Annotated in this window: 42 protein-coding genes (1 of these 42 running past the window's edge); 13 read left to right on the forward strand and 29 right to left on the reverse strand. The window is 67.9% G+C overall.

Annotated elements, in window-relative coordinates; translation table 11 throughout:
- Positions 1-329 carry the 5' portion of a hypothetical protein gene (locus ACLM5J_RS16695; RefSeq protein ID WP_413657611.1) on the reverse strand. Its footprint begins 100 nt before the window's first position, so 329 of the gene's 429 nt are visible here — the first part of the coding sequence; the start codon lies at positions 327-329; its stop codon lies off the left edge, out of view.
- A 41-nt stretch (positions 330-370) separates the two neighbouring features.
- Between ACLM5J_RS16695 and ACLM5J_RS16700 the strand changes: the two genes are divergently transcribed.
- Positions 371-1,303 carry a mechanosensitive ion channel family protein gene (locus ACLM5J_RS16700; protein WP_413657612.1) on the forward strand — a complete coding sequence of 311 codons (933 nt, stop codon included), beginning with the start codon at positions 371-373 and terminating at the stop codon, positions 1,301-1,303.
- On the forward strand, positions 1,303-1,692 hold the full coding sequence (locus tag ACLM5J_RS16705) for a hypothetical protein (RefSeq protein WP_413657613.1): 390 nt from the start codon (positions 1,303-1,305) through the stop codon (positions 1,690-1,692). The genes ACLM5J_RS16700 and ACLM5J_RS16705 overlap by 1 nt, the downstream gene beginning before the upstream one ends.
- 5 nt (positions 1,693-1,697) lie before the next feature.
- On the opposite strand, the gene ACLM5J_RS16710 is transcribed toward ACLM5J_RS16705, so the two are convergent.
- Positions 1,698-2,315, reverse strand: coding sequence for a TetR/AcrR family transcriptional regulator (locus ACLM5J_RS16710; protein ID WP_413657614.1), 618 nt, complete (start codon positions 2,313-2,315; stop codon positions 1,698-1,700).
- Positions 2,316-2,461: 146 nt separating this feature from the next.
- On the opposite strand from ACLM5J_RS16710, the gene ACLM5J_RS16715 reads away from it, so the two are divergent.
- On the forward strand, positions 2,462-3,148 hold the full coding sequence (locus ACLM5J_RS16715; protein WP_413657615.1) for a DUF981 domain-containing protein: 687 nt from the start codon (positions 2,462-2,464) through the stop codon (positions 3,146-3,148).
- A gap of 67 nt (positions 3,149-3,215) precedes the next feature.
- Here the strand turns inward: ACLM5J_RS16715 and ACLM5J_RS16720 are convergent, their stop codons facing one another.
- A complete protein-coding gene (locus ACLM5J_RS16720; protein WP_413657616.1) occupies positions 3,216-4,274 on the reverse strand; it encodes an NAD(P)-dependent alcohol dehydrogenase in 1,059 nt (352 codons plus the stop codon).
- Between the two features lie 9 nt (positions 4,275-4,283).
- The gene (locus tag ACLM5J_RS16725; protein WP_413657617.1) at positions 4,284-4,979 is read right to left on the reverse strand and encodes a class I SAM-dependent methyltransferase; all 696 of its coding nucleotides are present in this window, start codon (positions 4,977-4,979) and stop codon (positions 4,284-4,286) included.
- Positions 4,980-5,038: 59 nt separating this feature from the next.
- Here ACLM5J_RS16725 and ACLM5J_RS16730 point away from each other — a divergent pair, with 59 nt between their 5' ends.
- The 5 genes from ACLM5J_RS16730 to ACLM5J_RS16750 all read left to right on the forward strand — a co-directional run bounded on the left by ACLM5J_RS16730 (position 5,039) and on the right by ACLM5J_RS16750 (position 12,846).
- Entirely contained in the window at positions 5,039-6,064 is a 1,026-nt protein-coding gene (locus tag ACLM5J_RS16730) for an alkaline phosphatase family protein (RefSeq protein ID WP_413657618.1), read from the forward strand.
- A 112-nt stretch (positions 6,065-6,176) separates the two neighbouring features.
- On the forward strand, positions 6,177-7,508 hold the full coding sequence (locus ACLM5J_RS16735; RefSeq protein WP_413657619.1) for a pyridoxal phosphate-dependent decarboxylase family protein: 1,332 nt from the start codon (positions 6,177-6,179) through the stop codon (positions 7,506-7,508).
- A gap of 18 nt (positions 7,509-7,526) precedes the next feature.
- A complete protein-coding gene (locus ACLM5J_RS16740) occupies positions 7,527-9,854 on the forward strand; it encodes a putative bifunctional diguanylate cyclase/phosphodiesterase (RefSeq protein WP_413657620.1) in 2,328 nt (775 codons plus the stop codon).
- A gap of 12 nt (positions 9,855-9,866) precedes the next feature.
- The gene (locus tag ACLM5J_RS16745; RefSeq protein WP_413657621.1) at positions 9,867-10,547 is read left to right on the forward strand and encodes a hypothetical protein; all 681 of its coding nucleotides are present in this window, start codon (positions 9,867-9,869) and stop codon (positions 10,545-10,547) included.
- Positions 10,548-10,671: 124 nt separating this feature from the next.
- Entirely contained in the window at positions 10,672-12,846 is a 2,175-nt protein-coding gene (locus ACLM5J_RS16750) for a glutamine synthetase III (protein ID WP_413657622.1), read from the forward strand.
- A 138-nt stretch (positions 12,847-12,984) separates the two neighbouring features.
- Here ACLM5J_RS16750 and ACLM5J_RS16755 read toward each other — a convergent pair whose 3' ends face one another.
- The gene (locus tag ACLM5J_RS16755; protein ID WP_413657623.1) at positions 12,985-13,188 is read right to left on the reverse strand and encodes a cold-shock protein; all 204 of its coding nucleotides are present in this window, start codon (positions 13,186-13,188) and stop codon (positions 12,985-12,987) included.
- Between the two features lie 426 nt (positions 13,189-13,614).
- On the opposite strand from ACLM5J_RS16755, the gene ACLM5J_RS16760 reads away from it, so the two are divergent.
- A complete protein-coding gene (locus ACLM5J_RS16760) occupies positions 13,615-16,128 on the forward strand; it encodes a sortase domain-bontaining protein (protein ID WP_413657624.1) in 2,514 nt (837 codons plus the stop codon).
- Here the strand turns inward: ACLM5J_RS16760 and ACLM5J_RS16765 are convergent.
- From ACLM5J_RS16765 to ACLM5J_RS16835, 15 genes are all read right to left on the reverse strand, one after another.
- Positions 16,125-17,747, reverse strand: coding sequence for a RecQ family ATP-dependent DNA helicase (locus ACLM5J_RS16765; RefSeq protein ID WP_413657625.1), 1,623 nt, complete (start codon positions 17,745-17,747; stop codon positions 16,125-16,127). The genes ACLM5J_RS16760 and ACLM5J_RS16765 overlap by 4 nt on opposite strands.
- Positions 17,725-19,236 (reverse strand): malate:quinone oxidoreductase, encoded by a 1,512-nt coding sequence (locus ACLM5J_RS16770; RefSeq protein WP_413657626.1) that lies wholly within the window; start codon positions 19,234-19,236, stop codon positions 17,725-17,727. The genes ACLM5J_RS16765 and ACLM5J_RS16770 overlap by 23 nt, the downstream gene beginning before the upstream one ends.
- Before the next feature lie 82 nt (positions 19,237-19,318).
- Complete coding sequence (locus ACLM5J_RS16775; RefSeq protein ID WP_413657627.1) at positions 19,319-20,041, reverse strand: hypothetical protein; 723 nt, start codon at positions 20,039-20,041, stop codon at positions 19,319-19,321.
- Entirely contained in the window at positions 20,025-22,454 is a 2,430-nt protein-coding gene (locus ACLM5J_RS16780) for a BTAD domain-containing putative transcriptional regulator (protein WP_413657628.1), read from the reverse strand. Before ACLM5J_RS16780 ends, ACLM5J_RS16775 begins: the two co-directional genes overlap by 17 nt.
- A gap of 69 nt (positions 22,455-22,523) precedes the next feature.
- On the reverse strand, positions 22,524-23,801 hold the full coding sequence (locus ACLM5J_RS16785; RefSeq protein ID WP_413657629.1) for an LpqB family beta-propeller domain-containing protein: 1,278 nt from the start codon (positions 23,799-23,801) through the stop codon (positions 22,524-22,526).
- A 41-nt stretch (positions 23,802-23,842) separates the two neighbouring features.
- Entirely contained in the window at positions 23,843-26,725 is a 2,883-nt protein-coding gene (locus tag ACLM5J_RS16790) for a hypothetical protein (protein ID WP_413657630.1), read from the reverse strand.
- Positions 26,726-26,774: 49 nt separating this feature from the next.
- Complete coding sequence (locus ACLM5J_RS16795) at positions 26,775-27,455, reverse strand: hypothetical protein (RefSeq protein ID WP_413657631.1); 681 nt, start codon at positions 27,453-27,455, stop codon at positions 26,775-26,777.
- 17 nt (positions 27,456-27,472) lie between these two features.
- Complete coding sequence (locus ACLM5J_RS16800; RefSeq protein WP_413657632.1) at positions 27,473-27,772, reverse strand: hypothetical protein; 300 nt, start codon at positions 27,770-27,772, stop codon at positions 27,473-27,475.
- A complete protein-coding gene (locus tag ACLM5J_RS16805) occupies positions 27,769-28,977 on the reverse strand; it encodes a hypothetical protein (protein WP_413657633.1) in 1,209 nt (402 codons plus the stop codon). Before ACLM5J_RS16805 ends, ACLM5J_RS16800 begins: the two co-directional genes overlap by 4 nt.
- A 14-nt stretch (positions 28,978-28,991) precedes the next feature.
- On the reverse strand, positions 28,992-30,203 hold the full coding sequence (locus tag ACLM5J_RS16810; protein ID WP_413657634.1) for an SHOCT domain-containing protein: 1,212 nt from the start codon (positions 30,201-30,203) through the stop codon (positions 28,992-28,994).
- Between the two features lie 196 nt (positions 30,204-30,399).
- Entirely contained in the window at positions 30,400-31,884 is a 1,485-nt protein-coding gene (locus ACLM5J_RS16815) for a flavin-containing monooxygenase (RefSeq protein WP_413657635.1), read from the reverse strand.
- The gene (locus ACLM5J_RS16820) at positions 31,881-32,387 is read right to left on the reverse strand and encodes a hypothetical protein (RefSeq protein ID WP_413657636.1); all 507 of its coding nucleotides are present in this window, start codon (positions 32,385-32,387) and stop codon (positions 31,881-31,883) included. The genes ACLM5J_RS16815 and ACLM5J_RS16820 overlap by 4 nt, the downstream gene beginning before the upstream one ends.
- Positions 32,384-33,310: a ferritin-like domain-containing protein gene (locus ACLM5J_RS16825; RefSeq protein ID WP_413657637.1), complete on the reverse strand. Its 927-nt coding sequence runs from the start codon at positions 33,308-33,310 to the stop codon at positions 32,384-32,386. Before ACLM5J_RS16825 ends, ACLM5J_RS16820 begins: the two co-directional genes overlap by 4 nt.
- On the reverse strand, positions 33,307-34,158 hold the full coding sequence (locus ACLM5J_RS16830) for an SDR family NAD(P)-dependent oxidoreductase (RefSeq protein WP_413657638.1): 852 nt from the start codon (positions 34,156-34,158) through the stop codon (positions 33,307-33,309). Before ACLM5J_RS16830 ends, ACLM5J_RS16825 begins: the two co-directional genes overlap by 4 nt.
- Positions 34,155-35,171: an alpha/beta hydrolase gene (locus ACLM5J_RS16835; RefSeq protein ID WP_413657639.1), complete on the reverse strand. Its 1,017-nt coding sequence runs from the start codon at positions 35,169-35,171 to the stop codon at positions 34,155-34,157. Before ACLM5J_RS16835 ends, ACLM5J_RS16830 begins: the two co-directional genes overlap by 4 nt.
- Positions 35,172-35,217: 46 nt before the next feature.
- On the opposite strand from ACLM5J_RS16835, the gene ACLM5J_RS16840 reads away from it, so the two are divergent.
- The gene (locus ACLM5J_RS16840) at positions 35,218-35,859 is read left to right on the forward strand and encodes a TetR/AcrR family transcriptional regulator (protein WP_413657640.1); all 642 of its coding nucleotides are present in this window, start codon (positions 35,218-35,220) and stop codon (positions 35,857-35,859) included.
- A 174-nt stretch (positions 35,860-36,033) separates the two neighbouring features.
- On the opposite strand, the gene ACLM5J_RS16845 is transcribed toward ACLM5J_RS16840, so the two are convergent.
- A complete protein-coding gene (locus ACLM5J_RS16845) occupies positions 36,034-38,895 on the reverse strand; it encodes a PKD domain-containing protein (protein ID WP_413657641.1) in 2,862 nt (953 codons plus the stop codon).
- A gap of 217 nt (positions 38,896-39,112) precedes the next feature.
- On the opposite strand from ACLM5J_RS16845, the gene ACLM5J_RS16850 reads away from it, so the two are divergent.
- Positions 39,113-39,550: an SRPBCC family protein gene (locus ACLM5J_RS16850; protein ID WP_413657642.1), complete on the forward strand. Its 438-nt coding sequence runs from the start codon at positions 39,113-39,115 to the stop codon at positions 39,548-39,550.
- A 276-nt stretch (positions 39,551-39,826) separates the two neighbouring features.
- Here the strand turns inward: ACLM5J_RS16850 and ACLM5J_RS16855 are convergent, their stop codons facing one another.
- From ACLM5J_RS16855 to ACLM5J_RS16885, 7 genes are all read right to left on the reverse strand, one after another.
- Entirely contained in the window at positions 39,827-40,045 is a 219-nt protein-coding gene (locus ACLM5J_RS16855) for a nucleotidyltransferase family protein (RefSeq protein ID WP_413657643.1), read from the reverse strand.
- Positions 40,046-40,155: 110 nt separating this feature from the next.
- Positions 40,156-41,067, reverse strand: a complete 912-nt coding sequence (locus tag ACLM5J_RS16860; RefSeq protein WP_413657644.1) for a nucleotidyl transferase AbiEii/AbiGii toxin family protein — start codon at positions 41,065-41,067, stop codon at positions 40,156-40,158.
- Positions 41,060-42,160, reverse strand: coding sequence for a type IV toxin-antitoxin system AbiEi family antitoxin domain-containing protein (locus ACLM5J_RS16865; RefSeq protein ID WP_413657652.1), 1,101 nt, complete (start codon positions 42,158-42,160; stop codon positions 41,060-41,062). The genes ACLM5J_RS16860 and ACLM5J_RS16865 overlap by 8 nt, the downstream gene beginning before the upstream one ends.
- Before the next feature lie 302 nt (positions 42,161-42,462).
- Positions 42,463-43,437, reverse strand: a complete 975-nt coding sequence (locus tag ACLM5J_RS16870) for a nucleotidyl transferase AbiEii/AbiGii toxin family protein (protein WP_413657645.1) — start codon at positions 43,435-43,437, stop codon at positions 42,463-42,465.
- Entirely contained in the window at positions 43,430-44,086 is a 657-nt protein-coding gene (locus ACLM5J_RS16875) for a type IV toxin-antitoxin system AbiEi family antitoxin domain-containing protein (RefSeq protein ID WP_413657646.1), read from the reverse strand. Before ACLM5J_RS16875 ends, ACLM5J_RS16870 begins: the two co-directional genes overlap by 8 nt.
- A 64-nt stretch (positions 44,087-44,150) precedes the next feature.
- Positions 44,151-44,930 (reverse strand): tyrosine-type recombinase/integrase, encoded by a 780-nt coding sequence (locus tag ACLM5J_RS16880; protein WP_413657647.1) that lies wholly within the window; start codon positions 44,928-44,930, stop codon positions 44,151-44,153.
- Between the two features lie 936 nt (positions 44,931-45,866).
- Positions 45,867-47,498: a TolB family protein gene (locus ACLM5J_RS16885; RefSeq protein ID WP_413657648.1), complete on the reverse strand. Its 1,632-nt coding sequence runs from the start codon at positions 47,496-47,498 to the stop codon at positions 45,867-45,869.
- Positions 47,499-47,640: 142 nt separating this feature from the next.
- Here ACLM5J_RS16885 and ACLM5J_RS16890 point away from each other — a divergent pair, with 142 nt between their 5' ends.
- Entirely contained in the window at positions 47,641-50,904 is a 3,264-nt protein-coding gene (locus ACLM5J_RS16890) for an AAA family ATPase (RefSeq protein WP_413657649.1), read from the forward strand.
- A gap of 144 nt (positions 50,905-51,048) precedes the next feature.
- On the opposite strand, the gene ACLM5J_RS16895 is transcribed toward ACLM5J_RS16890, so the two are convergent.
- Positions 51,049-51,711: an exonuclease domain-containing protein gene (locus ACLM5J_RS16895; RefSeq protein ID WP_413657650.1), complete on the reverse strand. Its 663-nt coding sequence runs from the start codon at positions 51,709-51,711 to the stop codon at positions 51,049-51,051.
- A 6-nt stretch (positions 51,712-51,717) separates the two neighbouring features.
- On the opposite strand from ACLM5J_RS16895, the gene ACLM5J_RS16900 reads away from it, so the two are divergent.
- Entirely contained in the window at positions 51,718-52,173 is a 456-nt protein-coding gene (locus ACLM5J_RS16900; protein WP_413657651.1) for a hypothetical protein, read from the forward strand.
- Positions 52,174-52,315: the final 142 nt, after the last annotated feature.

Consider the following 52,315-nt stretch of genomic DNA (forward strand, 5'->3'; position numbering starts at 1 on the left):
TGGGCGGTGGTCAGCCAGAGCGCCACCGACCAGGCCGGCGCCCCGGCGAAGGCGGCCAGGACGACGTCCAGCCCTGGAATGATCTGCCCGTCGCGGACCTGCCAGGTCGGATGGATCCACTGCTCGTCGGCCGTCGAGAGGGCGACGAGTCTCCCGGCTGCGCGCAGGTCGCGTACCGCGGCCACGTCGACCGGGTCGCCATCGCCGGTCAGTGCCTCAGCGAGGGCGGCTTCGTCGTAGAAATCGGGACCGACCTGGAGCAGCATCGGATTGCCGCCCATCGCGTTCTTTCCGCGCTTCGGCGCCCCACCACCTGACTGCTTACGCATCTTCGCCACCTGCCCATCCTGTCACCGGTCATGATGGGAGCATGCTTCTCCCATCCGCTCTCCGTGTGCCCGAGACGGTTGCCGGTGTGATCCCGCTGGCGACCCAGCCGCTGTCGGACTTCGCCTATTGGCTGCGCGGAGACGCTCTGCAGATCGTGCTGCTGGTCACCGGCTCCATGCTGTTGGCCCGCTTCGTGCGGTGGAGCGCCGAACAGTTCTCGGCACGCGCCGAGCGGGCGGAAGCGGCTCCCGGGCGGAGCCGGGTCCGGTCGGAGGAGTCCAAGCACCGCAGGGCCATCGCGCAGGTGATCACCTGGGCGATCGTGGTGTTGATCTACACGGTGACCACCGTCGCGGTGCTGCAGAACCTCGGTGTCTCCTTGGGGGCGATCGTGCCGGCGGCGACCGTCGCCGGTGTCGCGGTCGGCTTCGGTGCCCAGCGCATCCTGCAGGACCTCCTGGCCGGGTTCTTCGTGCTCGCCGAGCGCCAGTACGGCTTCGGCGACCTGGTCAAGATCTCCGTGGTCGGCGTCGGAACGCCGGTGCTGGGGACCGTCGAGGCGGTCAGCCTCCGGATCACCTCGCTGCGCACCCCGACCGGCGAGGTCGTGATCACCCCCAACGGACAGATCGTCCAGGTCACCAACCTCTCGCGGGACTGGGCACGAGCCGTGATCGACGTCCCGGTCCCGATCGTCTTCGACGTCAACCTGGTCAGCAAGCTACTCCGCGAGGCGGGTGCTAAGGCCTATGAAGACCCGGCCCTGCACGAACTCCTACTGGATGCGCCGTCGGTGATGGGCGTCGAGTCCATCGAGATGGACCAGTTCACGGTGCGGGTGGTGGCCCGGACGCTGCCGGGACGCCAGTTCGAAGTGAGTCGGGCGCTGCGGGTGCAGATCACCAGGGCGCTCCGTGCCGAGGGCATCAACGTCCAGGCCGAGGTCGCCGGGACCACCGGAGGCGATGAGTGATGGCATTCGAGTTCAAGCGCCCTCGCTGGTCGACGCTGATCCTGGCCGGAATCTTCGTCGCGACACTGGTGCTCTATATCTTCGTCCGCCCCGATCCGCTCGAGCCGACCCGGCAGCCGACCCAACAGAACCAGCCCACCCAGCCTGACGAGTCGCCGTCCGCGCCGAGCGACAAGCCGACGCCGACCCAGCGCCCGAGCGCGACGCCGACCGAGCAGGAACCGAACCAGAGCCCGGAGTCGCCCGGTGGCTCGCCGACGACGCCTCCGCCCTCCCCGGAGCCGCCAGCACCGTCCGCGACGCCGACCGACACCCCTCCCGAGCCGAGCGACGGACCGACCTCCGAGTCCAGCGAGCCGCCGGCTCCGCAGGAGGAGGTCACTCCCTGACGTCGTCAGCTGAGCTGGGTGATCAGTCGCGCCAGCCGTTCGACGGCGTAGTCGATGGCATCGTCGCTGCCGGCGGTGGTGGCATAGAGCAGCGCGGCGTCGGCCAGGAGTCGGAGTTGGACGATGTCGTCGTCGGCGATGGCGCTGTATCCGCTGGCGTCGAGCACCTTGCGGAGCGCAGCGAGCAGGTGTGGCCAGGCGTCTGCCATCGCGGCCGCGGTGCTCGGGGTCCGGGTGGCCTCCAACATCGGGGCGAGTCGGAGGGGGACCACGTCCGGCTCCAGGTGAGGAGCGTAGAGCGCCTCGATCAGCAGGCGGGCGGTCGTCGCTGGGCTTCGGGTGCGGCGGCGTAGCGCGTCGGCATAGGCGTGTGCCCCCGCGACGCGGACCTTCTCCGCCTCCTCGACGGCAGCGAGGAAGAGACCCTCGGCATTGGGGAAGTAGTAGGAGGCCGAGCCCTGCGGTAGGCCGGCCGCGGCAGCCACCTGGCGGTGGGTGACGGCGTCGGGGCCACGGTCGATGAGTAGTTGGGCGGCCGCCGCGCGCATCGCTTGCTGCTTCTCCGCGGACCGCCGCTGTTGGGTCGGACGCCCACGGGGACGCGGCGAGCTGCTGGTGGTCACAAGCCCATCCTAGGTGGCTGGAATACCTAGACGCGCGTATCAGTTACCTGGATGTACGACCTTGCCAACCGCAGCCCGAGAGCTGCCCTACCTGAGGAAGCGATGACGTGCTAACCGCACAGGCTCTGAAGATCGACTGGGCATCGATGCCCACGTACAACACCATCATGGCCGTGGCAGCAGGCGTGGGCCTGCTGAGCCTGGTCCTCTTCGTCCGGGACGTCGCGCGCAACGGTGAGGAGGCGAGCGCCGAGGGATGGGCACTCAACTTCGGCGTGCTCGGCGCGATCCTCGCCAGCACCGGCCTGCACATGACCCTCACCTGGCCGCTGGCGGCTGGCGGGTTCCCGTTCGACAACATCGTCTTCGGTGAGACCAGCCTCGGCTTCGGTGTGCTGCTGCTGGCCGCATCGCTCTACCTGTGGAAGCGTGGCACCTCGGCCCTGGTCGGCGCTGACGTACTTCCTCGCCTGGCCAAGACCGCGCGCCCGATCAGTACCTTCGTCGGATTCCTCGGTGGTGCGCTGGTCGCGATCGCCGTCGCCGGTGTCAAGTACCAGCTCTTCGCCGCCCCGCCGGAGGAGCCGATCTCGGGTGAGTTCGCTGAGTGGCCGGTGGTCGAAGCGATCTTCATGTCCGGCCTCCTCGGCCTGGTCGGTGTCGGCGCGATCGCCTTCCCGTTCGCCGTCCGTTCGGTGCTGCGTGGCGAGTCGCTGCGCTCCCTGGCCACCCAGGTGGTCGGCTGGGCCTGGGCCATCACCGGTGTGGTCTTCGCGCTCTTCGGCGTGATGAACTTCTTCACCCACATCGGTCTGATCGTCAACACCATGTGATCTCGTGCCACCAACGCCGAAGGCCGCCCCGAACTCGGGGCGGCCTTCGGCGTTGGTGGGGAGGTGCTCAGCCCTGCGCTGCGTTGATCGTGGACACGTCGATCACGTAGCGGTATCGGACCTTGCCGGCGACCACCTTGTCGTAGGCCTCGGTGACCTCGTCGGCGGTGATCGTCTCGACCTGCGCACCGATCTTGTGCTCGGCGCAGAAGGCGAGCATCTCCCGGGTCTCAGGGATTCCGCCGATGTTGGAGCCGGCCAGCACCTTGCTGGTCCCGATCAACCGGCCCGGCCGCACCCGGTACGGGTCGGTCGGCAGACCGACGTTGGCCACCACCCCACGCGGCTTGACCAGACCGAGATAGAGCTCGATGTCCAGGTCGGCGCTGACAGTGTTCAGCACCAGGTCGAAGTAGTTGCGACGGGCCTTCATCGTGGCGAGATCGCTGGTGGCGACGTGCTCCACAGCGCCCAGCGCCAACGAGTCCGCAGCCTTGGCGTCGCTGCGCGAAAGCACGCTGACCTGAGCGCCCATCGCGACGGCGAGCTTGACGCCCATGTGGCCCAACCCGCCCATCCCGACGACGGCGACCCGACTGCCGGGGCCGACGCCCCAACGGCGCAGCGGCGAGTAGGTGGTGATCCCGGCGCAGAGCAGGGGAGCGGCCTCGTCCAGCCCGATCCCGTCCGGGATCGGGCAGGCGAACCGCTCGGAGACGACGACGGAGCGGGAGTAGCCGCCGAGTGTCGGGTCACCGTCGTAGCCGATGCCGTTGTAGGTCATCACCGCGCCGCGGGTGCAGTGCTGCTCGAAACCGTCCTTGCAGAACTCGCACTCGCCGCAGCTGTCGACCATGCAGCCGACGCCGACCCGGTCGCCGACCTGGACCGCGGTGACGCCGGCACCCACCGCCGTCACCACGCCCGCGATCTCATGACCGGGCACCATCGGGAAGCTCGCCTTGCCCCACTCTTCGCGGACCTGGTGGATGTCGCTGTGGCAGATCCCCGCGTAGGCGATCTCGATGGCGACGTCGTCGTCACGGAGATCGCGACGTTCGATCAGGCGCGTGGTGAAGGCAGCGCCAGCGGATTCGGCAACCAGGGCAGGGGTCTGAGTGGGCATGAAAGCAGTCTAGGCACGTCGGCTGAGTCGGACGATGACGTCGTCGAGGCGACGCTCGCCGTCCGGGCGGGGGACCGTGCGGTGGGCTTCGCGGGCGCTGTGCAGCTCCCACGCGGCGGGGTCGAACCGCGCGGTGATCTGGGCGGGGGTCACCGTGGCGGACTCCGGCGGCGCCCACTCCTCGGACTCCGCCTGTTCGCCGTGCCCGTGCCCGTGTCCGTGCCCGTCTGCGTGCTGGTCGGCAGTGCCGTGATCGTGGTGGTGCAGGTGACCGACGATCAGCAACGTGCCGCCAGGAGCGACCCAGTCGGCGATCCGGTCGTAGAACTCCAACTGGCCGATGGTCGGATGGGCGTAGTGAGTGGTCACCAGGTCGAACGTGGTCGTCGGCTCCCACTGTTCGAGGTCTACGTGGACCCAGCTGATCCGGTCCGCCACCCCGGCTGCATCTGCCGCCACCGCAGCGCGCTGCAACGCCTGCTCGGCGATGTCTGCGCCGGTCACCTGCCAGCCGTGCTGCGCCAACCAGATCGCCTCGGCGCCGGCGCCGCAGCCGGCGTCCAGTGCCGTGCCGGTGTTGAGCTCGTTGAGCTCCTCGGCCAGATAGGGATGTACCGGCGGCGGCGCGCCATCGCCGTCCTCTTCGGGCTGCCAGTGGTCATCCCAGTACGCCTTGTCGATGGAGTGGTCTTCGGGATGCGTCATCTTCTTCTCCCACTTGCTGGACGGTTGGAGACATTCTGCCGGGTGGTTACCCTGGACAGGTGAGCTCGACTCCACGTCGACGAAGTGGGCCGCTCGTTCGGCCCCGCCCGACCGCGCTCCGCGCGGGGATGGGGGCTTGCGCCGTCCTCGGCCTGTTCGCGCTCGTCGCCTGTAGCGGCTCCTCGAACCCGATGTACGGGGACCGACCGCAGACGGCCACTCCGAGCTCCCAGCCGCCCGTGAGCGCCACGACAGCACCGGGTGCCCCGAGCGGCACGAAAGCCCCGAGCAAGGTCCTGGTGGTGATCGAGGAGAACCACACGCTGGGCCAGATGCAGTCCGGGATGCCTTACCTGGCAGGTCTTTCGGCTCGCTACGGGTATGCGACGCACTGGCAGGGGCTGGCCCATCCCAGCCTGCCGAACTACCTGGCGATCGCCGGTGGCTCGATGTTCGGGGTGACCGACGACAGGTCGCCGGCCGCGCATGCCGGCGACGTCGGGGATGCGGTCTCGGTCTTCGACCAGGCGATCGACGCCGGCAAGACCGCCGGTACCTACGCCGAGTCGATCCCGGAGCACTGCCACCCCTACGACTTTCCGGACCGGGCCGACGGGAAGCCGCTCTACGCGGTGCGGCACAACCCCTGGACCTACTTCGACAGTGGCCGCTCCGACTGCCTTGCCCACGACGTCGGGGTGGACGCGTTCGCTTCCGACGCGGCCAACAACCAGCTGCCCAACGTCTCCTTCCTGATCCCGAATCTCGCGCACGACGCGCATGACGGTTCATTGGCCACCGCGGATGCCTGGCTCAAGGAACAGTTGGCACCGGTCCTTGCCAGCAAGGACTTCATGCAGGGGCGGTTGGTCGTCGTGGTCACCGCCGACGAGGATGACCGCTCAGCCGACAACACCGTGCTGACGTCAGTGCTCACGCCGGCGCTCTCGGCCAAGGTCGTCGATACCCCGCTCAACCACTATTCGTTGACCCGGTTCATCGCTGACGTGATCGGCGTTGCGCCGCTGGGGGAGGGTGCCACCGCCCCGGACCTCGCGGCAGCGTTCGGCCTACCGCGCGGATAGGGCCTAGACTGACCGCGGGAGTGCCGAGCAGTCACGCTGGCACGGGGGATGGAAATCGTGGCGGGTGCTTGGCGACCCGATAGGACGTTCCGCTACGAGCTGATGGGCTGCCGTGCACGACTTCGCCACGCAGGATCGCCAGGTTCTCGCCGACCTCGCTGACTGGATGGTGCGACGCCGGCTTGAGCCGATGGCCGTGACTCCGTGTGATCCCGAGCAGTTGCCGGCCGTCGGCGCCGACGGTCTCGGCATCGAGGCGACCTGGGCCCTGCTCCGGGATCGGATCCTGCCGTCGGGTTTCCCGACCGACCACCCGCGCTACCTGGCGTTCGTCGGAGGCGCACCGACCGCGGCGGCGACGATTGCCGATGCTGCTCTTTCCGCGGCCGCTGTCTACGGAGGCAGCGAGCTTGAGGCGGGCGCGGTGGTCGCCGTCGAGCGGGCCGCGATGCGTTGGCTGTGTGACGTCGTGGGCTATCCGGATGGTGCACACGGCACCTTCGTCAGCGGTGGCTCACTCGCCAACCTCAGCGCGTTGGTGGCCGCGCGGCACGGACGGGTCGCGACCGATGGACGGCCTCCGCATCTGATCGTCGCCGGCGCCTCTGCGCACTCGTCGGTCCGTTCGGCCGCCGCGATCATGGGGTGCGAGGTCGTCTGGGCAGGCTCTTCGGACCACCCGCTCGACCGGGCTGACCTCGAAGCCGTTCTCGGAACTCTGGACCGCCGCGACGTGGTTGCCGTCGTGGCGACGGCAGGAGCGACCAACTCGGGAGCGGTCGATCGCCTCGACGAGATCGCGGACCTCTGTACGGATCGGGGCGTGTGGCTGCATGTCGATGCTGCGTACGGCGGTGCCGCCATGCTCTCCGCATCGCATCGTGACCAGTTCCGTGGGATCGAGCGTGCCGACTCGATCACCATCGATCCGCACAAGTGGCTGTTCACGCCGTTCGACTGCGCCGCGGTGCTGTACCTCAATCCCCAGTTGGCCTTGGCCGCACATCGCCAGCGCGCCGCCTATCTGGACGTGGTGAACGAGGCCGACGGGGACAATCCAGCCGACTATGCGGCCCACCTGAGCAGACGCGCGCGCGGCGTCCCGATCTGGGCATCGCTGATCGCCAACGGCACGGCCGCGTACGCCGATGCGGTGGAGAGCTGCCTCTCCTTGGCGAGCTACGCCGTCAAGCAGATCGAGGCGAGCGATCATCTGGAGATCGCTGCCGAGCCGCACCTCTCCGTAGTCCTGTTCCGCCGCGTCGGGTGGACAGCGGAACAGTGCGCGGCCTGGTCCACGGCGATGAGGCTGCAGGGCCAGGCCCTGGTCACTCCGACGATGGTGGGCGAGCAGACCGTGTTCCGCATGTGTTTCATCAATCCGCTGACCACGACTTCGGATATCGACAGCGTTCTCGGGTACCTGGAGAGTCATGAGTCCTGACATTGAGCGAGCTTCGGCGTGCTGACATCCAACTTCGGCGGTTTCGCCCGACGTGCTGTCCCGGTCCGGACGGCCGCCTGGATGCGGCGCGTCCAGACCTTCGTGGCTTGGCTGTCCTGGGCTGTGCTCATCGTCGGGCTGTCGGCGAACCAGATCGCCCAGATGATGGAGTTCGAGAAGAGCCCTGCCATCCTGCTCACCTCCTTGGCAGCGTTCTTCCCGCTGCTGGTGTTGCGGCTGGTGCTCACGGCAGTCCTCTCACCGTCGCGCCGGGGGCCGTTGCTGTTGCTCAGCGCGGCGGTCGCGACCTGGTCACTGGGTTCGATGCTGGTCAACGCGGCACGGCTCGAGGCGAACGCGCACTTCCCGGCCCAGGGCGAGTGGCTCTTCCTGATCTCCTACCTGGGCATGGCCGGGTACTTGCTCGGCGACGTCGACCTGCGATCCCAACGTCCGGCGCGGGGATGGCTCGACGTCGCCGTGATCTGTGGCGCTGTCTCGTGTCTCGCCTCGCTCCTCCTGGTCACGCCGATCCGGCTCGCCTCCAACCAGGAGGGAGCTTCGCTGCTGCTGGCCTTGATCTATCCGCTCGCGGACAGTGCGCTGGCGATGACGGTACTCAGCCAGTCCTTGTTGCTCAGCCGCAGCGATCACCGCAAGTCGCTCATGCTCGGCGCGGCCTTCGTGATGTTGGCCTCTGCCGACTCGGCGCTGGCGCTGCAGGTCTCGGCGCGCACCTATGACTTCGGGAATCTGAGCAACGCCTTGTGGGGTGGGGCCTTCGCCCTGATGGTCGCGGCTGCCTGCCGTCCGAAGCGAGCCGTCATCCGAGCAGTACCGAAGGAGGCGGGCACAGCGGTCCTGGTCGGCGCCGGTGCGCTCGCCTTGGCCGAGCTGACGGTCCGGCCCGACGACACGCTCGCCTTCTACACCTTGCCGCCGGCCGTGATCACCCTCGGCTGCGTCGCGGCGCGGATGATCCTCGCGCTTCGCGACGCCAACCGGGCGAGCGAGGCGCTGGCACTCTCGATGACCGACGACCTCACCAAGCTCCCGAACCGACGGGCCGTGCGCACCTGGCTCACGGAGGGCCTGGAGAAGCGGCAGCCGATGGCGTTGATGCTGCTCGACCTGGATGGTTTCAAAGAGGTCAACGACTCGCTCGGGCACCGCGCGGGTGACACGGTCCTGCGACTGGTCGCGGTTCGGTTGCGTTCCGCCGTCGACGGTCGCGTCCGGATCGCGCGATTGGGCGGCGACGAGTTCGCGCTCTTCGCCGACACCACCGACGAGATCGAGCTGATGGAGGCCGCGCACGGCGTACTCGAGGAGCTGGCGACTCCGATCCTCGTCGAAGAGATCGAGATCAGCCTGGCGGGGTCCATCGGGGTCACCGTGGCGCTGTCCGATGAGACCGATGGCAGCGAGGTGCTGCGTCGAGCCGACGTCGCGATGTACCAGGCGAAGAACTCCGGGCTCGGCGCAGCGCTCTATGACGCCGCCTTGGACGAGTTCTCGCGGTCGCGATTGCAGTTGGCCGAAGAACTGCGCAAGGGCATCGCGGACGGCCAGATCGAGGTCTGGTACCAACCGCAGTACAACGCCGAGCTCAAGGTCGCCGGACTCGAAGCGCTGGTCCGGTGGCGACACCCCGTGCAGGGCCTGATCAGTCCGGTGTCGTTCCTGCCCGCCGCCCGCCGCGCAGGTTTGATGAGCCCGCTCTCGGAAGCCGTCGCCCACCAGGCCGCACGCGACCTGCACCACTGGCTCAAGGAGGGCATCGACCTGCGGTTGGCGATCAACTGCGCGCCTCCCGAACTGCTCGGGCCGACGTTCCTGGGGCAGCTGTATGCCGCGATCGCGCAGTGGGAGATTCCCGATGACCGGCTCGTCCTGGAGATCACCGAGGACTCGTTCCTCGCCGATCCGCAACGGACCAGTGAGGTCCTGCTCGACCTGCGCCGCAAGGGGGTGCAGATCTCCATCGACGACTACGGCACGGGATTCTCCTCACTCACCTACCTTCAGAACCTGCCGCTCCAGGAGCTGAAGATCGACCGTTCCCTGATCACCGACGTCGCCGCCGACGCGCGCAGCCGGATGATCGTCGCCTCGACCATCCAACTCGCCCACGCCCTCGACATGCGCATCGTCGCGGAAGGGGTCGAGAACGCGGCCACCCTGGAGTGTCTGCTGGAGCTGGGCATCGACATGGTGCAGGGCTATCACCTGACCCGGCCGATGCCCCCGACCCAGATCCAACAGTGGCTGCGTGACGCCGACCGCACCCCGCCCACGCCACGTGTGCCCGCCGAGGCCCGGGTCTCCGATTCCCCCAGTACCTGAGAGGTATCCAGCATGAGTGCAGCACCCTTGCGTTTCGTCTTCAACCCGACCGGCGACGAGCTCGCGGCCGCCAAGCGTTGCGAGGCCGACGTGTTCTTGGAGACCTACGGCAACACGCCGGAGGAGTTCGAGGTCGAGTACGGACCGTATGAGAGTGCGACCGGTTTCATGGCGATCCTGCGCGAGGACGGTGAGGCGGTCGGGGCGGCCCGGTTCATCACCCCGGGTCCGGCCGGGCTGAAGACGCTCAACGACGTCAGCCGTGAGCCGTGGCAGGTCGACGGCCAGCGCTCGGCACGCGCAGCCGGTGTCGATGTCACCCGGACCTGGGACATCGCGACGATCGCGGTACGTCCCGGCGCCGGTCGTGGCGGACTCTGCGCGGCAGCGCTCTACCACGGGATCGTGGCCTCGGCGCTTGCGAACGGAGCCGAGTGGATCGTGATGATCATGGACCGCCACGCCCGCACCCTGCTGACCAGCCTGGGCATGCAGACCCGAGCCCTGCCGGGAACCGCGGCAGGGGAGTACCTGGGCTCCGCCAACAGTACGCCGCTGTGGACCAACCTTCCGCGGATGTTCGAGCAGCAGCGCCAGGAGAGCCCTGACGCCTACCGCCTGATCTACCAGGGGATCGGTCTGGACGGCATCGTCCTCCCGAGCGACTGGACCTTCGCGCTGCCGACGGCGTGAGCCGGGCCGCGAAGTAACGCCGGTCACAGAGAACCGAAACATTCCTGAAACATTGTGTCGGTTCGCTGAAACAGGAGCCTAGTAGCGTCGGGGTCAACGATTGCCGAAGATTGTGAGCTAGAACATGACTGCGAACGAAGTCCGCCACGTTGCGATCACCGAGGTTCTCAACCGCTCCGGTGTGGAGACTGCGGAGATCCGCCCGCTGAGCGAGACCTGGGCATGCGACGTCTTCAACCTGGCCAAGATGGAGGAGGCGCTCTCCAAGAACGCCTTCAAGGCCGTCAAGAAGACCGTCCAGACCGGCGAGCCGTTGGACAAGGCCACCGCGGACATCGTTGCTGCAGCGATGAAGGCCTGGGCCATGGGCAAGGGCGCCAAGTTCTTCTCGCACGTGTTCTACCCGCTCACCAACATCACGGCCGAGAAGCACGACGGTTTCATCATCACCAACACCGACGGCCAGGCGATCACCGAGTTCACCGGCAGCCTGCTGATCAAGGGTGAGCCGGACGGCTCGTCCTTCCCGAACGGCAGCCTGCGGATGACCAACGCCGCTCGTGGCTACACCGCCTGGGATCCGACCAGCCCGGCCTACATCATGCAGACCGCCAACGGCGCGACGCTGATGATCCCGTCGGTCTTCATGTCCTGGACCGGTGAGGCCCTCGACAAGAAGATCCCGCTGCTCCGCTCGAACGCCGCCATGGACGCCGCGGCCCGCCGCGTGCTCACCCTGATGGGCGAGACCGACATCGCGCCGCTCAACGCGAGCTGTGGTCCCGAGCAGGAGTACTTCCTCGTCGACGCGCACTTCGCCGCGGCCCGCCCCGACCTGCTGCTCGCCGGCCGGACTCTCTTCGGTGCGGCACCGGCCAAGGGTCAGGAGTTCGACGACCACTACTTCGGTGCCATCCCCGAGCGGGTCCAGGTCTTCATGCAGGCCTTCGAGGACAAGCTCTACCGGCTCGGAATCCCCGCCAAGACCCACCACAACGAGGTGGCCCCGGGCCAGTTCGAGATCGCTCCGTACCACGAGAACTGCAACGTCGCCGCCGACCACCAGCAGCTGCTGATGACCGTGATGAAGGCGACCGCGGCCGAGCACGGCTTCCTCTGCCTGCTGCACGAGAAGCCGTTCGCCGGCGTCAACGGTTCCGGCAAGCACGTCAACTGGTCGGTGGCGAACTCCACCCAGGGCAACCTGCTCGATCCGGGTACTTCGCCCGAGCACAACCTCAACTTCCTGCTCTTCTGCGGTGCTGTGATCCGCGGCGTGCACAAGTTCGGTCCGCTGCTCCGCGCCGTCATCGCGACCGCCTCCAACGACCACCGTCTCGGTGCCAACGAGGCGCCGCCGGCGATCCTCTCGGTCTACCTCGGTGACCAGCTCGAGGCCGTCTTCGAGGACATCAAGGCCGGCAAGATCTCCGCCTCCAGCGACGGCGGCGTGATGGACCTCGGTCTCTCGCAGATCCTGAACTTCAAGCGCGACCCGGGTGACCGCAACCGCACCTCGCCGTTCGCCTTCACCGGCAACCGGTTCGAGTTCCGCGCGGTGGGCTCCTCGCAGTCGATCTCGGGGCCGCTCGTAGCGATGAACACGATGCTCGCCGATTCCCTGAACTGGGTCGCTGAGAAGCTTGAGGTCGAGCTCGGCTCCGGAAAGACCCAGGCTGCCGCCGTCGCCGCGGTGCTCAAGGAGCTCATGGAGCTGCACGGCGACGCGATCTTCGGTGGTGACGGCTACTCGGCCGAGTGGCACGAGGCCGCGGTCTCCGAGCGGGGTCTGCGCAACCTGCCGACCACGGCTGACGCTCTCCCGGTCTTCGAGGAGCCTGAGGTCATCGAGCTCTTCGAGAAGACCGGCGTGCTCTCCGCCGTTGAGCTCAACGCCCGCTACGAGGTGTACGCCGAGCAGTACATCAACTCGATCACGGTCGAGGCGAAGCTGGTCGCCGACATGGCGAAGACTGTGATCTACCCGGCCGCGCTGAAGTACGCCGCTGACCTCGCGAACACCTTCGCTGCGGTCGAGGCGGTCGGCGCCTCCTTCGACACCGGGCCGGTCAAGGTGATCGCCGAGAACGCGAACCGTCTCCTGGAGACGGTGGCCGAGCTCAGCACCGAGCTGGAGCGCCACGACTTCGCTGACACCGCGGCCCACATGAAGCACTTCGCGACCACCATCCGGTCCCTGATGGAGCAGGCCAGGGTCCACGCGGACACGCTCGAGGTCGAGGTGGACGACGCCCTGTGGCCGCTGCCCAAGTACCGCGAGATGCTCTTCATCAAGTGACGGCGCGCTGACCCGCTGCCCTTCGGGGTAGCGGGTCAGCCTCCGGCTCGAAGCTGAGCCGAACAACGAACAACCAAGCCGTACAACGAGAAACGGCCCCGACTGCCGAAGCAGTCGGGGCCGTTCGCGTCAGCTGAATCAGATGCCGCGGACGTTCTCAGCCTGGGGACCCTTGGGGCCCTGGGCGAGGTCGAACTCGACCTTCTGGTTCTCGTCGAGCGACTTGTAGCCGTTGGTCTGGATCGCGGAGTAGTGGACGAACACGTCCTCGCCGCCGCCGTCCTGGGCGATGAAGCCGAAGCCCTTTTCAGCGTTGAACCACTTGACGGTACCCGTTGCCATAACAGTTTCCTTTGTTCTTTGCGGCGGACACTGTGTCCGCCGTTTTGCTGAAGACATCCATTCGTGCTGATGTCCAGCGAACCGAAAACCAGGAGTACAAGATACGAGCCGCGACTACTTCGCGCGGCCAGGATGACTCGAGAGCCAACCCTTCAACATTTCCCACAGTACCGCAGTTCTGAAGCGTGGCGAAGCCGGGTGGTGGCAGCCGTGAGATTTGGGCTGTGGATAACCCTCGTGGCCCGCTCACCTCGGCGCAGACTGGTCGCGTCGTCGATGCCGTGTTCTGTCCGGCCCCGATGATCCCGCGCGAGTCGGGTTCAGGCGTCCGGCTCGCTGATCGGTCATGCCCTGACGTCGATGCTCTGCGTGCTGGCGCAGGCAGTGAGGACCACCATCATGCCCAGAAGTCGAACGTTCCGATCAATGATCGGGGCGCTTCTCACGATCACGCTGCTCGCCACCGTCTTGACCGTCACCGCCTCGGTGCCCGCGGCCTCTGCCGCCGGGAAGGTGGCCACGTCGGCCTGCCGGGGGAGCAACCCTCACCTGCGTACCGGGGTCTGCTTCCGGTTCCCCGACGGGCGGGTGACCTGGCTGGGCAACTTCACCTCCGCTTCAGGCAAGGTCTTCTTCTGTATCGACAAGAACAAGGACTCGCGGCTCCCAGCGAAGGCGCCTCGCCGCTCCACCCGCGGACTCAAGAACCAGTACGGCAAATCGATCGGACGCCGCGAGGTCGCCGCACTCAACTACCTCATCGACAGGTGGGGCACTGGCGCGAACGCGACGACAGCGGCGGCGATCGGGCTGATCGTGCGGCAGGTGATGAGCGATACCGGCGGACAGATGCCGGCTGGGTTGACGGTGGGGGAGAAGGTGGCGGACCTCCGCGGAGGCCTGCCCGGGCCCGTCCTGGCGCGGGCCCGGGCCATCTGGCGTGAGGCCTCCCAGTTGCGCGGGCCCTGGAGCCTGCGGATCAACGGGAGCCTGAACGGCATGGAACCCGGGCAACGGCGGCAGGTGACGGCGACGGTGCTGTCGGCCGCAGGGCACCGGGTTCCGCGGGTGCCGGTCCGGTTGTGGAGCACCGGTGCCGCAGCCGTCCCCAGGTCCGCGACGACGACCCGTGACGGGCGAGCGCGGTTGCTGGTCCGGGCTACCCGGGTCGGCCGACTGACGGTGACCGGCTCGATCTCCGGGCCGTCCGGTGACGGACTCCTCTTCGTACCGCGTGATCGAAGAATCCAACGTGGCTGGATCGCGGAGCGGAGCGGGGCCCGCGACACCGTCAGCGGCGTCCGGGGTGAGGTGACGCCGACGCAACCGACCCTGATCACCTCCACCTCGAGCACGGTGGTGCCGGCCGGGGCTCCGTTCCATGACGTCGTGACCGTGCGGGGACTGCCGTCCGGCACGACAGCGACGCTCACCGCCAGGCTCTACGGTCCGTACCCGGTCCAGCCCTCGGCCACGGATTGCCAGGCCGCACAGTTGGTGGCGACCCGGAGTCGGACCATCGCCGGGGACGGAAGCTACCCGTTGGGGGAGACGAGTCAACGGATCGGTGGCCTCTATGTCTGGGTGGCCTCCCTCTCCGGGACCGCGCTGACCCGGCCGGCGACGCACCCCTGTGGGGTCGTCGCGGAGACCACGCGGGTGGAGCGGAACCAGCCCACGCTGCGTACCCGGGTCTCGGCGCAGCGGGCCGGCATCGGATCGCGGCTCTCCGACAGCATCGTCGTGGCCGGGCTGCTGGCTGGCGAGCGGGTCCAGGTCGTCTGGGGCCTCTACGGTCCCCTGCGACCCAACACCCGCGGTACCTGTGCCGGCCTGGTGTGGCAGGGGGCTCTGCTCCATGACAGCGGGTCGCTGGAGGTATCCGGCAACGGTGTCGTCACCACCGGGCCGACGGCTGCAGTGCGGGCGACGGGGTGTTACTCGTTCGGAGAACGTCTGGTTGCTACCCCGGTGGTGGCCGGCGTCGTGCACCCGCCGGGGTTGGTCACCCAGAGCACCGTCGTTCAGCGGTCCCGGCCGACGGTGCGGACCCAGACCTCGGCCCAGGTTGCGGTCCGCGGCGCACGTCTGAGGGACACGGTCTGGATCGCCGGGTTGTGGCCTGGCGAGCGGGTCCGCGTGCACTGGCAGTTGGTGACAGCGCCTTCTCCGCGCCGCGGCTCCTGCGCGAACCTGAACTGGGTCGCTGCCCTGCGTGCCGGGAAGGCACGGGTCTTCGACCGGGGGTCGTTCACCGTGCCGGGCGATGGCAGGTACCGGACCAGGTTGTCGAAGAGGACCACCGCGGCACAGTGCTACACCTACAGCGAGCGGATCGCCGCCTCAGCGACGACCGAGGGTGCCTGGCATCGACCGGGGAAGGTCTCCCAGACGACACTGGTCCGTAAGCCCGGACGGCCGACCGTGCCGAGCGGCCCGGAGGGGTGGCTGCGGCGACTGGCTGCCGACGCGCGCACTGGCGCGGGGCTGTCGATGCCGGCGATCGGGGCTACGGATGTCCGGGTCCGAGCGGTCGGTAGTAGCCGGGGCGGGGTGGCCCTTCCGCGCGATGCCGCGGTGGTCGGCTGGTGGCGGGGAAGTGCACCGCTGGGAGCTACCCAAGGCGCCAGTCTCATCGCCGGGCACGTCGGCGCAACGGATGGTGCACCCGGTGCGCTGTCCCGGTTGCGAGAGATCGAAGTCGGTGACCGGATCGTCTGGCGGTCCGCAGCCAAGCGGGCCACCTTCACCGTCGTGCGCAAGAGCTACACGGCGAGGACGGACGATCTGCCGCGCCGGGTCTGGCGGTTGCGTGGACCGCGCACCCTGAACCTGATCACCTGCGCCCGCAAGGTGCGCTACCCATCGGGGTTCTACCACTACACCCACAACCTGACCGTGACCGCGCGCCTGCGGTCGATCCGAGCGGTGCGGCGCTAGCCGGTGGCCGACCGGCGCCGCGGGCGCCGCTTCGTCCGACGCTTGCTGCGACGAACTCGCGGGGCTGTCGGCGCCGCGACCGGGCGCTCGCGGCGCACCTCGATCAGGTGGGCACCCTCAAGGACGACCGCCGAGGTGGCCGTCAGGTGCAGGGTCTGGCGACCACGCACATCGCAGTCCAGGTAGCGCTGGGCGATGAGCTGGCGGACCACGAGCTGCCAGTCTGCGTGAGTGCGGTCGGCGTCGATCGCTGAGTCGTCTCCCCGCAGAAGCTCGATCAGCTGGTCGGCGCTGAGCGCCTGGCGCCGGAGGTGGAGTCGGCTCACCAACTCAAGGAGCTGCTGCGCAGCGTGCGTGGCGTCCTCGGCGGTGGGCGGTGTGGTGCAGGTGTCGCACCGGGAACACCGGGAAGCGGCAGGCTGGCCGAAGTAGCTGAGGAGTTGTCCGCGGCGGCAGTTCACCGTCTCGCAGAGCGCAAGCATGGCGTCGAGGTTGGCGCTCTGGACCCGACGCTGGACCACGCCTCCCGGCGAGCGGGCGATGAACCGCCGGAGCTGGGCGACGTCGGAGAGACCGTAGGCGAGCCAGGCGGTGGCCTCAGCGCCGTCGCGGCCCGCGCGGCCGGTCTCCTGGTAGTAGCCCTCGATGGATTTGGGCAGGTCCAGGTGGGCGACGAAGCGTACGTCGGGCTTGTCGATCCCCATCCCGAAGGCGATCGTGGCGACCACCACCACGCCGTCCTCGCTCATGAACCGCTGCTGAGTCCTGGCACGGACCTCGGGCGACATCCCGGCGTGGTAGGCGAGTGCCGTCACACCGTTGGCGGTGAGGAACTTCGCGGTCTCGGTCACCGAACGGCGGGTGAGGCAGTAGACGATCCCGGATTCACCGGCATGCTCGGTCGTGATGAACTCGAGCAACTGCTGCTGCGGGTCGCTCTTCACCACGATCCGGTAGTCGATGTTCGGACGGTCGAACGAGTCCACGAACCGGCCTTCGCCATGCTCGCCCAGACGGAGCTCGAGGCGGTCGACGATCTCAGCGGCGGTCGCCTCGGTCGCCGTCGCCGTCAAGGCGATCCGGGGTACCTCGGGGAACCGCTCGGTGAGCCGGGAGATCGTCAGGTAGTCCGGGCGGAAGTCGTGGCCCCACGAGGCGACACAGTGCGCCTCGTCGATCGCGATCACGCTGATCGGGGCTCGGCCCAGCAGCGTCAGAGTGCTCGGCGCCGCTAGCCGCTCGGGGGAGAGGTAGAGGAGATCCAGCTCCCCGGCTGCATAGGCGTCGATGACCTGAGCGTTCTGCTCCGGCGTGAGTGTCGAGTTCAGGTAGGCGGCGCGGATGCCGCGCGAGCGCAACGTGGCGACCTGCTCATGCATCAGCGCGATCAGCGGTGAGATCACCACTCCGGTGCCGGGGCGGAGCAGGGCCGGAAGCTGGTAGCAGAGGGACTTCCCGCCACCGGTCGGCATCAACACCAAGGCGTCGTTGCCCGCCACCACGGTGTCGACGATCGCAGCCTGGTGGCCCCGGAAAACCGAATGCCCGAACGCGTCCCGCAGAAGTCGGCGGGCGCGTCCGGGCTCGGTCGCGGAGTCAGTTGGCGGTGTAGAGCTCAAGAACCTTCGAGGTCCGCTCACGGATCTCGCGCGCCAGGGCAGGATCGCTGGAGAGCGGCTCGCCGTGGCTGGGGACCATCTCGGTCAGCCGGGGCTGCCACTCCTCCCAGCGCTGCGGGAAGCAACGCTCCAGGAGCTCGAGCATGATCGGGGCCGCGGTGGAGGCGCCCGGCGAGGCGCCGAGGAGACCGGCGATGGAGCCGTCACCGTGGGTGATCACCTCGGTGCCGAACTGGAGGACACCCTCGGGGCGGATCACCTGGACCCGCTGCCCCGCGGTGATCTTCTCCCAATCGGCCGGGTCGGCGTCGCCGAAGAACTCCTGCAGCTCGGCGAACTTCGTCTTCTTGCGCGCCAGCAGTTGGGTGATCAGGTAGATGGTCAGACCGATGTTCGCCAGACCGGCCTTCACCATCGGAACCAGGTTGTGGGCGCGCAGCGACTTGAAGAGGTCGAGCAGCGAACCGTGCTTGAGGAACCGCGGGCTGAAACCGGCGTAGGGGCCGAACATCAGGCTGGTCTCGCCATTGACGACGCGGGTGTCGAGGTGCGGTACCGACATCGGCGGCGCACCCACGGCAGCCTTGCCGTAGACCTTCGCGTCGTGGCGGGCCACGACGTCGGGGTTCGAGGTGCGCAGGAACTCGCCGCTGACCGGGAAGCCGCCGAAGCCCTTGATCTCGGGGATCCGGGACTTCTGCAGCAGGGTCAGGGCCTGGCCGCCGGCACCGACGAAGACGAAGCGGGCCCGGTGGTGGAAGCGGACGCCGTTCTGCTTACCGCTCACGTGCCAGACGCTGTCCATCGTGCGGTGGACGCTCTTGACCTCGGCGTTGTAGTCGATCTGGGCACCGCGGGCGGTGACCGAGGCCAGCAGCAGCTTGGTCAAGGAGCCGAAGTCGACGTCGGTTCCGAGGTCGGAGAAGGTCGCGGCGATCGGCTCGTCGCCCGTGCGACCAGCGACCAGCAGCGGCGCCCACTCGGCGATCTGCGCGGGGTCCTCGGAGTACTGCATGCCCTCGAAGAGCGGGTGGTCGGCGAGGAGGCGGTAGCGCTCCTTGAGGTAGGCGACGTTCTCCGCGCCCCACACGAAGCTCATGTGCGGGGTGGCCTGGATGAAGGCACCAGGCTCCGGGATGTGGCCGGCCTCGACCAGGAACGACCAGAGCTGACGAGAGATCTGGAACTGCTCGTTGACGTCGATCGCCTTCGAGACGTCGACGGAGCCGTCTTCGCGCTGCGGCGAGTAGTTCAGCTCGCAGAGTGCCGCGTGGCCGGTGCCTGCGTTGTTCCACGGGCCGGAGCTCTCACGCGCGGCTTCGTCGAGACGCTCCAGCACCCGGATGCTCCAGGTCGGCTCGAGTTCGGCGATGAAGGCGGCAAGGGTGGCGCTCATAATGCCACCACCGATCAGGAGTACGTCGGTCTCCGTGTCCTGAACCTGTGGGTGTACCTCAACGTCTATTTCCACCCCTACTGTCTCTCGCACTTCGGTGGTGCAATCCAAATCGGGGAGGCTGTTTCCGATGTGACATTTCTCAAGTTCCAGGTTTTGAGTGGTTCTGCTCGCGTCAGGGGCCGGGGAAGTAGGTCTTGAACCTCTCCGCGTGCTGGCGTTCGCCACTCACCTCGACGTCGTCCGCGCTGAGCCGGCCACAGGCGAAGAGCACGATCTCGTCGGGGGAGCCGGTGACCGTTGTGGTGGCTCTGCCGGTCGGGACCGAGCGGTGCCAGATCCCGCCGGATGCCGCTAGCCGGAGACCGTCGCCGAGCCCGATCAGGTCGATCGTGACCTCGCCGGGCGGGGCATGGTGCGGGGAGGCGCCGCCCAGTAGGTCGAGCATCGGGCCGAGGACTACCTGGCAGGCGAGTAGCTCGTCAGCGGAGAGTGCGGTGCCGGTCGCGCCGAGGGCCTCGGCGAGGTCCAGGTCGTGGAGTGCGGCCTCGAAGGCGAAGAGTTGCGCGGCGAAGGCGGCGGGCACGGTGCCGGTCGGCAAGGTGACCGCCGAGGAGGCGGCGATGGGGATCCGTGCGGCATCGGTGAAGGCGGCGACGGCGTCCTCGAGTGACCTGCTGTCGGTCGGGGCGTGGCGACCCGCCGCCGCGCAGAGAGCGGCGGCCTCCATCGCGGATCCCCAGCACACGTGGTCGATCAGGGCACCCACGTTCCAGCCGCCGAGTCGGGTCGCCAGGCCTCGGGGCGCTGTTGCCGCACGGTCGGCGAACCGCCGGTAGCCTGCCGCCGCTGTCGCCAGCGCGGCCGCCACCGTCTCGGTCTCAGCGAGATGCGCCATCACGAACTCCTTCCACGAGCCGGTCGAGAGACAGGGCGGCGTCGCCCAGGATCGCCGCGCCGGCGCCGAGCACCTGGTGTTGGCCGACACCGCGACGGACCAGGTCGGCCAGTCGGGCGCGGGCGACGTCGTCGCCGTGGGTGGCGACGACGTCGGCGATCAGACAGGCGCAGAAGACCTGAACGCCGAGGAAGGGGGCCGAGAGTCCGAACCTCCGCGCCGACCAGGGCACCAGCAGTCGCTGCACCCAGGCAGGGTCGTCGACTGCGTCGGCGACCAGCAGGGTAGCGGCCTGCCACGGCTCGAAGGCGGCGTCGTCCTCGACCTGCTTCAGCACCGCGACCGCCTGGGCGGGACGACGCTGGCCGAGGGCGAGCAGGATCGACTGGAACCCATGGATCCGGTCGGTGTCCTGGTAGGCGTCGCGGAGCCCGGCGGCTCGGAAATCCTCGATCAGGATCTCGGCCTCGTCGAATCGATGCGCGGCGAGCGCGAGCGCGGCCCGCCACATTGGCACTTTGCTGCGATGCAGCACGTTGTCCTGCACGTCGACCAGGCGCGCGACACGGGCGATCACCTGCTCGGCCTCGTCGAGGCGACCGGCTCGCATCAGTTCGGGCACCAACGCGCACAGCGCTTCGACCTCCAACTCGTCGGCCTCCGCGGCCCGGCTGGTGGCGACGGCCTCAGTCGCCAACGCGAGTCGCTGCGCTGCGCCGGTCACCGGATCGTGGACAGTGCAGGCGCGCAACAGGACCCGGGCCAGCCGTTCGGGGTCGGCGCTGTCGCGGGCCGCCGCGACTGCTGCCTCGGCCAGCCCGGTTGCCCGCTCGGGCAGGCCAGCGAAGGAGAGCGCCTGGGCGAGGGCGGCCAGCAGGTCGACCTCGGTGGGGCTGCCAGGATCTGCTCCGGCCAGGGCGCGCTCCAGGAGAACGATCGACGGATCGCGGGCGCCGGTGCGGTGCCTGCGTCCGAGGAGCGAGCACTCCTCGTAGGCCAGGGCAGCGCGCTGCACCAGGTCGTTGGGTGCATCGGGCGAGTGGGTGGCTGCCAGGTAGGCGGCCATCGCACCGGGGAAGTCGCCGGTGCGTTGCAGCCCTTCGGCCAGGGAGAACTGCAGTCGTGGGTGATCGCAGGGTGTGTCGTCGTCGCGGGCCAGATGGCTGGCGCTCAGGAGCGCGCGGCCGGCATGGCGGACGGCGGCCGGATAGTCCGCTGACCTGAGTGCGGTGAGGGTGAGTTCATGGTCGAGTGCGGCGGCCTTGATCGCGGTCGCGTTGTCGACGGCGGCTGCTGCCGCGAGATGGTTGGCCGCTCCCTCTCGGGCGCCCGGACCGTTGCTGAGCAGGGTTTCACCGAGCCTGCGGTGCAGTGTCAGAGCCTGTCCCGGTGGAACCAGGTCGGCGATCGCTCGATGGAGTCCGTCGCTGGCGAAGCCGATCCCGTTCTCGGTCCTGGTCACCAGGCCGGCTCGGAGCGCGGGAGCGAGGGCCTCGGCCATCGTTGGTCCGTCGAGTGCCAACGCCCGGGTCAGCAGAGCGGTGTCGAGCGTGCGTCCGGCGAGTGCTGCGGTGTGCAGGACCGACCGGGTGGTCTCCGGAAACTCGTCGACCCGTTCGGCCAACCGATCGAGCGGCGCGATCACTCGCACAGGCGGGGGATCAGCCACCGTGCCGGCCAGGTCCAACGCTGGTTCCTGGCGCAGGATCTGCTCGCGCAGAAGCTGCGACGAGGCCCCGAGGTCGAGGCCGAGTTCGGTCCGGAGGCCGGTCTCGAGGTCGCCGAGCACCTGGAGCGCGGTCACCTGATCGCCGAGACCGTAGTGGGCGCGGGCGAGGGCTCGGTGCACCGGTTCGTTCCACGGGTCGGTCGCGATCAGGCGCACCGCCTCGCCGACCATCTGGTGGTAGGCCCCGGTGATGCCCCACAACTCCAACCGGGCTTGGTGAACGGCGGTCCGGGTCGTCTCCAGCTCGGCCTTCCGGGCACGGACACAGTCGTCGTCGGTCAGGGTCCCGAACGCATCGCCGTGCCAGAGCGCCAGCGCCGCATCGCAGGTGGCGATGGCCGCCTCGAGATCGCCAGCGGTACGGGCCGAAACGGCACTTCGTGCCCGGTCCTCGAACTCCAGGACATCGAGCTCGTGGGGCCCGGCAACGAGGGTGTAACCGGCCGGAGAGAAAGTGATCCGGTGTGCGCCCAGCACCTTCCGCCACCGCGAGATGTGGGCTTGGAGGCTGTTCGCCCCGCCTTGCTCGCGGCCGGGCCAGACCAGGTCGCTGAGGCGGTCCGGGTGGATGGGGCGATTGGCGTCGGCGACGAGCACCGCCAACACCCGGTGAGCGATCGCCCCGGTGGGCGCTGCGGTCTGCCCACCGAGGACGTCGATCGCACCCAAAACAGCGATCCGCATGGGCAGATACTGCCGGACTCGCGCGTTCACCGGGTGGGAATCCGGGATTCGATGCACGTCGTCCGATGGTCAGCGACGGACCAGCACGGTGGCTGCCCGGAGGGCCGCGTTCGAGTATCCGGACCGCTTGACCGTCACGAGTACCGATAGTCGACGGCCACGATCCGTGCGACGCACCACGTAGGTGCGTTTCGCGCCGGCCTTCCCCTTGATCGCCTTGCCGTTGCGCAACCATCGATACGCCACGGTCGACGGCTTCGGCGACCAAGCGCCGGTGGTTGCGGTCACCTTGCGCCCTACACGCGCCTTCCCGGTGATCCGAGGAGTGGAGATCGGTGAGAAGAGGCGTGGACCCGGGTTGAGGGTGCCCGGGGACCAGTGAGGTGCCGAGCCTCCTGGTGCGAGGGCGCGGATACCGGTGCTGGCGCAGGCCGCGCCCTCGGTCAGGATCACCAGGCCGTCGGAGTCGCCGATCACGACCGATCGGTTGTCAGGTCCCCAACTCGGCGAGTTGATGGCGGCGTCCTGGTTGGTGAAGCAGAGGTAGGTCGGATCGGCCAGCCCGCTGACCGGCGCCGTCCGCGGGTCCCCGGCGACGGACGCCGTTGCGAGGTGTGTGGTGGCGCCGTAACTGCGGACCACGGCGAGTCGGCTCCCGTCTCGGGAGACCGCGCCAGCACTCAGGTCCTCTCCAGGGTCGACCACTTCGGAGTCGTCGTACCAGTGTGCTGGCGCGCCGGCCAGGTCCTGGACCATCACGTGGGAGCCGTATCCGCCGTGGACCATCAACCTGCTGTTGGTGATCCAGGACGGCGACGAGAAGTAGTTCGTACCGACCCGGTTAGGGGAGAGCGCTGCCGAGTCGGTCACCCCGGTCGCGGTCCGTAGGCCGCAACTGGCGCCGATCGGGCAGGAGTAGCTGGCGAACGTATAGGCGATCCGTCGTCCGTCGGGTGAGATCGCGACCTGGATCGGAGCGCCGTCGATGGGGTGGCTCACCGAGTTCGTCAGTGGGTGTGGATCGATCCGGTTGAGCACCTGCCCGTTCTGCTTCATCCGCACGATGTACGGCCCTCGGCCCGCCGCGATCACGCCAGCATCCGACATCGAGGGCGAGACGTACGGCGCTCCGAACGTACCGTCACGGGTGACCTGGTAGAGGCCTGAACCGTCCGGGCGGATCAACCACACGTTGTGACTCTTGATGAAGACGATGGTGCCTGACGGTGGGGCGGCTTGGGCGGCTCCGGTCGGCACCCTGTCCGGGACCGTGGCAGGAAGCGTGACGGCGAACATCGTCAGCAGAGTCAGGCTGGTCGCTGCCACAGCGCGTTTGATCCACAGCATGAGATGACCTTTCGATCGGTCGAGTAAGGAGCTCTCCGTCGTCACCGGCGGCGACGTACTTCGCAGCTGGTCATCCGGTCGCGGGCTGGGCCGCCGTCGCACAGGTCGCGGGCGGTGCCGCCGTTGAGTCGGTCGACACCGGCGCCGCCGTACAGCTTGTCCTTGCCACCGCTGCCCGACAGGTAGTCGGCACCTCCGGCTCCGGACAGCCTGTCGGCGCTGTTTCCGCCGTACAGCTTGTCGTTGCCGGACCCGCCGTTGAGGGTGTTCTTCCCGGACTCCCCGTACACGGCGTCCTTGCCGGCGTCTCCGTTGACGGTGTCGTTGCCGGAGCCACCCCACAGGGTGTCGTCGCCGCTACCGCCGGTGATCCGGTCGCTGCCCGCGTAGCCCCGGATCACGTTGGCCACCGAGGAGCCGACCAACGAGTCGGCGAAGCGCGAACCATTCAGGTTCTCCACCGAGATCAGGCTGTCGGTGCCGGAGCCGCCGGTCGCCTGCGGCGCCGTGGTGGCGAGCGATACGCGCACCCCTGCGGTCGCCGACAGGTAGCTCACCAGGTCGGTGCCAGGGCCCCCGTCGATGGTGTCGTTGCCGGCGCCCGCCTCGATCACGTCGTTGCCGGCTCCGCCGCGCAGGATGTCGTGGCCGCCGAGTCCGCGGATCGTGTCCGGACCGGCCGACCCGGCCAGGGTGTCGGAGTGCGGGGAACCGTCGATCGCCTCGAAGCCGAGGACCGTGTCGGTGCCGGCGCCGCCGGTGTTCTGTGCGGTGGTGAGGCTGAGGTCGACCTGCACCCCGGAGGCAGCGGCTGCGTAGCTGACCTTGTCGCTGCCGGCGCCGCCGTCGAGGGTGTCGTCGCCGCCACCCCCGTCGATGACGTCGTCACCCCCGAACCCGCGAAGTGCGTCGGCGCCGGCCGACCCGGTGAGTCGGTCGTTGTGGGGTGTGCCGTCGACTCCTTCGACCGCATGGAGCGAGACGGTCCCGGCGCCGACGGTCTGCTGGCCGCTCGTGGTCGCCAGCGAGACGTCGACCCCGGCGGTGGCGGAGCCGAAGACGACGCGGTCATTGCCTCCGCCACCGTTGAGGATGTCGGTGCCCGACCCGCCGTCGAGGACGTCGTTGCCACCGAGTCCACCGAGCACCTCGTTGGCAGCGGTGCCGGTCAAGGTGTCGCTGTGCTGGCTGCCGTCGAGGTTCTCGAACCCCTTCACGGTGTCGATGCCGGCCCCGATCGTGTTCTGCGCCGTGCTCTTCGCCAGCTCGACGGTGACTCCGCCCGCGGACGTGGCGTAGGACAGTTTGTCGACGCCGACCCCACCGGTCAGTACGTCGTCACCTGCCCCGCCATCGATGGTGTCGCGGCCGTCGCCGCCCTCGATCGTTTCGTTGGCGGCCGACCCGGTCAGGGTGTCGTCGTGCGGGGATCCGATCAGCTTCTGGATCCCGTTGAGCAGGTCGTTTCCGGCGCCGATGGTGTTCTGGACGGTGAGGTCCGCCTGGCCGGCGAGGGAGACCGTAACGCCGGAGGTCGCGGACTGGTAGGACGCCGTATTGGTGCCGGGGCCGCCCCGGATGTTGTCGTCACCGAGGCCACCGACCAACGTGTCGTCGCCGTTCGCGCCGAGGAGGAAGTCATTGCCCTCCGCACCGTCGAGGACGTCGCTGCCGTCGCCTCCGTCCAGCTCGTCGTGGCCGACGCCGCCATCGATGAGATCGTTGCCGCCCTCGCCGTAGAGGTGGTCGTTGCCTTCACCGCCGCTGATGCTGTCGTCGTCTCCGCCACCACAGACCGAGTCGTCACCGTCGCCGGCGTTGATGGTGTCCTTGCCGGCGGTGCCCAGGATCACGTCGGGACCAGCGCTCGGAACCTGTCCGAGGTCGAGGCTGATGGTGATCTTCTTCCCATCGCAGGTCGATTGGCGCAGTGAGCGGAACGACTGGGTCGGTCCCCAGGCGGTGGCCGTCGAACCGTTGGGCTTGAAGCCGAGGCGCCAGTAATACATGGTGTTCGGCTGGATCGCGCTGAACTCGGGCTCATCCCAGTCGTTCCAGAAGACGAAGGCTGGATCGTTGAGATTGAATGCCCACCCGGCGGTCTGGTTCAGGTTGGTTGCCGACGTTCCGCGCTGCAGGTAGACCGTGCCCTGTTGCCCCTTGGTCAGCAGTGTCCCGGCCGACAGGATCCCGTACTTGGTGTTGCCGGTACTCGAGCCCAGGGTGTAGGTCGGGCTCGCGTAGGTCGAGATGGTGTCGTGGATGATCTGCGGGGTTCCGCCCGGAGCGGGGGAGCCGGAGAAGACGTGCATCAGCGAGGTCGGCTGCAGCACCGGGTTGCTGTTGCCGTCGGCGATGTCGACGAAGGCGCGTAACTCGACGCCACTGACAGGTTGACTGGCCTTGACCCAGAGACGGAACTCCCAGATCTTCCCGACCGGAACCGGCCAGCCGTTCGCGTACTGCGACATTCCTGACTTGTAGCCGACGGTTCCGGCGCCGTAGGTGCCGGACTGGAGTGCGGTCGGGCACTCGCTGGGCGCCGTCGTCCGGGTGCCCTGGTAGTAGCACTCAGGGGCCTTGCTGGCATCGATGGTGACGCCGCTCGGCAGCTTCAGTCCGAGCTGGAACAGCTGAGCGTCGCAGGCCCGTCCCGGTCCGGAGACGACGATGTGCACGGGGAACGAGTCGTTCGTCTTCGGGAAGTTGTCGTCCGGGTCCGCCCAGCTGCCGACATAGGTGTCGATACCGTGCTCGGTGTACGGCGTCCCGTAGATGATCGAGGCGCAGTTGGTGATCGTCGAGTACTTGATCGCGCCGTCGTACCAGGCCCCGGGCTGGCCGGCCGCGACGGCTGGCGGTGCGGCGAGGCCGAGGCCGAGCAACAGGGCGGCGAGGAACGCGAACAGACGACGAGTGATCATGGTCGGATCGTGCCGAGACCCGCTGACAGCTCGCTGACAAGCGACGAGGTCAGCTCGGCGGATCGTCGAGGATAGGCGCTCGGACGGTCTCCAACTCGAGGCGTTGTTCGGTTGCGGCGAGTGCGTTGGCGCCAGCAGCGTTACGGTAGACCCAGTCGCGGGCTGCGTGGTTCTCGTCGGTGCTCAGCGTCAGCACCAACGCGTGCATCCGGTCCTCGCTTGCGCCGAGCTGCGCGCGGGCCTGAGAGGCGTCGTCGAGCTGCTCGAGTCGGGTGCGAGCGGCGAGCCAGTCGGACCAGGCGTCGGCGACACCGCCGCGCAGGGTGATCTGCCGTTCGGCATCGATCGCCCGAATCTTGCGGCGGTAGTGGATCACCGCGCCGGCGCTGGGGACCAGCAGGGCCCAGATCGCCACCTGGGCCGCCAGCGGGTCGAGCAGCGCGCCGATGACGATCAGTACCGGGAGCAGCGCCACGGCCAGCGCGGAGCGGCGGTTGAGCTCGTGGCGCCGGCGGGTCAGCGCGCCGTAGCGGCGGGCGGAGACCAACGGATGGGGGAGCCTGATGACACCGGTCCGGGATCGCCGGTAGCGCGCCATCGCCGCGACTTCGGGTGCGGTCTCCGGGTCATCCGGCGGTGCACTCGCGGCCCGCAGGTCGTCGGCGTCGCGCGTCCACTTCGCCAGTCGCCGCGAGTGTGCGCTGGCAGCGGCCTCGTCGTCGGCGCCCATGCGACGAGTCTAGGTCGTCACCGTAGACGCTGGACCCGCTCGCGGTGCGAACTGACGTTGTCGCCCTGGATCGAGGTGCGCTTGGTGCCGTGCACCTCGTCGACCTTCCGGTCGTTGCCGGTGACCGGCTGCGCCTCGATCAGGGTCTCCCGCTCGAAGTCGTGCGACTTGTCGGTGTTGCGGTAGTACCGGAAAAGTCCCCAGTAGACGGCGCCGCCGCCGAGCGGGCCGAGCAACAGGATGAACCAGGGGCTGTCGCCGGAGTCGGCCGACGTCTGAGCCAGGTAGGTGGCTGCCTCCACCGCGAGCGCGTTCACGAGACCGCCAGGATCGCGATGGCAACGCCTTCGAGCACGGTGCCGGTGGCCAGGGCTGCGAGCCCCAGGCGCCAGTAGGAGACCGGCACACTGCCCATCGTCTCGCCGTTGCGTCCGTTGACGGCGATGTAGTGAACCATCGCTCGGCCTCGTTCCTCGTGGTAGTAGGAGTAGAGCCAGACCGGGAGGTACATCGAGACCCAGCGGGTGCCGTGGACGTCGAGTCCTTCGGCCTCCCAGCGGACGCCTCGGTCGTAGTTGCTTACCGAGCCCTCGACCTGGGAACGGGCGATGGAGAGCAATTGGTGCTCCAACGCCGGCCGCATCGCCTCGACGTCCTGGTCACGGCGCTCGGAGGTGTAGCCGACCAGGTAGTTGGCGTTCCACTGCACGGCGTTCTTCGTGTCGAACGGCAGGATCGTGTTGATCACGTTGTTGGTGTTCGCGAACGCCGTCATGTTGGCGCGCTCGCTCGACGACTCCAAGGTCAGGTCGTCGACGGTGAAGTCCACGTGCCGATCGATCTGGTAGACGTCGGCGTCGTAGACGGTCTCCTTGTCGTCTCCGGTACCGCGGGTGTAGCGCCGAGTCTCGATCTCGCCGTGCCCGGCGACGTCGGCGCTGATGTTGCCGTCGACCGTCATGTAGGGGAGGTAGACGCCGACCACGTTCTCGGGCTTGAACTCCTTGAGGAACTGGCGATGGGCGAAGGTGCGCCGCTTGCTCGCGAACTCCTCGATGTGTTTGACGGCCTGTTCCCGGGTGACGCTGAACGGCAACACCGCGTCCGGGACGGCGCCGTTGGGCACCTGGGTGTTGACGGCGAGGACGTGCCTGCACCAGTGGCAGCGCGACGACGTCGCCTCAGCCGTGTTGACCACGACCTCCGCGCCACAACCGCCGCACTTCAGCGTCAAGAGACCGGCGTCGGCATTGATGTCGGCGGCACCGGAGGCGACCGTGGTCCCGGTGAGGTCGCGCAGCGAACCTTCCCCGGTGACGAGCGGGTCGATCTGCTCCTCTGCCCATTCGTGGCGGCAGAAGAGGCAGATCAGCATGCCGGTCGAGACCCGCAGTTGGATCTCCGTCGAACCGCACTTCGCGCAACGGTTGACGCCGTCACGTAGGTCGGTGTTGGCGGTGTCGATCGTCGGTGCGTCGATCGGCGGCGCTTCCGGCGCCGGCTCAATGGGGGTCTCGCTCATCATGGAGTCTCGGGTCAGAGACCCAGAGCCTTGGCCTTCGCCGCGTCGTAGTCCTCCTGGGTGATCAGACCGGCGTCGAGCATCTGCTTCGCCTTGGTCAGCATCGCCATCGGGTCCTCGGCGGCCGGAGCCGGCTCGGCGGGTGCCGCAGGTGCGGCGGCTGCCGGGGCGGCAGGCGGAGTGGACTGGGCGCCCACGCCGGGGACCGGCTGCTGGAGGCCACCGATGCCGATCGAGCTGGCCGCCATACCCATGCCCATCATCCCGCCGGGACCGGCGTTGGCGCCGGCCGACTCCATGCCCGCGGCGACCGAGGCCTGCAGGTTGGAGTTGCCGCGGGCGCCGGAGAGGGCGTCGGCGCGCTGGACGTTGCGGAGCAGTTCGCGGGTGGCCTCGTCGTACTCGATGGCGATGATCGCGGTGGAGACGATCTCCAGGCCGCGGCCCGAGGCCCACTTGTAGTTCTGCTCGACGGCGGCCGAGAGGCTCTGTGCGAATCCGACCGAGTCCTGCTGGATCTTGGTGATCCGGTTCCCCTTGGCCGGGTCGTTGGTGTACATCGAGAACGCGGGGGCGAGCGAGCCGACCACCTCGTTGAAGAGCTGCGAGGCGGCGTCGTTGTCGACGTCCGTGAAGTCGAAGACGCGGCCCGGCTCGAGGTAGGCAGCGGGCACGAACGCCTTGATGAAGAGGATCGGGTCGGTGATGCTCAACGTGTAGGTACCGCGGGTGACCGCACCGACCTGAGCGTTCATGTAGGCGTCGTCCCAGTAGATCTCGGACTGGGTTCCGAAGCGGTTGTTGGGCAGCTCCTTGAGCGTCACGAAGTAGGCGCGCTGCTGCGAGCTCGGCCGGCCGCCGAACTTGAACCGCTCCCACGACGTGGTGATCAGCGGGCTCACGATGCCGTTCCCGGCGAAGATCGACTGCGAATCCTGCGCCTCGGAGTTCCACTCATAGGCGCCGGCTTCGGCAGCGAAACCGGTGATCGCGCCGTCCTGCATCAGCACCAGGCCGTAGCCCTCGGGCACCACGATCTTGGAGCCGTTGGTGATCACACCGTCGGAGGCCTTGGTGTTGGAACCGCGGTCATTGTTGGTGCCACGCGGGACAGCGGAGAACAGCGCCGCCGTCGGAGCCAGACCGTTGGGGACGGTGTAGAAGTCCTTCCACTGGTCGGCCAAGGTGCCGCCGAGCGCACCGATCGCTGCCTGAATGAGTCCCATGAGTGCGCCTCCGTGTGTGCAGGGTCAGAACCGCGGCCCAGCCTAGCGGCGCATCCTCGCGATGTACGGCGAAAGTTGGCGATGACTGGTTCAACGGCGGCGGTCCGGGCAGGATGCTTGGTCGCTTTCTCCCCGGACGGCCCGCGACATCACCAGGCAGGTGACCGCGTAGCGGTGTCACGCAGTCCGGTCCGGATCAGGTGAATGTGTAGTCCTGCAAAGGGAAATGGTTCGCGTCCCACATCGTCTCCAGGGTCGATGATGGTCGGAGCGGGACGTCGCCGTGCTCGTCGAAGTAGTAGCTGTTGGCGGTGGAGCACTGACCTTGGAAGAACACCTGCTTGTCGCGCCGTGCGAGCACCGAGGCGAAGTAGGCGGCGTTCGCCCGTTCGGTGACCTCGACCCTGGTGGCCCGGCGCTTCCGCGCTGTTTCGAGGAGCCGGACGATGTGGCGGCTCTGGGTCTCGATCAGGTTGAAGTATGAGGACCCGTTGTAGCCATAGGGGCCCAACACCGAGAACAGGTTGGGGAACGCCGGCACGCTCACTCCGTGGTAGGCCTGGAAACGGTGGGTCAGCCAAAAGTTCTCCAGGTCGGCGCCGCCGCTGCCGGTGACCGGGAACGGCGGCATGTTGCCCTTCTCGAAGACCTTGAAGCCGGTGGCCAGGATCAGTACGTCCAGCTCGTGCTCGGTACCGGATGTGGTCTGCACACCGTCTGCGGTGACCGAGGCGATCGGGTCGACGTCGAGCAGCACGTTGTCTCGGTTGAACGTCTTGAGGTAGACGTTCGAGAAGCTGGGACGTTTGCAGCCCAACGAGTAGTTCGGCGTCAGCTTTCGGCGCACCTCAGGGTCGCGCACGGAACGCCGCAGGTGGAGGTGCCCGAGCTTCTCGCCCGCGCTCGCCGTCGGCAGGTAACCGTGGAAGTGGGCGGCGAGCGGGAAGGTGACCTCGACGTACGACTGCGCAGCCAGACGAGCGACTGCCTTCGAGCCGGGCACCAGGCCGAGCACCGTACGCACCGGCCAGGGCAACGGTGCATCGGGTTTCGGCAGGCACCAGATCGGGGTGCGCTGGAAGACGGTGAGTTGTTCCACCTGGGGTGCGATGGACGGGATGATCTGGACGGCGGAGGCACCGGTGCCGATGATCCCGACGCGTTTGCCGGTGAGATCCACCGAGTGGTCCCACCGTGCGGTATGGATCATCGTGCCGCGGAAGTCGTCGACACCGGGGATCTCCGGCTTCTTCGGCTTGGTCAGGACGCCGGTCGCCGAGACGAGGAAACGTCCCGTCACCATCTCGCCGTTGGCCAGCCGGACCCGCCATAGGTCCAGTTCGTCGTCGAACTCGGTGTCGGAGACGCGTGCGTTGAGGCGGCTCCGGCGCCGCACGTCGTACTTGTCGACGCAGTGCTCGGCGTACGCCTTCAGCTCCGCGCCCGGGGCGTAGACCCGCGACCACCCGGAGAGTTGCTCGAAGGAGAACTGGTAGGAGAACGACGGGATGTCTACGCCGACACCCGGATAGGTGTTCCAATGCCAGGCGCCACCGAAGCCGTCGCCCTCCTCCAGCAGTAGGTAGTCGCTGAAGCCGGCGCGGTCGAGGACGATGGCGACGCCGATCCCGGACAGGCCGCCACCGACGATGATCACCTCGTGGTCGGGCTGCTGGCTCATCCGACCTCCTTCTGCGTGGGCTGTTCGGTGCCGGCGAATCGGGAGGTGGTGCCGACGACGATCGTGTCGAATCGGTACTCGACGCCGTCGGTCGCACGCACGCCCTGAGTCACGATGGCGTAGGCCGGCCAGTGGACCAGCCGGGTACGCGGATCCTGCAGAGCCGTGTAGTAACTGGGGGAGGCCTGCGTGCGGTGCGAGTCGAAGCGGTGCGGCGTCAACTGGCGCCGCAGCCAGGGATCGCGCACCGACACCCGCAGGTAGGCCTTCGATGCGAGACGCCGCAGCCTGCGGGTCGGGATACGGACCGGGGTCACCCACGTCGGTGACTCCTCGAAGACCGTCACCGAGGCCGCCGTGTGCAGCAGTTCGGGCAGGATCGTCGCCGCCTCGGCGCCGGTGGCGAGCAGGGCGACACGTTCGCCGCGGTAGTAGGTCTCGAACCAGTCGGTGCCAGTGAGCAGACGGCCGGTGAACGGCTGCTGGGCTTGGGGATTGATCACGAGGCGACCGACTCGGGGGAGAGCCCGTCGACCCAGGACTGGGGCTTGCCCAACAGGCTGCGTGGTACGTGGTTGGTGATTGCGACCAGCGGATCCGCGAGGAGCCGGTGATAGGGGTGCCGCTCGTTGACGATCATCGCGCCCATCGCCTTGAGGACGTGGTAGGAGACCAGCTTCTGGGTGTGCACGCCGCGGCTGCCGATCTTGTTGTAGCGGCGGATGGCGTTCATCAGCTTGCGTTCCTCAAGACCCATCGCCACGACGTTGTTGCGGATCTTGCTGATCAGCGGCACGAAGACCACGATCAGCCCGACCACGATGCGCGGGTCCAGCAGCGTCACAGCGTTGGTCAGCTGGTCGACCGTCCCGCCCATCCCGATCAGCTCCATCACCTCGAAGTCGGTGGTGATGTGGCGTGCCTCGTCGGAGTTGATGTGCCGGAACACCTGGGCGCAGACCGGATCGCTGACCTCATCGGTCAGGAACTTCACCAGGGCGCCGTCGAGAGCGACCTCCAGCAACGGGATCAGCGCCGCGAGTGCCGCCAGGGGAAGATTGTCGCCGTAGCTGTCGAGGACCTTGATCGCCATCTTCACCTGGATGTTCGGCTCTGGGATCCGGTCGCCGTCGAGCATGCCCCACCGCTTCATCAGGGCGAGTTCGGCGTTGGCGTGCTTCTGCTCCTCGGCGTGGAAGTACTGGTAGATCTCCCGGATCGTCGGCGTCGGTGCCTTGGTGGCGAGTGCTGCGAAGCCACGGGCACCGATGTGCTCGATCCAGACGAGGTCGGCCATGAACGGCTTCAGGCGCTGCCGTGTCTCGGCCGACATGGTCTCCGCGCCGGGTGCCTCCCAATCGATGTCGGCCAGCGACCACTGCTTGTCCTTGATGGTCTGCAGCATCGCGTCGAAGTCGTAGCTCATCGCGGTCCTTCTTCCTCGGGAGCGAACGGGGCGAGTCGGGCGAGCATGCCGCCGACTCGGGCATGCGTGGTGGGGGTGAGCCGTTTGGCGAGCCAGATCGCCTTGGCGTCCAGCTGCGGGACGACGTACAGACGGCCCTTGTCGTGATCGTCGAGCGTCATCCGGGCGACCTTCTCCGGTGACATTCCGGCGAAGTCGGCGATCCGTGCCGCAGCCCCCGCCACGGAACTCTCGATCAGGTCACCGCTGAAGATGTTGGTCTTCACGAACGTCGGGCAGAGCACGGTGACGCGTACACCGGTACCGGCGAGCTCGGTCGCCAGGGTCTCGGAGAGGCTCATCACCCCGGCCTTGCTGACGTTGTAGGCAGCCATCCGAGGCCCGGCGGCGAACCCGGCTGCCGAGGCGGTGTTGATGACGCCGCCGCGACCCGCCTCCTTCATGGCCGGAAGGAAGTGGTGGCAGCCGTGGATGACGCCCCACAGGTTGATCCCCAGCGTCCGCGCCCAGTCGTCCAGGCTCGCCTTGCCCACGGTGCGACCCCCAGCACCGATACCGGCGTTGTTGATCAGGAGCGTCGGTGCCTCGTTGAACCAGTCGAGGGCACGGTCACGGAGTGCGACGACGTCGTCGGAGCGGCTGACGTCGCAGTGCGCCGTGATCGCGGTGCCGCCGGCCCGTTCGACCAGCCGGGCCGTCTCCTTGGCGCCGGTTTCGTCGATGTCGGCGCAGACCACGTGGCCGCCACGGGCGGCGAGTTCGACGGCGAGGGCGCGGCCGATCCCGCTGCCGGCACCGGTCACTACGGCTTTGGCCCGCTTCGTCAGCGGTTTGGTGAATCCGATCATGCTGTCGCTGCCTCCTGCGTTGGGATCGTCGCCGCGACCGGTGACTGGGCGACGTCCGTGAGGTGGACGCCGATGAAGTCGGCGATCTCGTCGAGTGCCCGGTTGCTCTCGGGCATCAACGCGGTCATCGCCTGGAACACGTGCATCAGGCCGGGCCAGACCCGGTGCTCGACGGGGAAGCCGGCGGCGCGGATGCGGCGCGCCAGTTCGGTGCAGTCGGCGGCGAGCATCTCGCGGGAGCCAGCGTGGACCAGCGTCGGCGGGAAGGCGTCGATGTCGTCGAACGCGATCCGGAGGCCCTCGTCGCTGCGGGCGGCATCGTCGGCGTAGTGCGCCATCACCCGGCGCGCGACGTGTGGGGAGGCGAAGGGGTCGTGCTCGACCCGGTCGCGGACGGCGCTCCGGGCGAGGTCCAGGTCGATGACGGGCGAGAGGGTGACGACGGCGGCAGGCAGCGGCTCGTGGGCACGGGCCAGGCCGAGTACCAGGGTGAGCGCCAGATGCCCACCGGCTGAGTCGCCGGCGACGACGATCCGGGAGGGATCGTGCCCTTGGGCGAGGAGCCAGTCCCACGCGGCACGCACGTCCTGGGGTGCTGCGGGGTAGGCGTTGTTGGGGGCGAGTCGGTAGTCGATCGAGAAGACCGGGTGGCCGGTGCGCGCCGCGATCTGCGAGGTGAGACCGCGATGGGTGCGGGCTGAACAGACCACGTATCCGCTGCCGTGGATGTAGAGCACGACGCCGTCGGTGCGGTCGGTGGCCGGGGTCCGGACCCACTCGCCCCGCACGATCGGACCGTCCGCGGACGGTTGTTCGACCGGGGTGAAGGTTGCGCCGCGCACGGGTGGGGAGGCGAACGCGAGCCCTCCGGCGATGAGTTTCCGAGAGATCAGGGTGCCCAACCGGCCGGAGGGGAGCACAGCGGTCAGCGGGCGCCAGGTCGCGGCGAGTACGTCCATCGTGATCCGGCTCCGGAGCGACAACCCCGGTGCCGACCAATTGTGAAGGCGCATGCCCGCAGATTGCTGTGGCAAGGGGGTGGATGTCAAGATCCATGTCATGTCGCGTGTCGCCACTCAGCGTTCGTACGGCGGACGAACCGCCGCGGAACGTCGCGCCCAGCGCCGGACGGCGCTGCTCGAAGCGGGCCGCGACCTGTGGTGCGAGCAGGGCTGGGCAGCCGTCACGATGCGAGGCGTCTGTGCCCGGGCCGGCGTCACGGATCGCTACTTCTACGAGAACTTCACCGACCGCGATGCCCTCCTCGCCGCCGTCGCCGGCGAGGTGCGCCAAGAGGTGACGGCGCTCCTGCTCGCCTCTGTCGAACCGCACCTCGAAGCGGCGCCGGCGGTGCAGTTGCGAGTGGCGCTGGAGACGATCATCGACTTCATCGCCACCAACGCCGGCAACACTCAGATCTTCTTCGGCGACCATGGTGGCAGTGACCTGCTCGAGGCGATGCGTCGCGAGACGATCGGCACCGTCGTCGATCTGTTCCGGGTCTACGTCGAACCACACCTGGCGCCCGACGTCAGCGACACCGAGCTGCGGGTGGTGTTGTTGGTCGGTATCGGCGGCTTCGTCGAGACCGCCACCGCCTGGCGCGCCGGCGAGATCCAGGCAACCGCGCCCGAGCTCGTCGAGATGCTGATGGGCGTCTCTCGACGGCTCGGGCACGGGCTGATCGATCTGGGGGAGTAGGTCGACGGCGGTGCCTCAGGTGCAGTCGCTGGTCAGCTCTTCTCCGCGTACGGCTTGATCGAGCCAGGCGAAGGCGTCGTCGCGGGGCCTGACTGGAAGCGGATGGAGTGGGCAGTGGACGCCCTTCCGGCCAACGACCCGGCGCGTTCTCAGGACTGAAGGTGTCCTGCCCGGTTACGACGGATTGACCAACAGGCTGAAGGTCACCGCAGCGCTGCCGACCGAGTTCGCCGTCGCGCTCAGGCCGCCTTGTGGCCCGGAGGAGACCGGCCCGCCGCTGTCGCCCAGGACCGCTGCGATGTGGCCGCTCGGGGAGCCGGCGCCCGTGGACCGTTGGGTGACGCCTGCGGGCAGTGTCCACCCGGAGGTAGCGCCGCTCTTGTCGGTCCAGTGGCTCACCAGCCACTGCTCACCGTCCGGCGCGGTGACCGCCGGAGTGACGTGCGCAGCGGTGTCACTGGTCTGCAGCAGGATCGCCGTGTCGGTCAGTGGTGTGCCGGTGTCGACGCCGCGGTAGGCGGCGACGGTCGTGGCGTCCTTGGCGTAGCCGCTTGAGACCACCGTCACCGCAGAGCCGGCGTCTGCGGCCGTGGCGAGCCTTGTGTACAGGCGCCCGACGATCCCGCCGCCGGCCACCGCTTCGGCCTGGGTCCAGCCTGCCGGCACCGAGTACGCCGGCGTGGTGCTGTTGGCGGTGAAGAACAGCACGAGTAGATCACCGGCCTGGACCGATGCCGGGATCGTGACCGTGTGGTTCTGCCGGTTCCCGGTGGTGGTCGCAGCACCCACGAAAGTCACGGGGTTGGCGGTCTGCGAGGGGCTGGCGACCCGCGTCGTCGTACCCGTGAGGCCGTCGTTGTCGGTCACCGTCAGGGTCACCGTCCGCGAGCCTGCGGAGGCGTAGGTGTGGTTGGTGGTCGAACTCGGGCCGGCGGCCGTCTGTCCGTCGCCGAAGTTCCATGCATAGTTGGTGATCGTGCCGTCGGAGTCGTCCGACGCCGAGGCGTTGTACGAGCAGGCGAGCAGGGTGCAGGAGACGGTGAAGGATGCCGACGGCGGCTGCTGGGGCGGCGGGGTGATCGTGGAGCCCTGGTAGAGGAACATCGCCCGCGACGACCAGCCGGTGCCGGCGGTGGAGATCACGCTGGCTGTGCCGGAGACCGCGCCGGTGCCGTTCCAATTGGCGACGTTGAGGGTTCCGGAGCTGGTCGCGAAGTAGAGGCGTCCGTTCGCCACGAACGCTCCGCGCATCGTGGAGTAGCTGACTCCGGTGACCGAGCCTGCGGCGAACCGCTGCTGGCCGACGATGTCCGACTCCGGCTCGAACGCCCGGCGGTAGAGGGAACTCTCGCCGTTGCGGGTGAAGTAGATCTGTCCGCGGTCGTAGAACATCGTGCTGATGTCCGGGAGGTCGCTGTCGTGCCAGGCGTCCATCCGGGAGAGCGCATCGCCTGCGGCGACGGCGGTCTCGGGGCCGTAGGTGGTTCCGTCGAAGGTGTGGCGGGTGAGGTTGCCGTTGGCGTAGCCGGTGTAGAGGATGCCGTTGATCATGAAGGCGCCCACCGAGGTGCCCCATCCGGAGCCGTTGGGCGCGTTGGCGGACGACGTCACCTGGGTTCCGTCGAACCCGCGGCGGAGCAACTGCGAGCCGCCGCTGGCGACGCGGAAGATGTCGCCGGGCAGGGCGAGCGGCACCTGCGGTGGCAGCTGCTCGCCGGTGGCCAAGGGCAGGAACGCGACCTTGCGGTGGGTCTCGCCGGCGAAGGTGTCGGTGTCCGAGCCGACGAAGAGCCCTTGGTCGGTGGCGATCATGTCCCGGACGCCGGCCCCGAGGGTGCGGGTCGGGTTCCAGGCCCAGGGCAGGCCGTTGAGGGTGTTGAGGGCGGCGATGCCGGGACGGGAGACCGCGCCGTCGCCGGCGGTGTTTCCGGTGGTGGGGTTGTTCTGCCAGCGCTGGTGGCCGCCGGCGTAGACGACGTCCTGGGTCACCTCGACGGTCCAGGTGGTGTCGCCACCGGTGTAGGCGGACCAGGTCGGCCGGACGTCGGCGCCCGTGGCGTTGGTCTCGTAGCGGAAGACGCCGTCGCATCCGCTGGTGCCGTTCATGCTGGCGGTGTAGCCCCCATAGCCGCCCGCGGTCGCGACGACGAAGAAGGTGCCGTCGGGGGAGTACTCCACGTCTGACATATAGGTGTGGAAGACCGGGTTGCATCCGGATTCGAACTGGGTCGTCGCATAGTTCGCCAGTGCGTAGCTGGCGCCGGAGATGTCGAACACCGCGAACTGGTGCCGGTTGCTGCCGTTGACGGTGGCGAAGTTGCCGATCGCGACCAGCTGGTTGTTCGCCGGGTTGCTCGCGATCTGCAGGACGCTGGTGGTGGTGTTGGGTTGGTGCGAGCCGGCGAGCACGCCGGTGAAGTAGGTGTCCCGGGCCCCGGTGGTGGCATTGATGGTGGCGAGTGCCCGTTGCGGTTGGCCCTGGACGTGGGTGAACTTGCCGGCGATCCAGAGTCGGCCGCCGGTCACCGAGATGTCGCGGACCTCGCCGTTGAGAGTGCCCGGCTGGAACTGCGTGATCCGGGCGCCGGTGGTGATGTCCGCCTTGTAGAGACGGCTCACCGAGGTCGTCGTCCCGTTGGAGGTGACACTGGTGAAGTTGCCGCCGATGTAGACCGACTGGCCGTCGGGGGCTGGCAGCACCTTGCTGACCTGGGCATTGGGATTCGGCGCGAAGGTCGTGCTGATCAGACCCGTGGTCGCGTTGAAGGCGAAGAGGTTGCGGCGCGGGATGTCGGTCGAGCTTCCCGCGTTGCGCACGGTGGTGAAGTTGCCTCCGACCACGATCAGATTGCCGACCTTGGTCATGGTCTGGACGTCGCCGTCCATGATGTGCGGCGTGAACGCCGAGGGATCGTCGCTGACGATCCTGCCCGGGTGTGGAGCCGCGTTCCCCGTGTCCGCGCCTTCGGCTGGACCGACGGCCGCCAACGCAGCCGCCAACAGGGTCGTCAACAGGAAGATCATCGTTCGGCGCACGGACGCGCACCCCCAAGGTCCCTAGGCTCGGGACGAGCCCTCTGATCCAGTGTGCGCACCGTCGGCTGCGGACGAATGACCAATTTTGGACAAGCCCGTGCCGTGCTCAGACTGCAGCGTCTCGGCGCGCGACGTAACGCACGAAGGCTGGGTGATGATCCCGTCGGGCACGACTTGCATCTAGCGGCATGGTGAGTAACAGGTGAGGATGCGTGGCATGGCGTTCAGACATGACCACGAGATCGAGATCGACGCTCCAGCCGCCACCGTGTGGGAGGTGCTGACCGATTTCGATGCCTACCGCGACTGGAACCCCTTTGCCCGTGACGTGCGCTGCGAACTGCGGCCGGGGGGTGCGATCGACATGCAGGTCGCGCTGGTCGGACGGCGGACGTTCCGACAGCGGGAGTTCGTGAACTCCGTCGCGCCGGGAGAAGGATTCAGCTATTCGATGAAGCCGGCGCCCGGCGGTCTGCTGCGGAGCCGCCGCGACCAACGCGTCGTCGACCTGGGCTCGGGCCGCAGCCGCTACACCTCTCACTTCGAGATCATCGGACCGCTGTCACCTGTGGTCGCCGGGCTGCTCGGTCGCGCTCTGCGCCGCGGCTTCGACGCCAACGTCGCGGCTCTGAAGCAGCGGGCCGAAGGTCGCTGAACCCGTCGAGGTTGTGCGGACTTCTGGGGTCGTAGACGAGGCGAGCGAGGGCCTCCTTCTCGGCCCTCGGGAAGCAACGCGGTCGCGGGAGTGGGCCCCCGCGCCTTCGAGGCCGAGCTAGGCCGACCACGAGCTGCTGCTCGACTTGGCACACGCAGCGGAGATGGTCGACGCCTCCGGACTGCGTGGGAGTGGAGATGGGGCCGGGCTTCAGGTGGGCGTGGATCGCGTTGATGGCGGCCGTGATGTCGCCGAGAACCTCGGCGGGGAGCTGGCCTACAGCGGCAGCAGATCCTTCTCGGCCCGGGCGCGGACTCGCTCGCTCAGCCCGCTGCATGACATCAGGTCGACGCGGACACCGAGCAGGTCTTCGAGCTCCTGCTGGATTCCGATGATGTCGATGATGCTGGTGTCGGGGGCGAAGTCGACGAGCAGGTCGACGTCACTGTCCCCATGGTCGTCGCCGCGGGCGGTGCTGCCGAAGATCTCGGGCACGGCTCCATCGTAACGGCGAGAGCCGTCGTCGGTAGCGGTGAAGGTCATGCCCGATGCGCCGTCAGAACGCAGGGGAATGATGGGCTTCAGCCGGACCGCGACGCGGGGCTTCAGGTCCAGTGGAGGGCTTCGTGCGACCAGGTCTTGCCGTCGGCGTCACCCGAAAGCGCTGGGTTGATGAGCCGTGTGACGAGTGCCGCGGCGAGGTCGACCGTGCGGTAGTTCGCGCAGTAGGGGACGGGCCTGCTCAGCTTCGCGTAGCCGGTTCCCCATGTGGAGGGCGCCGCAAAGCCGTCGAACGGCTCCATCTGGCGTCGGCGCATCTCGGTGACGGTGGCGATTCGCAGCGCGGTGCCATCGACCTCCTGGGTGGTCGCGAACACGACAAGGTCGACGAGGTCCTTCTCGCGGCTCGACGAGCGTTCGTTGTACTCGGTCATGGTCGCGCAGACCTTGTCGGCGATCTGGTCAACGACGGGGTAGAGGCGGTACTGGTGGTTGACGAGGCGCGGCAGTTCCAGTGCATTCGCCGGGGCGGTCGTGGTGACCTCTCCGGTGATCCCGGTACCTACGGCGAGGTCCACCTGCAGCGATCCCTTGCTGCTGAGCCCTACGAAGATCTCGAACCTGACCTCGTAGCCCTCGGTGTAGGGCTGGGCGTCGTTGCCGATCGACTCGGTGTGGCTGACGTACTGGAAGCGGAAGTGATCGCCGAGGTCGATCTCCGCCAGGCGGACCAGGTCATCGAGGGCTTGGGTGAGCGTGAAGCCGCGGCGGTACAGGTCGATGTCCCGAGTGGAGCGCGTCGAAGGCACTCGGGCGAGCATGCCCGTGCCGCCCTTCAGCACCCAGTCGGACTCCTCGGCCTCGGAGAACACCCGGCTCAGGAAGCGGTTGAAGTGCTCCAGCTGGATGCGGTTGTTGACGTCGAGCGAAGGATCGGCAGCAGCCGCTCTCTTCGCGGCGTCCTTGATTGCGTTCTCGACGCCTCGCGGAGTGGAGTAGGACTCGGGCTCAGTCACGCGTGACCGCATTCTGTGTCTCACAATTGGCTGTGATCGGTTCCGGCTCGACCGCGATGGTTTCGCTCAGAGCTTTGACCCAGGCTCGGCTGAACTCCTCCATGACGTTGCTGTTGACGACTTGAGCTGAGATGCGGCGCGCGATCTCGTCGAGACCGGAGTTCTTGACCACGTTGGCGCTCACCCCCGCCACGGTTGCGTCGATGGCGGCAAGCTTGGGCGCCATCGCGCTCTGGACCGTTGCGGCAACCGACTCTTGGGTCGAGCGGATGGTCTGTTGCATCTCGGGAGTCATGACTAGCCGCGCGATGTGTTCCTGGCTGAGGCGGGTGAGGTAGGTCGCAGCGACCCGGGAGCCGAGCGACGCGTCGGCGGCGACTCGTCGAGCGACAGCCTCCGGGTCAATGCCTGCGATCTCCATCAGCCGATCCAGCAGGGCGGCTCCATCACCCTTCTTGAATCCGTTGCGCCGGGCATGGGGAGCGAGGAGTGATCCGAGCCGCTCGAGGTCGAGGTCCCGCTTGCGAGAGGCGTCGCGTAGTGCGTCGGCGACGAGACTGAGGTCGCCCACCTCGTCGACGAGATCAGCGATGGTGCGCTCCATCGTCATGACCGGCAGGCCATCGGCGAGCGTGACGTCGCTGGGGTCGAGCGTGCGCTGGCGGTAGCGGATCGCGCTGCGCTGACTCTGCCGGCGGCCGGGGCAGACGAACTCATGCCGTAGGGCGCGGAAGTCACCGATGGCATGCAGCTCGGCGGCGGATTCTCCTGCCACGACCACGCCGCTGGCGCCGTCCTTGAGGCGCGCCTCGCCCATCTCCTTCGAATCGGTGCTGAGCCAGGCCGCTTTCAGGGCGTCGTGCGGGCCGCCGGGAGCACCGGCGTCCTTGTAGACCCCGTGAGCGACGCGTTCCAGCTGGCCGTCGGCGGCGAGTCGGGAGAGATCGAGCCGGGTGATGCCGTGCATGCTGGCTTGGGCCGCCGTCACCATGCCCCACTGGTAGGCGGTGATCTCGGCTAGCGCACGGAGAGCCTCCCTCGACTTCATGCTTGGATTGTATCGCCCTGAGAGATACTTTCCAAGTATTTCCATGAGAGGTCTGGGTCCGGTCCCGACCACTGCTCATTTGGGCCCGCGACGGGTGCTCGGCGACCCCGTCGGGGATGCCGGCGAGCCAGGGGGCCCGTCCTCGACCAGCGGTAAAGCGAGACCGGCCCCGTCACCGCGTTTCCGTGGTTCCGGGGCCGGATCTCGACAAGCTCGATCACCGAGGGGCGAGCTCGATCACCGAGGGGCGAGCTCGATCAGCGAGGGGCGAGCTCGATCAGCGAGCGCTGATCAGATGTCGTAATAGTGACCGACTGACCCGCCCTGACCTGCGCAAACGCTGTCGATCAGCCCGCTGGGTACGCTTTGGGTACGCTCGCCGTCGCGCTCCAAGCGAGCTGCACGGGGTCCCAAGTCGATGCATCGCCCGCGTTGGCGAGGGCTGGATCGACGAACCGTGCGACCAGGGTTGCGGCCTCCGCGGCCGTGTGGGTCTGGGCAGACGGCACACCCTTCGCTGTGTTCGGGTAGGTGCGGTGCCAGGTCTCGGGGATGGTGAATGCGGCGAACGGGGCCATGCCGCTGAGTGCCTGCTTGGTGGCGATCGCGACTCGTAGTTCGCCGAGGTCTACCGACTGGGTCTGGGCGAGCACGACGAGGTCGACCAGGTCCTTGACGCGACTACTACGACGCCCGCCCGGGTAGTCAGTGCTCATGGTCGCGCAGACCTTGTCGGCGATCTGATCCACGACCGGGAACAGTCGGTAGGGGTGAGTGACGAGCTGTCTCTTCAGCTGCAGGCGGTTGGCCGGTTCGACGTACTCGGGTGTCCCGATGGGTGCCGGGCCCACGACGACGTCCACGGTGACCGTGTCGATCTGCGCGCCGGTGTCGACGTCGAGGCAGGCATAGATTAAACGGCGCGTGGCCAGGCCGGGTTGGTTCTCGCCAGCGCCGGTCGGCAGCGACCTCGTGAGGCGGAACGTGAGGTGGTCACCCAGATCGACAGCGACCAGTGTGGACAGCTGTCGTTCGGCCTCGTCGAGGTCGGTGGCTCCGCGCGCTGCAAGATCGACGTCCTTGGTGGTCCGCGATCGTGGGACTCGGGCCAGCATGCTCAGGCCGCCTTTGAGCATCCACTCGGTGGCCTCGCCCTCGGCGAACACGCGGGACAGGAACCGGTCGTAGCGGGCTTGGCGGATCTGCGCGTCCACTGTGGCCGCGCTGACGCCGGCACCGGCTTCGCGGGCGGCCTTCTTCGCGGCGTCCTTGATCGCGAGCTCCACGGCGCGCCAGTCGCCATACCCCTGTGCGTCAACCATGGAGCGCCCCCTCTGCGTTGGGAGCCAGGATTTCGTCGAGCGATTCGAGCAGGACGCCTGCATCGTCCCTCAGTCGGGCCGGGGCTGCTGTCAGGTCGGCCCGCAGCCGCTGCGGGTCGGTGATCTTGCCGAACCGGGCGGCCTCGCGCAGGGCGTCGTCGATAAGTGAGGTGTCCGTGCCGAGTGCGAGCAGGTCGGTGATGGTTCGTTCTGTCGTGAGAGTCGGCAGCCCGTTGACGGAGGTGGCGTCGGCAGGAGTGAGCGGGCGGATGCGCAGGCGTACGTCGGGCAGGCGCGTGGTCTTGCGGGAACCGACGATGAAGTCGATGCCGTCGAGGAAGAAGTCGCCGATCTCGTGCACCACGGCCGCCGTGACCCCAGCCGCCACCAGGGCAGGTGCGCCGGCCTCGGTCGGCTGGGAGGTTGCACCGCCCAGCGCCAGCCAAGTTGCGTAGATGCTCTCGTGATCCTGTGGGGGAGAGCCGGCCATCCGATAGACGCCATGAGCCAGACGTTCAAGCACCCCACTCGCTGTCATTCGCACAAGCTGCTTGCGCGAGACCCCGACCGCCTCGGCGTGGGCGGTGGTGAACATGCCCCAGCGCCGTGCGGCCAGGACGCCGAGCCGGGACACCGTCGAGTCACTCACGACATCGATTGTACCCACTTCAGGGAACAAATGCTGTAGCGACAACTCGGGGCCGACAGACGCCCTAGTCATCGTCCACTTCGCTCTCGGTCGAAGTGTCGTCGCTGTCGTGCCCGAAGACTGCGTCGATCGTCTTGCGGGTCCGCTCGTTCGAGGTCGGCAGGAGGTGGGTGTAGGTCCGCAGCGTGAAGCCCGGGTCGCTGTGGCCCAGGTGCTCACTGAGCGCCTTGATCGACTCGCCGCCGTCGAGGAGCGTGCTCGCATAGAAGTGCCGCAGCGCATGGCACCCGTTCTCACGCTTTGACTCGATGCCTGCTTTCTCCAGCGCAGGTCGCCAAATCCGTGTGTTGAAGTAGTTGCGGTTCAGTGCGCCGCCTTCGCGGGTGGTGAGCAGGAGGGAGACCGTGCGCTCTGCGCCGTCGAGGCGGTCCCACGCCATGGTGACGTCCCGCGGAGGGAACTTGGTCATGTGCACGTTGATCGCTTCGAGAACCGAGTCGGGGAGCGGGACAGTGCGGGTCTTGCGTCCCTTGGGGAGTCCGAAGAGGAGCTTGTTGCCGGAGCGGATCTTGACCTGTCGGACCACACGCACCTCGGCGTTATCGATGTCGATGTCCTCAGGGGAGAGGCCGAAGATCTCTCCTTGCCGCAGACCGAGTCCTGCTCCGAGATGCGCCAGCAGCCGGTACTTCTCAGTGAGCGCTTCGCGCACGTCGTCGACCTGCTCGACCGTCCAGGGCACCATCTTGCGCGGTTCGGTCTTGGGGCGTCGGACCGATGGGGCCTTGCACGGGTTCTTCTGGATCAGGTTGTCGTCGACCGCCGCGGTGAACACCGTGGACACATTGGCGTAGAGCACCTTGCGATACGTCGGCGCAAGCTCGGACAGCCCGCGAAGCCAGTTTTGGATCGTGGAAGGTTTGACCTCGGCCAGCAGCTTCGGGCCCAAGGTCGGGTAGGCATGCAGGCGTAGCCGCAGTTCGACGGCCTCGTGGGTTCCTTCGTCGAACGTCTGCGCAGCGAGCCACCCAACGGCGTACTCCTTGAAGCTGATCTTGCCCGCCGGTGAAAAGTACCCAACCCATGCTCCGCAATGTAGATGCGTCGTTCGTATCCAGTGGTCGAAACAGGAGAAGTTGCTGAGTCTCAGCCACCTGGACGGGCCGGCCCTGGGCCAGCACCAATGGCGACTGCGGAGCGACTACCCTCCAGTTGCCAGCAGAAGCCCAGCGCAATCGTCTCCGAAACGGGGTGGGAGAGACCGAGATCGGCCGAGACCCCGCAGTACTCTGACCTGAGTCGTTGTCCTAGGTTCGGGGCATCCTCCCAGGTCAGAGCTTGTGTGAGGCGGTAGGTCCGAGATTCGCCGAGATGGCGAAGCCTCGGCTCCTGTTTCAGGGGCCAGGGGTTCCAGTCCCCTCACCTCCACCAGATCTAGGCGTACCCGGCCAGGACGCTGGTAGCGGCGAGCCTCGTTGAACGAGCGAGAACCTCCGAGTGGCATGTGGCTTGTCTAAGGCCCATTCCAGCCCGGAGGTTCCCGCGGCGACATCCGGCTGCGGGTGCGGTCGGGACTGCCCGGACTGCGGGAACCGGCAGTGCGCGTGGGCAGGCTCCGACGCTCCGGGAGTTCGCCGCCGATCTCAGATCCCGGAGCAGAACCGAGACTCCGGCGGGCGTCATCGTTCCCGGGAACGGCTCGTAGCTGAATGTAGGAAGTCCTCCACAGCCACCCGTGTGGGTGCCATGGAGGACTTTGTTTCCTGGTGGCGAGGCGCCGTCATCTCACCTGGATGGTTCGGGTGCGCAGCAACTTGCCAGCGTACGAGACAGTGACCTTGTACTTCCCATGGCGCTTAGGTGCCTTCAACGTGATTGCGTTGGAGCGGACGCTGAGATTATTGGTGGTCCTGCGCTTGCCCTGCTTCCACACCACCTTTACCGGCTGGCCGGCGGCGATACCGGTGGTCCGGACCTTCCGCTTCGTCGCCCGGGGGGTCTTGGTCGGCAGTATACCGACGCTGGCCCGCATCGCGGGGTAGGAGCCGTCGACTGATCGGACGAAGACGTTGCCCCAGTTGGAGGTGGGCAGCGGGGTGATGTCCGGGGCGTGGGACTCGAAGAGCACGTGCATCCCGTTGCCGCTGATCGCGGTGATGCCGGATGCATGTGAACTCTGGGTGCCGTTGCTGCGCAGGCTCACCCGGATCGTCCGACCGGTGGCGGTGTCGTGGCGGAAGACGTCGGCCTGGCGGTTGGTGTCCCCGCCGACGAGGTTGCTCGCGAAAGAGTTGAAGCTGACGTGGCGCCCGTCCCGGCTGATCGCGGGGGCCTTGGAGTGGTCGTTGGCCCAGGCGCCGTCGGAGTGGCGACTGGCCGCAAGGGTTGTGCCGGTTGCCAGGTCGCGGATGTACACCTGGTCGATGCCTGCGGGCGCGCCGGGCAACGACACCTCGGCGTTGCGCGCGACGAACGCCACGTGCGTGCCCTCGGTGTTCATGACGGGGTTCTTGCTGCCGTCCTCACCGGCCGCCACCAAGGTTGTGGTGCCGGCGCTCCGGTCCCGGACGAAGACATCGGTGTCGTGGTTGTTCTCCCCGGGCACCAGGAAGGCGTCCAGACTGAGGAAGGAGACCTTCTTCCCGCCGCGGCTCACGCCGAGCGACGACCCGGTCACGACGTGTCCGGTGGCACCGAGCGAGTTGCGGCTGACGACCTCGATCGCGCCGGTGACGGTGTCCTTGAGGTACGCCTGGGCGCCGGGTTCGTCGTCGCTGGTCAACCCCTTCGCATGGGAGATGAAGCCCACGTACCGACCGTCCGGGCTGATCGCGGGCGAGGCGGCGCCGACCGGCGTGTTGCCGGGGATGGTGAGTTGGCCACCGCTCGCGCTGGTGCTGACCCGGGTGGTCGTGCCGCGTCGCAGGTCGCGGACGAACACATCCGACTTGTCGTTGGTGTCGCCGGGTACGAGGTTGGTGGCGGTGGAACGGAAGGCGACGTAACGCCCGTCCTCGCTCATCACCGCTTCGTCGCTGTTGTGGTTGGCGAGCTGACCGCGGTGACCCACCGAGACCAGCGTGGTGGTGCCGAGTTTGCGGTCGCGGACGAAGATCTGCCATACGCGCGCTTGGCCGGCCCGGTTGGTCATCGGGGCCGAGGACTCGAAGACGGCAAACCTCCCATCCGTGCTTAGGGCGTTCGTCTGGCGGCTGGCCCCACCTACCCGGCTCGTCCCGGAGCCGGCGTGGAACCCGCCGGTGGTGACGCTCACGCGGTCGGTGAACGGGCGGGCCGCGGCGTGGGTCGGCGACGCCGTTGCAAGGGCGAGACCGGAAGCAGCCAGGGCCACGGCACCCAACACCGCGATGGGGCGTCGGGTGCGGATGATGGAGGTGAGCTGAAGGTGCAAAGCGATTCCTTTCGAATGGTCGGTGCCTAAAGTCTCGCGAGCAGCCTTTGAGGTTCCTTAAAGTTCGCTCGGATAGTCGGCTAGGGTTCCAGGTTCGGACTGCTGAGGAGGACCAGACGTGCGGGTCGGCACGGAGCCTTGGGTGGGACGGGGACCAGAGATGGTCCACCTCGAACGCGTGTGGCGGCAGGGGCGCCGCCGGTTGCGAGTGGTCGCGATCACCGGCGAGGCGGGGATCGGCAAGACGCGGCTGGTCGCCGAGTTCCTGTCGCGAGCCCAGGCGGGGGGAGCCCGGGTGCTGCAGGCGAGCTGCGAAGAGTTCCTTGACGAGGCGCGCGCACCGATGCTCGAGATGCTCCGAAGTGATCTGGCAGGTAGAGACGTCGAAGCGCTCGTCCGCGACCTGGGCGACGCCGGTGTGCAACTCGCCCGCCTGCTGCCCGAGTGGACCGCCTGCGCGCTCCCCCCGGATCGGCCGGCTGAGGTCGTACCCACTGTGGTCGATCCGGCCCGGGTGAGGTTGCAGCAACTGGAGGGGATGGTCGGATGGCTCCGGGCTGCGACCAGTGCGGATGACCTGTGCCTGTTCATCGACGACGTTCACTGGGCGGATGCCGAGACCGTTGCGGTGCTGGAGCACCTGGTCGAGCATCACACTGACCTGCCCTTGTTGTTGCTGGTGACCTCACGCGAGCACGGGTCGGATGCCGCGGAACAGTTGCTCGCTGGTGTGCTGCGTGCTTCGGAGACGGTCGTGCGGCTCCCGTTGGGAGGCCTGGGCGACGACGAAGTCAGGCGTCTGGTGGGCGCGGAGCTGGCGTCCCTTGAGGACGAGGGGCAGCCGGATGCCGAGGAGTTCATGGGTCGGGTGTGCGACGTGGCTGGCGGCAACCCCCTCTTCGTGCGCGAACTCGCGCGCTCGCGCGCTGGTTCGACGTCGTCCGATCCGGTGGCAGGGGCGGACGTGGGCCTGGTGGTGGGGGAGATGATGCCGTCCCATGTGCACCAGGTGATCCGGAGCCGTGCGGCCCGGCTGCCCGAGTCGGTGCGGGAGTGCCTGCGGGCGGCGGCGGTGGTCGGTCGTGTTTTCGAGCCGGGCCTGGTGGCCGGAGTGACTGGTCTCTACCCGGCTGAGGTCGACCGAGCGCTCGCATCGGCGGCGGAGGCGGCGTTGGTCGAAGAGCACTCGGCTGCGCCGCTGCGGTTCCGGTTCTGCCACGAGGCTGTACGCATCGCGTTGTACGACGACGTGGGGCCGCTGCAGCGATCCGACCTGCATCACCGGGTGGGACAGTTGGTCGAGGAACGTTCGGTGGATGCCGATTCCGAGGTACACCATCTGGCGTTGGGGCACCACTACGGGCGGGCTGCCGATCCTACGCTCGAACGGCGCGCTGCTGGTCATCTGCGTCGGGCCGCCGAGCTGGCGGCCGAGCGTGGGGGACACGCGGCGGCAGTGCGGCTGCTCGCGCGCGTGGAGGGCTTGTTGGGGGATTCGGCGGCGGCTGCAGAGCGTTGTGACCTGGCGATCACCCGCGGCGTCGCGGAGTTCTATGCCGGCTTGCCGGGATTCCGGGACACGCTGTTGGGCGCTGCCCGCGAGGCGGCCCGGGCGGGATTGCATGAGCATCTTGTACGGGCCGTGGTCGCCAACCACCGGGGCTGGTACTCGAGCACGACGAGCGTCGATGACGAGCGGGTCGAGCTGATCAGGCTGGCCCTTTTGCGTTGCCCCGACGATGACCTTCGTGCCCTTGCGCGGCTCAACGCGATGTGGGCAATGGAGAAGGTGCGCGAGCCGCAGGAGCGGGGACGGGTGCTCGAGCGCAGCCTCGCCTCGGTCCTACTTGCGGAGCGGCTGGGGGACCCGGACCTCCTGATCGACATCCTGTGTGACCGGTTCTCGGTGTTGTACGCCTCCTTCGAAGACCCGGTGGGTGTGGCTGGGTTGGCGCGCCGGATCGAGGACCTAGCAGAGCGGAGCGGCGGGGAGTCGCACGTGCTCAACGCCGCGATCGCGGTGGCGCAGTCGACGATGATGATCGGCGACTTCGCGACGTCGGACGAGGCACTGGAGTTGTCGGAGGCGTTGGCGGCGCGGATCCATCGCCCGGTGCGGCTGTGGTTGGCCCGGGTCTGGACGGCGACCCGTGTCGCCATGCGTGGTGACCTCGCGCGGGCCGAGGAGTTAGCGGGGGAGGCGCTGGAGTTCGGGGTGACTCTCAACCAGCCGGACGCGTTCACCTGGTACGCGGGGCAGCTGTTCTGCCTGCGGAACCTGGCCGATCGGCTTGAGGAGATAGTGGAGGCGATCGAGGAGCAGGTCAATGCACACGCGGCCACCGTGCCCGCGTGGCGGGCCGGGCTGGCGCTGGCGCTGGCGAAGGTCGGGCGTACTGGTGAGGCGCGGTCCATCGTCGATGAGTTGGTGGCCAGAGAGGGTGCGGGGATCCCGCAGGACATGATCCGGTTGCCCGGTCTCGCCTTCCTGGCCTGTGCGGTCGCGGAGTTGGGTGACGTCGGCGCCGCGCGGGTGGTCCACGACGAGTTGCTGCCGTATACCGGGATGTTCGCGCACAACGGCACGATCGATGCCGGCCCGATCGATCTGCACTTGGGGGCGTTGGCGGTCACCTTCGGTGACTCGGACCGCGCGAGCCGGTATCTGGCGGCGGCCTCCGGTCAGTGTGACAGGGCCGGGGCCGAGGCGTGGATTACGCACGTGGACAGGTGGCTGGGGGTCGCGGTGCCAGCCCAGGCCCGGATCAGCGTCCTAGGGACTTTCGGGGTGGTGGGGGTCGGCGGTCAGGAACCGGTCCGGTGGACCTCCCGCAAGGCGCGCACGTTGTTGAAGTTTCTGGTCGCCAGCCACGGGTCTGTGGTGCGACGCGAGACCATCCTGCATCTGTTGTGGCCCGACACCGATCCAGACCTGCTCGCCAACCGGTTCGCAGTGGCGCTCGCGACCGTACGTCGGGCGCTCGACCCGGACCGGGCCCGGCCGACCGAGCACCACGTGGAACTGCGCGACGACCTGGTGCGGCTCCGGGTCGAGCATCTCGATGTGGATCTGGACCAGTTCCATGCCCTGGCCGTCTGCGAGCACCGAGAGGGTCTGCGCCGGGCGGTGGATCTGTACCTTGGTGACCCGTTCATGGACGAGCCGGACGCCGAATGGGCCGTGGATGTACGGGCGCACGCGCAGGTCTCGTGGCGTCAGGCGCTCACCAGACTCGCGGGCCTGGAGGCGGAGCGTGGCGACCTGGTCACGGCTGCGGGCCTCTTCCGCAAGGTGTTGGAGGTGGACCCGTACGCCGAGAACGCGGCGCGTGGTCTGGCCGACGTGCTGACGCAGATGGGCATCCGCGGCCAGGCAACGACTGTCCTGACCGACCTCGACCTCTGAGCCGGGCACTCATGACCGCTGACGGCCGGACCGGCTGTACCCGCCGCAACGTCCAGTGGTTACGCGACTGGCGATGTGCTCTCGATCTTCGCTGAGGCGAGGAGCAAGAAGTCCTCCCGTACGAGAGGGCCTCCGAGGTACTGATCAGCTTCCGCCAACGTGTTCGCCATCAAGCCTTACCGCTACCGGGGCGCCAAGATCCCCACACCGTGGTCGGGCCTTACCCCGTGTCGAAGAACCGGGGGTAAGGCCCGCGGCCACGGCACGAACATCGCCAAGGGCGGCGTGCTTGTCGACGAGAGGTACGCTTGCGGCCCGAGCGATTGTGGCGAGCTTGTAGTTCGGTGTTGAGAAGGTCTGGCGTCCCAGCCATAGGGTGCACAGCGCTGGCGTGGGGGCGGTGCTGATCCCGGCGCGTCGAAGTTCGGCGGCGAGGAATGCCTCTTCGAATGTTGCGTTGTGGGCGACGACTACGGTGCCACTCAACCGACTCATGAGTTCGGGAGTGACGTCGGCGAAGGTGGGCGCATTGCGCACCTGGTCGTTGGTGATGCCGTGGATGAAGGCGGGGCCGACGTCGCGGCCTTCGGGGTTGATCAGGGTTGCGAACTCGTCCTCGACCTGTCCGCTGGCGTCTACACGGTCGACGGCGACCTCAACGACGCGGTCGTGTCTGAGGCTGAGCCCGGTAGTTTCGAAGTCAATGACGGTGAACGGTCCGAAGCCTCTACGCCACGTGGGAGAAAGACCCGTCCGTTGGTGCTCGGTCCCAAGCCGGGGACGGACACTGGCCTTTTCCTGCCGCATTGGTTCATGAACAACGAGGAGCACCTGACTCTGTTGCGTGCCAGCGAAGGTGTCCAAGCCCTGGTGCTCCAGCGCGCGATCGCAGATACGCGGCTTGCGGGAACGAGCAGGGGCGCGGACGCAGACCAGCTGGACAACGTCCGAACCACCCTTGGCACTCTGGACGCGCTCAGCAAGAACACGATGGACGCCGAAGCTCCCGCTCTTCGTCAGCTCCAGTCGCTTTCAGATGTCTTGGCGAAGAATGCCGCTCGAGTTCCCCCGATCCAAGCACGCTGGCGGCGTATGGCCGAAGTCGTGCTCAAGGTCATCACCAAGTTGGCTCTTCGGGACAACGTCAAGTATCAGACGCTGACCGCTGAGCATCGGGACCAGCTGACCACGTTGGCGAATATCTTGAACAACGAGATCACCGCGGCACTCAATGATCTTGGGCTTGGCAGCGGCAAACGCCAGCGCTGACTTTGATGCGCCCGTCTTCTACTCCCTACAGGCATTGTGCGACATCTTCCTTCCGGCGCGGGTCCAACTGGAGCAGGCGGTTGATATGGGTCTGCCCCCGGTCTGGTTGACACTCGGGGTGTGCGGTAGTCAGGCCGCGTCT

The organism is Nocardioides sp. Bht2, from assembly GCF_047308515.1.
Classification (GTDB): domain Bacteria; phylum Actinomycetota; class Actinomycetes; order Propionibacteriales; family Nocardioidaceae; genus Nocardioides.

What these genes read in the sequence shown, in the direction of transcription:
- ACLM5J_RS16700 (WP_413657612.1), top strand. Translation starts at nt 371, where the DNA reads ATGCTTCTCCCATCCGCTCTCCGTGTGCCCGAGACGGTTGCCGGTGTG.
- ACLM5J_RS16705 (WP_413657613.1), top strand. Translation starts at nt 1,303, where the DNA reads ATGGCATTCGAGTTCAAGCGCCCTCGCTGGTCGACGCTGATCCTGGCC.
- ACLM5J_RS16715 (WP_413657615.1), top strand. Translation starts at nt 2,462, where the DNA reads ATGCCCACGTACAACACCATCATGGCCGTGGCAGCAGGCGTGGGCCTG.
- ACLM5J_RS16720 (WP_413657616.1), bottom strand. Translation starts at nt 4,274, where the DNA reads ATGCCCACTCAGACCCCTGCCCTGGTTGCCGAATCCGCTGGCGCTGCC.
- ACLM5J_RS16725 (WP_413657617.1), bottom strand. Translation starts at nt 4,979, where the DNA reads ATGACGCATCCCGAAGACCACTCCATCGACAAGGCGTACTGGGATGAC.
- ACLM5J_RS16745 (WP_413657621.1), top strand. Translation starts at nt 9,867, where the DNA reads ATGAGTGCAGCACCCTTGCGTTTCGTCTTCAACCCGACCGGCGACGAG.
- ACLM5J_RS16750 (WP_413657622.1), top strand. Translation starts at nt 10,672, where the DNA reads ATGACTGCGAACGAAGTCCGCCACGTTGCGATCACCGAGGTTCTCAAC.
- ACLM5J_RS16755 (WP_413657623.1), bottom strand. Translation starts at nt 13,188, where the DNA reads ATGGCAACGGGTACCGTCAAGTGGTTCAACGCTGAAAAGGGCTTCGGC.
- ACLM5J_RS16760 (WP_413657624.1), top strand. Translation starts at nt 13,615, where the DNA reads ATGATCGGGGCGCTTCTCACGATCACGCTGCTCGCCACCGTCTTGACC.
- ACLM5J_RS16775 (WP_413657627.1), bottom strand. Translation starts at nt 20,041, where the DNA reads ATGGCGCATCTCGCTGAGACCGAGACGGTGGCGGCCGCGCTGGCGACA.
- ACLM5J_RS16780 (WP_413657628.1), bottom strand. Translation starts at nt 22,454, where the DNA reads ATGCGGATCGCTGTTTTGGGTGCGATCGACGTCCTCGGTGGGCAGACC.
- ACLM5J_RS16785 (WP_413657629.1), bottom strand. Translation starts at nt 23,801, where the DNA reads ATGCTGTGGATCAAACGCGCTGTGGCAGCGACCAGCCTGACTCTGCTG.
- ACLM5J_RS16790 (WP_413657630.1), bottom strand. Translation starts at nt 26,725, where the DNA reads ATGATCACTCGTCGTCTGTTCGCGTTCCTCGCCGCCCTGTTGCTCGGC.
- ACLM5J_RS16795 (WP_413657631.1), bottom strand. Translation starts at nt 27,455, where the DNA reads ATGGGCGCCGACGACGAGGCCGCTGCCAGCGCACACTCGCGGCGACTG.
- ACLM5J_RS16805 (WP_413657633.1), bottom strand. Translation starts at nt 28,977, where the DNA reads ATGAGCGAGACCCCCATTGAGCCGGCGCCGGAAGCGCCGCCGATCGAC.
- ACLM5J_RS16810 (WP_413657634.1), bottom strand. Translation starts at nt 30,203, where the DNA reads ATGGGACTCATTCAGGCAGCGATCGGTGCGCTCGGCGGCACCTTGGCC.
- ACLM5J_RS16815 (WP_413657635.1), bottom strand. Translation starts at nt 31,884, where the DNA reads ATGAGCCAGCAGCCCGACCACGAGGTGATCATCGTCGGTGGCGGCCTG.
- ACLM5J_RS16825 (WP_413657637.1), bottom strand. Translation starts at nt 33,310, where the DNA reads ATGAGCTACGACTTCGACGCGATGCTGCAGACCATCAAGGACAAGCAG.
- ACLM5J_RS16830 (WP_413657638.1), bottom strand. Translation starts at nt 34,158, where the DNA reads ATGATCGGATTCACCAAACCGCTGACGAAGCGGGCCAAAGCCGTAGTG.
- ACLM5J_RS16835 (WP_413657639.1), bottom strand. Translation starts at nt 35,171, where the DNA reads ATGCGCCTTCACAATTGGTCGGCACCGGGGTTGTCGCTCCGGAGCCGG.
- ACLM5J_RS16840 (WP_413657640.1), top strand. Translation starts at nt 35,218, where the DNA reads ATGTCGCGTGTCGCCACTCAGCGTTCGTACGGCGGACGAACCGCCGCG.
- ACLM5J_RS16850 (WP_413657642.1), top strand. Translation starts at nt 39,113, where the DNA reads ATGGCGTTCAGACATGACCACGAGATCGAGATCGACGCTCCAGCCGCC.
- ACLM5J_RS16865 (WP_413657652.1), bottom strand. Translation starts at nt 42,160, where the DNA reads ATGGAAATACTTGGAAAGTATCTCTCAGGGCGATACAATCCAAGCATG.
- ACLM5J_RS16870 (WP_413657645.1), bottom strand. Translation starts at nt 43,437, where the DNA reads ATGGTTGACGCACAGGGGTATGGCGACTGGCGCGCCGTGGAGCTCGCG.
- ACLM5J_RS16895 (WP_413657650.1), bottom strand. Translation starts at nt 51,711, where the DNA reads ATGCGGCAGGAAAAGGCCAGTGTCCGTCCCCGGCTTGGGACCGAGCAC.
- ACLM5J_RS16900 (WP_413657651.1), top strand. Translation starts at nt 51,718, where the DNA reads ATGAACAACGAGGAGCACCTGACTCTGTTGCGTGCCAGCGAAGGTGTC.